This is a genomic window from Minwuia sp. IMCC3060 (assembly GCF_029909435.1).
In the GTDB taxonomy this organism is placed as follows: Bacteria; Pseudomonadota; Alphaproteobacteria; order Minwuiales; family Minwuiaceae; genus Minwuia.
This window is the reverse complement of record NZ_CP123782.1, coordinates 2,110,671-2,166,631: the sequence shown is the minus strand read 5'-3', so window position 1 is coordinate 2,166,631 and position 55,961 is coordinate 2,110,671. Positions and strand designations below refer to the sequence as shown.

Here is a 55,961-nt window from a genome sequence, read left to right as displayed (position 1 = left end):
GCAACGACCGAGAGCGTGATACCGGCAATGATGAGCAGCCGGGTCACTCCGAGGTTGCGAAAGATGTCCTGCACGTTGGCACTCCGTGGACAGCGTCTGGGCACAGCGAGGGTCTTCGCTGACAGGCTGACGGTAGTGCCAAGGTCGTAAAGGCAGGGTTAACGCTGGGCAGTAATTGCCGGGTAGGGGGAAATTTTTTCCCGGTTGGTCACCGGGCGAGGGAGCTGGAAGAAAGGGATCAACGAAATCTGGCGAAGGCTGTCTGTATCCGGAAGGGGGCGGCCTTCTGCGCGCCTGGGACCTGTCTTCAGTCGGTCATGTATCCTGGTGTGACTTGTCGTGTTTCCTTCAGGTGTTCACCGTTATGGGGCGGTAATCCTGCAGCCGGGTTGCGCGAAGACCAGCCATTCCGTGCCGTTCCACCGCGCGCTGCCACGAAAGGAATTCTTCCACGGACAGGGTGTAGCGGCGACAGGCGTCTTCCAGCGTCAGCAGACCACCACGAACGGCAATCACGACTTCTGCCTTGCGCCGCGCCACCCAGCGGGTGGTCGAGGGCGGTGGCAAGTCGTCCAGCGTCAGCGGCCGGCCGTCGGGGCCGATCACGCTGGGTCTTGTTTCGTATCGATCTGACATCGGTCCATCCATGTGAGTAGGCGTTTGCGAACGATTCCGAAGATACGGAGTGGCTTTTAATTTTCTTCTAAATCATTTGGTTAACGGAAATCGGGCGGCCAATGACCGCCCGATTTCAACTACTTACCGCTTCAGGTTGACCAACTCGTTCAGCATCTCGTCCGCTGTGGTGATGATGCGCCCGTTGGCCGAGAACGACCGCTGGGTTTCGATCATCAGGGTGAATTCGCGCGTCAGATCGACGGTTGAGCCTTCCACGGCGGAGGCCGCGACCACGCCGGCGCTGCCGGTTCCGGCCTCGTTGAGGCTGAAGTCGCCGGAGTCATTGGTGGCCAGGAAGGCGTTGCCGGTCTTGGCCTCAAGCCCGTTGGCGTTGGGGAAGGTCGCGATGGGAAGCTTGAAGATATCCTCCCGCGTGCCGTTGTCGAACAGGGCGGTGACGATACCGTCGTCACCGATCTGGACTCCGGCAAGGCCGCCGAAGACAGCACCATCGACATCGGAGGAGATGATTCGGGAGGTGCCGTTGAACTGGCTGAGACCATCCGCCTGACCATCGCTGCCGTAGTTCACGGTCAGCACCGAGTCGTCGATACCGAGGTTGCTGTTCCAGGTCACGGTCGGGCTGGTGAGCGCGGCAGTGGAGTTGGCGATGTCCATCGTGCCGTCACTGTTGAAGGCGGTGGTGCCGGACGCGACCAGACCGTTCGGATGGGTCGCGATGTCCACGTCCGCGACAGGCTCGACGTGGACTTCGGTAAACCACTCGTTCGGGGTCGATGACTTCAGATAGCTGAAGGTCATGTTGCGCACGCCGCCCTGGCTGTCAAACATCTGCACGCTGGTCTGGAAATCGGGCTCGAATGTCCCGGCGGCCATGTCACCGGCGACATAGGCACCGACATTCGCGTTGACGGTCTGCGTTGCCTGCAGGTTGGCGCGCAGGTTGATTTCCGACGTGGCCTCGGCTGAACCGGTCAGACCGCGGACATTGACGGTTTCCAGAACAGTCAGGTCGGTACGATTGCTCGGAATGTCGCCGCTTTCGTCAATAGGCCAGCCCTGCAGGAACAGGCCTGCGGTATTGGACAGGTCACCCTCCTCGTTCGGCACGAACTGTCCGGCGCGGGTGAACATGAACTGGCCGGTGGCGACGCCGGGTTCGGCTTCATTGTTCACGACGAAGAATCCATCGCCGCTGATCGCAATGTCGGTGGCGGAGGACGTCTGCTGCAACAGGCCCTGAACGTCGTTGAGCTGCAGGGATTCCGCCCGCACACCACCGGTCGAGAAACCCGTTGCGGCAACGGTCTGGGTGACCAGGGTGGAGAAGGCCGTGCGGCTGGCCTTGTAGCCGACGGTGCTGACGTTCGAGATGTTGTTGGCGATGACGCTCATCGACTGGCTCTGGGCGTTCAGACCTGAGACGCCGGACTGCAGTGCACCAATGATACTCATGTTTCAATTCTCCAGGGAGAGAGTAGGGGAGGCCTTTTGCCCTGAGATTCAGGCCGACCGGCGTTCTGGCGGTTCGGCATGTTCGGTTGCGGTGTCAGGAGGGGGCCGGCACCGAAGAGACGGAAGTCACCTGGTTCACGGGGACGATGTTGCCGCCGACGCGCAGCTGGGCAACGCCGTTGACGATCTCGACCCCCTCCACCAGGCCGCTGGAGCGAACGGTGGAGGCGACGGAAGTGCCATCCTCGTCCGTGGCACCGATGGAGATGCGGTAGTCACCGTCGGGCAGTTCGTTGTCCGCATTGTCGCGTCCGTCCCAGTTGAAGCTGTTCGCGCCCGCTTCGAGGTCATTCAGCTTGGTGCTGAAGACCGCCTTGCCGGTCGAGTTGGTGATCAGGATCGAGACGGTGTCGGCATCATCCTCCAGATCGAACTTCCAGCTCGCCAGACCGTCGGACAGTGTCGCCTGATTGCCGACACCTTCGATGTTCTTGCCGATGAAGCTGACCAGCGCACCCTGCTGCCCGGCCAGGCCGAGCGATGTCAGGGTTTCCAGGTTGTCGTTCGTGGCGATCTGCTGCTCGACACTGGAGAACTGGACGAGCTGTTCGGTGAACTGCTCCGACTTCATCGGTTCCAGCGGATCCTGATTCTGCAACTGGGCGGTCAGCAGCGTCAGAAAGGTGTCGAAATCATCTGCCAGCTTGGCCCCGGCGAAGTCGGCGCCGGAAGCCTGAGGCAGGGTTGAAAGCCCAAGGGCGGACAGATCCATCGTTCTCCTCCTCAGACCTTCACATCGACGCCCGGCCGGTCAATGGCCATGCGTCTGCGACTGTCATTTGCGGATTCTGCGGGCTGATCACTGGCGGCGTGTTCGCTGTCGCCCTGACCGTCGCCGCGACCACCGGTCCCCCGGCCCCCTTCGCCGCCGCGTTCAGCAAAGCTGAAGCTGTCCTTGTCGGTATTGAACCCGGCGTGGGTGAGGGCGCGTTCCAGTTGCTGCACGTCGCGGCGCAGCAGGTCGAGTGTGTCAGCCCGCTCCGCGCTCACGACCGCCTGGACGCGGCCGTCGTGTCCGACCTCCAGCTTCACATCCACCCGGCCCAGTTCGGCGGGCTTGAGCTGGATCTCGATCCGATCGGCACCTTCCTTGGCTGCACGCGTGACATGAACGGCGAGCTGCTGCACCGCGGCGTCAGGCACCTGGGCCTGCGGCACCGCCGTGGCGAGCTGCTGCACGGCAGCGGTACTCTGGACCGCCTGCGGTCCATTGACGGCGGCGACATTGGTCTGGGGCACCTGTTCACCGGCGCCCTGAGATGCCGTCGCAAGTGCGGCGGTCGCGGTGGCCGTTGCGTTGGCACGCGCCGGATCCGCCGCTGCGCCTTCGCGCCCCGCACCCTCGACCGCGCTGATCCGCGCTGCATCTTCCGTGGCAACACCGGAGGCTGCGGGCCGGTCCACGGCGCGGGCGCCGGTGCCAGCTTCGTCAGCCTCGCCAGCCTTCACGGCGCCGGCTTCACCGGATCCGGCCCTTGCCGCTGCCAGCGCTTCCTGTGCAGGGTCCTTCAATGGGGCAGGCGCGGCTGCCGCATCCGTGGCGGTTCCGGTGGCGGCGCCCGTCCGGGAGGCTTCAGCGCCTGGTGTCGCGGTGGTCGGGCCGGCTTCCGCCCCTGATGCGGTCTGCTGACCGGTCACATCGGCCGCAGCAGCCGCAGCGGACTTCTCACCCCCGGTGTTCCCGGTCGGCTTCAGCACTTCGTCGGATGTCACCGCGGCCTCTTCGGTCACATTCGTGCCAGCGGACGCTGACTTCTCGGATGCAGCGACCGTCGCGACGGGGGTTCCGCTGACGACAACGGTCTCGACCTGGTCGGCGACAACCGCGCCCTCGGCCACGGTGGCCTCGGCATTGCTGGTGGTCTCGGAGTCCGCAGCGGCTTCCGCTTCAGCGGCACCTGTCGCGGATCCGGTACCGGCAGACCCGGTGGCCCTTGCACCTTCCTCTTCGGTCCCGGCCTTCGCTTCCGCATTCACCTTTTCCGGCTTCGTCGCCTGGGGGCTGGCGGTCTTCTCGGGTGCATTGGTCTCTGCGGGCTTGTCTTTGGTGCTGACCATCTTTGCGAACTCGGACTTCGATGGCTTATCGGTGCCGTTCGCACGACGGCTGTCGTCATTCGCGGCCCCCATCTGCTGGCTGGCCTTCAGCGCGACCGCCGGGCTGCTGCTGGGGGCGGAGGAGAATACATTCGGCTGCATATTGTTCCCGATCCTGACTTTGGTTCGGGCCAGACTTCGCAAGGCCGGTGCCATGTTGGCCGAGAAAAATATTACTGATAAATCAGATAATTACTGGATCCTGTCGGTGGCGGAGGGAACCCCGGGCCGCCTCATCGGCACAATCTGCCGGGTCATTTGCGTCAGGTTCGTGGTTAAGAAATTCTTCTGCACGCCCCAGAACTTCTCGTTTGCGGGCTGGGGAGCGGCGTCGAAAACTGGCTCCGGGAAGCATGCCGCTTCCACATCATGAGGTGAGAGATGCTGACCCTGTTCGACAATGCTGACTCGGGCAATGCCTACAAGGTCAGGCTGCTGCTTGCCCTGCTCGACATCCCCTACAGGCGTATTGAGATCGACTCGGTGCATGGCGAGACCCGCACCCCCGGGTTCCTGCACCGCAACCCCAACGGCAAGGTCCCGGCGCTGGAACTGGAGGACGGCAGCTATCTCTGGGAATCCAACGCGCTGCTCTGGTATCTGGCGGCAGACAGCGCCTTCCTGCCCGAAGGCCGACGTGACACGGCGGAGGTGCTGCAGTGGATGTTCTTCGAACAGTACAGCCATGAACCCTATGTGGCCGTCCTGCGTGCCTGGGCCCGGCATGGTCCGATCAGCGAGGAACAGCGTCGGCAGATTCCCGCCCGCGAGAAGGAGGGTTACCGCGCGCTCGGCGTCATGGAGGCGCATCTGGATCAGCGGTCCTTCATGGTTGCCGGACAACCGACCATCGCCGACCTGTCCCTCTATGCCTATACCCATGTCGCGTACCAGGGGGGCTTCGACCTCTCCGACTATCCCGCGATCCGTGGCTGGCTGGACAGGATCGCGGCATTGCCCCGCTACGTCACAATGGAGGCGGTCTGACGGACTGCTGCCTGCGCGTATCTTCTTTGACGTCGGGGTGTGACAGGATTACCGTCATCCCATGTCCCGACAAACATCCTATGCGCAGGGCTATGCATCCTACCGGACACTTGATCCGGACTTGAATTTCGAGTTCGAGGCGCTGAGGGATCTGCTGGCACGATGGCATGGCTGGCGCGGCGACCGTGAGATGCCGGCGCGCAAGGATTTCGAGCCGTGGGATCTGAAGGGTCACCTGGGCTGGATCGCGCTGATCGATGTGGAACACGAACCGGAGAGGTTTCGGTTCAAGCTGGTTGGTGCGGACATTGCGACCGGCCTCTCCCGGGACTCCAGCGGAATGTATCTGGACGACGTCTATGGCCCCGAGTTCTACGATACCGCAATCGGCTCCTATCGCTGGAACCTGGAACACCGGAAACCGATCCGGGCGTTCGGCGAGATGGTACATGCGCACAAGGGACATATCCGCTTCGAGAGCCTGGACCTGCCATTCTCCAGTACCGGACGCGAGATCGATCTGATCATGAAACGTGTCCACTATTCGAGCGCGATCAGCCTTGCCGAGGAGGATTGACGATCCGGTTTTCGCTTGACCCCGGCCACGTGAAGTTGAAGCTCTGTCCCTGAGCAGTGACGTGCGCGCAGGCGCATGCACGCAACAGGAATCAGGGAGCATGAAATGCGCAAGATCATGATGGCCTCCGCCGCTATGGCGATGGCTCTGGCGGCAACCACCGCCTCCGCCGAGATCAAGCTCGGCGTTATCATGGGGTTCACCGGACCGATTGAAAGCCTTACGCCGGGGATGGCGGCGGGTGCCGAACAGGCCATGAAGGAAGTAACCGATTCCGGCCTGCTGCTGGATGGCGAAACCGTCACGCCGGTTCGTGGTGACTCCACATGTGTGGATGCGGCTGCCGCGACCGCGGCGGCCGAGCGTCTGATCACGTCCGACGGTGTGGCGGCCATCGTCGGCGCCGACTGTTCCGGCGTGACGACGGCGATTGCCAACAATGTTGCCGTCCCCAACGGGGTGGTGATGGTGTCGCCGTCCGCGACGTCTCCGGCGCTGACCACGATCGACGACAATGGCTATTTCTTCCGGGTTGCCCCGTCGGATGCCCGTCAGGGTCAGGTACTCGCCACCATCGTGAAGGAGCGGGGCGTGAAGAGCGTCGCGATTTCCTACACCAACAATGACTACGGCAAGGGCCTGGCCGACGCCTTCGGCAGCTCCTTCACCGGCATGGGTGGCAAGGTCGAGATCACTGCCGCGCACGAAGATGGCAAGGCGGACTACTCGGCTGAAGTCGCGGCGCTGGCCGCGGCAGGTGCCGACGCACTGGTGGTCTTCGGTTATGTCGATCAGGGCGGCAAGGGCATCATCCAGACCTCTCTCGATACCGGTGCCTATGACATGTTCTTCATGGCGGACGGCATGGTCGGCCAGTCACTGATCGACGCCATCGGCAGTGGCCTGAACGGTTCCGTCGCGACGCTGCCGGGCAGCGACTCTCCGGGTGCCGCGAAGTTCCTGGAAGTCTCCGCTGCCGCGGGCAACGATGGTGACGGCCCGTTCCGGGGTGAGTCCTATGACGCCGCCGCGCTGATCATGCTGGCGATCCAGGCCGCCGGTACGCCGGATCGTGCCGCCATCCAGGCCAAGCTGATGGATGTCGCGAACGCACCGGGTGAGCGCATCTATCCCGGTGAGCTGGGCAAGGCGCTGAAGATTCTCGCCAGCGGTGGCGAGGTCGACTACGTCGGCGCCAGCAATGTCGAGCTGACCGACGTTGGCGAGGCTTCCGGTTCCTACAAGGAGCTCGAAGTCGAGGGCGGCAAGTTCGAAACCAAGTCGATCCGCTGATCCTGGGCCATTCGTGATGCGGGAGGTCGCGCGGCTCCGTGCGGCCTCCCCATTCACGAGCGGGCATACTCATTTGTTTTTCAATATTCCGCATGGTTGGTGGCGCGCATGATCCGCGTCGAGGATGTACACAAGCATTTCGGCGGCGTTCACGCCGTCAATGGTGCCACGCTGGAGATCGCCGAAGGCTCGATCACCGGCCTGATCGGTCCCAACGGGGCAGGCAAGACCACCCTCTTCAATGTCATAGCCGGTGCATTTCCCCCGACATCCGGTCGTGTCTGGCTGGCGGATGAGGACATCACCGGTCTGAAGCCGCATGAGCTGTTTGCCAAGGGCGTGCTGCGCACGTTCCAGATCGCCCACGAGTTCTCGACCCTGACGGTGCTGGAGAACCTGATGATGGTGCCGGGCGGCCAGACGGGGGAGAACCTGATCGGTGCCTGGTTCCGCGGACGGCAGATCCGGGAGGAGGAGAAGCGTGTCCGCGAGAAGGCGGAGGACGTGATCGACTTCCTTAACATGGGGCACGTGGCGACGGAACTTGCGGGCAACCTGTCGGGCGGTCAGAAGAAGCTGCTGGAGCTTGGCCGGACGATGATGGTCGATGCCCGCATCGTGTTTCTGGACGAGGTCGGGGCAGGGGTGAACCGGACCCTGCTCAACACCATCGGCGATGCGATCCTGCGCCTGAACCAGGAACGCGGCTACACATTCTGCATGATCGAGCACGACATGGACTTCATCTCCCGACTCTGCAATCCGGTGATCGTGATGGCGGAGGGGACGGTGCTGACTGAAGGCACGGCGGAAGAGGTCAAGTCGAACGAGCAGGTCATCGAGGCCTATCTGGGCACGGGACTGAAGAACAAGCCGGTCAGGCAGGCCGACTCCGCGACCGGGGAGGCCACGGACGCATGAGCTTCCTGATTGGCGAGGCAATGACGGGGGGCTATGGCGGCGCGGACATCCTGCGTGGCTGCACGATCGAGGTCGACAGGGGCGAGATCGCGGTGATCGTCGGTCCCAATGGGGCAGGCAAGTCGACCGCCATGAAGGCCGTGTTCGGCATGCTGAACCTGCGCGAAGGTCAGGTCCGGCTGGGCGACACGGACATCACGGGCCTGTCGCCACAGGATCGCGTGAAGCAGGGCATGGCCTTCGTTCCCCAGACCAGCAATGTCTTCGCCGGCATGAGCGTGCAGGAAAACCTGGAGATGGGAGCGTTCCTGCGCCGCGACGACATCAGCGTGACGATGGAGCAGGTGTTTGAACTGTTCCCAATCCTGGCCGAGAAGCGGGCGCAGGCGGCAGGCGAGCTTTCCGGCGGCCAGCGCCAGCAGGTCGCGGTCGGGCGGGCGCTGATGACCCAGCCCAGCGTGCTTATGCTGGACGAACCGACCGCCGGTGTTTCGCCGATCGTCATGGATGAGCTGTTCGACCGCATTCTGGAGATCCGCAATACCGGCATCGCCATCCTGATGGTGGAACAGAACGCGCGTCAGGCACTGAACATCGCCGACCGGGGGTTCGTGCTGGTCACGGGCGAGAACCGCTTCACGGACACGGGGGAGGCCCTGCTGGCCAACCCGGAAGTCCGTCGCTCGTTCCTGGGAGGGTGATGATGATCGATATCCTCAATGCCCTCGCCCTGTTCAGCAACTTCGTCATCGTCCCGGCACTGGCCTATGGCTCGCAGCTTGCGCTGGGCGCGCTGGGGATCACGCTGGTCTTCGGCATCCTGCGTTTTGCCAACTTTGCCCATGGCGATCTGATGGCTTTCGGCACCATGGTCGTCATCCTGGTGACCTGGCTGTTCCAGAGCTGGGGCATCGGCATTGCCCCGCTGCCGACCGCGCTGCTGGCGCTGCCCTTCGGCATTCTGGGCGCTGTCATGATCGCGCTGGTGGCGGATCGGGCGGTCTTCCGATTCTACCGCAAGCAGAAGAGCAAGCCGATCATCTTCGTCATCGCCTCCGTCGGCGTCATGTTCATGCTGAACGGCATCGTCCGCTTCATCATCGGTCCGGACGATCAGGCCTTTGCGGATGGTGCGCGGTTCCTGATCACGTTCCGGGAGTTCAAGGAACTGACCGGACTGGGTGAAGGCATTGCCGTCCGCCAGACCCAGGCCCTGACGGTCGTGGTGGCCATCCTGGTGGTGAGCGCGCTGTTCTGGTTCCTGCAGCGGACCCGCACCGGCAAGTCCATGCGCGCCTATTCGGACAATGAGGATCTGGCGCTGCTGTCAGGCATTGATCCGGACCGGGTGGTGCTGGTGACATGGATCATCGCGGCAAGCCTGGCCGCCATCGCGGGCACGCTGTATGGCCTGGACAAGAGCTTCAAGCCGTTCACCTATTTCCAACTGCTGCTGCCCATGTTCGCGGCGGCGATCGTGGGGGGGATCGGGCAGCCGCTGGGGGCCATCGTCGGTGGCTTCGTGATCGCCTTTTCGGAGGTCACGATCACCTATGCCTACAAGAAGTTCCTGCGCTATCTGCTGCCTGACGACATGGCGCCCGATACCCTGGTCCAGCTTCTGTCCACCGACTACAAGTTCGCGGTCTCCTTCATCATTCTTGTGGTGGTGCTGCTGGTGCGACCCACCGGGATATTCAGGGGGAAGGTGATATGAGTGCCGGTGACGCTACCCGCAGCCGCGGCCTGATCACCTTCGCCATCATGGCGGCGGCACTGCTTGCCGTGGGATTCGGACAGTCCTGGTCGGTCAGTCTCTCCATACTGCAGCTTTGCCTGATCTCGGCCATCATGGCCCTGGGGGTGAATATCCAGTGGGGCTACGCCGGACTGTTCAATGTCGGGATCATGGGCTTCGCCGCACTCGGTGGCATTGCGGGTGTCCTTGTCTCCAAGTCGCCCGTCGGGGAAGCCTGGTCGGTCGGCGGCACAGGCGTCTTTCTCGCGCTCGCGGTGGTGATCGCGACGGTGATCGTTGCCATCTTCGCGCATCGCCGGTTGCCGCGTGGTCCGGCCCGCATCATCGGCATGACACTGATCATCGGGCTTGGCTATTTCGCGGCCCGCGCCTTCTTCGATCCGGCGGTGGACGCTATCGAAGGGGTCAATCCGGCCAAGACGGGCTATCTCGGTGGTCTGGGACTGCCCATCATCTTCTCCTGGGCGGTCGGTGGCGTCTTCGCGGCGGGGGCCGCCTTCATCGTCGGACGTATCGCGCTGGGCCTGCGCTCGGACTATCTGGCGATTGCGACCCTCGGCATTTCCGAGATCGTCATTGCCATGCTGAAGAACGAGGACTGGCTGACCCGTGGCGTGAAGAACGTCAGCGGCCTTGATCGCCCGGTCCCCTACGAGATCGACCTGCAGGAAGCCGGCTGGTTCCGGGACCTGATCGAGAGCCTGAACAGCAGCAGTCTGCAGGTGCTCGAACCCGCGGCCAGGTCCGATGCGCTGCAGCAGTTGGTGATCGACGGTTCCAGCGTCTTCGTGAAGCTCTGCTATGTGCTGCTCTTCGCGGCAGTGCTGCTTGCCGTGCTCTGGCTCTGCGAGCGGGCGCTGAAGTCGCCCTGGGGACGCATGATGCGCGCCATTCGCGACAATGAGGTCGCGGCCAGCGCCATGGGCAAGAACGTGACCCGCCGCCATCTGCAGGTCTTCGTGCTGGGGTCCGCTGTGGTCGGGGTTGCCGGGGCGATGCTGACGACACTGGACGGGCAGTTCACGCCTGGCACCTACAACCCGCTGCGCTTTACCTTCCTGATCTGGGTCATGGTGATCGTCGGCGGTTCCGGGAACAATTATGGTGCCGTTCTCGGCGGCTTCCTGATCTGGTTCCTGTGGATCGAGGCGGAGCCGGTCGGACTGTGGCTGATGTCGACGCTGACGTCGGGTCTGGCAGAAGACAATGCACTGCGTCTGCATCTGATCGAAGGCGCCGCACACATGCGCCTGTTCACCATGGGGCTGATCCTGTTGCTGGTGATGCGTTTCAGTCCGCGGGGACTTCTACCCGAAGTGGTGCGACGTTAACCATCATTTTACCCCGGTCCGTTTACGCTTGGACACTGTTCAATTGCGAAACAAGGGTCATGAACGTGGCCGAGCTTCACATCAACCTGGCGCAGGTCAACTTTCTCGTTGCGGATGAAAGGGAAGGCGGTCGCAGGGTCATGCAGTCGATCCTGCATGGCTTTGGTGCCGTGTTCATCCATGAGTCCGGCAGCTTGCAGGGGACCCGCGACCGGCTGGCGCTCGGTGGTATCGACGTTCTGATCTGCGACTATTCCCTCGGGAACGGTCAGGGCCCGGATTTCGTAAGGGAACTGCGTCGCAGCCTCAGCCATCCGGCGCGATATATCCCCGTGCTGATGACGTGCGGTCATCTGACCGCGCGCGATGTCGGACGCTGCCGCGACAGTGGTGCCAACCTCGTGCTGACCAAGCCGGTCTCCATTCAGGCGCTTTACGATCGTCTGGTGGCGATTGCCCATCGACCACGACCCTTCGTTGATCATGAAGTCTACGCCGGTCCCTGTCGTCGCTTCCGCGCGGCCGGCGCCCCCAACCAGATCGAGCGCAGAATGAAGAACTTGACCGATGCACGCACCGAGTTCCGGGCCGGAACCATGCAGGCCCCCAACGCAATGATCACATCAATCGGAACCCAATAGCATGCCGAACAAGATGACGAATGAGGCACGGATAGTGCCTACAAGGTTCACTCAGATCGCGCGACAGAAACCCGGGATGTCCCGGGAAGAGGCGATTCAGGCCGGCCAGTCCGCGGTGCTGGAAATGGAACCAGAGTACCTGGATTGGGTCGATGGATTGCTGCGTGAGCTCTGGTCGGCCGTGGAACTGGCCTGTCAGGAAGATGATTTCCCGAACCCCCACGGGGAGGACGCCTACGGTCTGTCGAACCAGATCCGCAATCTCGGCGCCACTTTCGACTACGAGGCCGTGACGCATGTGGCGGACAGTTTCTGCGAACTGATTCATCGTCTGACCGAGGCGAAGCGCAACGACCAGCACGCCATGCGGACGCATCTGAATGCGCTGCGGCTGGTGAGCACGCCCAATTTCAAACGTGATGGCGGCGGCGAGCTGGAGCCACTGATGAACGCGCTGGGGCAATTGGTAAGTCACTACCCTGAACCAACCGGCAGCGTGGGCTGACGAGTACCAGTCGCGAGATAACCGAAGGAAGCCATCCCGATGCAGGGTCCGGCCAAGGACATAAATCTCCAGAACATTTCCGTTCTTGTCGCGGATCCGGGTGAGCCGGCATTCCGGATCACGCGGTCGATTCTGAAATCATTTGGCGCCGATCCCGTCGTGCATGCGCGCAACGTTGCACAGGCGAGCAAGCTGATCGAGCGCGGTACAGTCGACCTGCTGATCGTCAACTACCACCTTGATGGCAAGGCCGGGGCGAGCCTGGTTCGCAGCATTCGCGAGAATCGCCGCAATCCGGCGCGGCACATCCCGATCCTGATGACCCTGGGACACACCACCATTGGTGCCGTCACCCTCTCCCGCGATGCCGGCGCCAACATGGTACTCACCCTGCCTCTCTCGCCGGGCGGTCTCTACGACCGGCTGTCGTGGATGGCCAATCATCCGCGGCCATTCGTCGATCAGGAAAAGTACGTTGGTCCCTGCCGCCGGTTCAAGAATACCGGTGCCCCTGGCGGCATGGAACGCCGCTCGATGGACTTCGATATCGACGACGATGCAGAGGGTGAAGCCGAGACTGCGACTGCCGCAGGGTGATGCCAAGGATCGCCGGAAGGCGCTAGACTGGGCCGTTCGCGCAATAGCGCGCGACTGGTCCATACGAGGCCCTTCATGAACTACAACGAAATACTCTGGGAAGTGGCGCAGACGATCGAGCCACAGCGGGGCGCTGGCAAGGTCGCCAACTACATTCCCGCACTTGCCGAGGTCGATCCGATGAACTTCGGAATGGCGGTTGTCACGCGGGCAGGGGAGCGATGCTCGGTCGGGCGTGCTGACCGTCAGTTCTCGCTGCAGAGCGTCACCAAGGTGATCAGCCTGACCATGGCGCTGGAAGCGATCGGCGAGTCCTTCTGGAAACGCTCCGGTCGCGAGCCGTCCGGCGATCCCTTCAATTCACTGGTCCAGCTTGAACATGAGAACGGGATTCCGCGCAATCCGCTGATCAACGCCGGTGCCCTGATCTCGACCGATGTGCTGGTCAGCCGCTATGGCCGCGATGGTGCGGTGGAGGCCATCCTGCAGTTCGCGACAGAGCTTGCGGATGGGGAGCCTGTGCGCATCGACCCCCGCGTTGCCGCATCTGAACGTGAGACCGGATTCCGCAATGCGGCGGTGGCGAACTTCATGCGCAGCTTCGGCAACCTGCACAATCCGCCCGATGACGTGCTGCACGTCTACTTCCATCAGTGCGCGCTGGAGATGTCGTGCCTGGGACTGGCGCGGTCGATGCTGTTCCTCGCCAATGGCGGCCTGGACCCCATCACGGGCCGGCGGGTGGTGTCGGAGCGGCGGGCGCGACGCATCAATGCGATCATGCTGACCTGCGGCCACTACGACGCATCCGGTGATTTCGCGTTTCACGTCGGTCTGCCGGGAAAGAGCGGTGTCGGCGGCGGTATCGTGGCCATCGCACCAGGGGAACTGTCGGTGGCGGTCTGGTCACCGGGCCTCAGTGCCCAGGGAAATTCCCTGGTCGGGACCATGGCGCTGGAGAAGTTCGCCGCCCTGACCGGCCTGTCCGTCTTCTGAACCCCGGACAATGACGGCGCCGGGGCATTGCCGCCGACGCCGTCAGACCGGTCGGGAGCAAGTCTTGTCAGGCGCGTGCCTTGCCGATCTCCCGCTGTGCGCCGTCGATGATGAAACGGAGCTCGTTGGACAGGGTGCAGAGCCGGAAGCCCTCCCCGAAGCACCGCCTGGCGTGATCGCCGCCGGCGGTGTGGATGCAGGGCTTCACGCCCGCCGCTTCCGACACCCTGCGGATATGGGCAATCGCCTCCAGAACCTCCGGCTCCGTCGGATCGCCGACCGGGTCATGCCCGAGGCCGATGGCAAGGTCGGAGGGGCCGATATAGACGGCGTCCAGACCCTCCACGGCCACGATCTCCTCGATATTGTCGAGCGCGTCCTTGGTTTCGATCATGGCAAGGGTGATCACCAGTTCGCGTGACCGGGCCTTGTAGTCGGTCCCGGCATAGAGCGGCCCGCGCACATTGGCGAAGGACCGGAAGCCCAGCGGCGGATAGTGGCTCGCCTGCACGAAGTGGGCGGCTTCCTCCGCCGTGTTCACCATCGGACAGACCAGACCCATGGCACCGGCATCCAGCACCTTCATGATCCAGGTCGGATCGTTCCAGGGGATACGGGCCAGCGGCGTTGCCTCCTGCACCGAGATTCCCTGCAGCATGGCGATGGCATGGTCGAAATCGATCATGCCGTGCTGCAGGTCCACGCCAACCGAGTCGAACCCCTGTGCCGCCATGATTTCCGCCGTGTAGGAACTGGCGGAAGCGACCCAGCCATTCACCACATTGCCACCGGCATTCCAGATATCGCGAACCTTGTTCGTGCGCATGTCGCTTTCCATTTGATGTTCGTCAGTTCAGGGGATCGGGAACCTCGACGCCCAGCCGTTCCGCCCATTCCGCCAGTCGTTCCATGATCCCGGGATAGAGCGTCACGCCCTCCGCCAGTGCCGTGCGCCGGGCGTCGAGACCCCGCGCGCCGGGAATGCGGACCTGTGCCACGCCTTCGGGGACGTTTGCCGCGCGGCATGCGGCGGCCAGGAAACTGCTCTCTGCCCTGAAATCCTCCCGCCCGCCGAAGGCATCCGGATCAAACAGCAGCAAGGTGACCGACGCGCCATGCTGTGTCGGCCCGTCCTTGCGCCCGAAACCGCCGAGCGCAGAGGTCAGTGCCTCCACCATCAGGCCAAGTGCGAAACCCTTGTGGCCGCTCTCCGTGCCACCGAGCGGCAGCAGCGCCACACCGGCCTCCGGATCATCGGTGGGCGAGCCTGTCTCGTCCACCAGCCATGCGCCGGGCAGGCGCTTGCCCTCGGCCTTCCTGCGTCCGGCAAGACCCATCGTGGTGATGGAGCAGGAGATGTCGATCAGCACCGGATCGTCCTCGGTCGGGATGCCGACGGCAATCGGGTTGGGGGTATAGATCGCCTCCGTCGCGCCCGGTGGTGCGACACCCTTCGCGGCCGGGTCGGAACTGAGCAGCAGGACAAGGAAGCCCTGCTCCGTCGCCCTGGGCAGGAAGCTCTGCAGACAGGCGATGTGGCCGGACCGGCGGATGCCGATGGCCGCGAGGCCGAATTCCCGCGCACGCTGCAGCGCCAGATCCATTGCCGCATCCACCAGCCAGACACCGGAGAGATAGTTGCCGTCCCACAGCACCACCGGCCCGGTATCCGACAGTCGTTTCGGTTCGCCGGTTGCAGGCATCTCGCCTGCGGTCAGGGCTGCCAGATACTGCGGTGCGAGATTGAGGCCATGGGTGTCATGCCCCATCATGTCGGCGTCAGTCAGCAGGGCGGCGACACGCGCCGAACGGTCGGCGGGCATGCCCGCCTTCTCGAACAGCCGTGCCGCGAAGCGGTTGAGACGCCGGACGTCATGGCGCACCGGCATGGTCTCAGAGGACCTGATGGACGCTGTAGTACGGGCCGCGCGGTGTCCGGTCACCCAGGCCAACGGCAACGATCCGGTTCATCCAGGCGTAGCGTTCGTCGCCCGTCTCGAAGAACGGCACGGTGCGGAAGTAATATTCCGACGGGTCCACATCCTCCCCGCGGTCCAGCCGCGCCAGCACCTCCGGTGTGCCGTGACGGGTGCCGTGATAGGTCATGTAGATGCGTGCGCCATCATCGGTCTCGATGGTCAGACGCACATCCAGGTAGAAGGTGCCGTCGTCCGCGACCAGGACCCAGTCACCTGCCGTGCCGGGCATGATGCTGCCCTTGATGCGCGGACCATTGACGGTTCCGCCCGATACCTCCGCGACGACCCGGCGCCCGAAGGGACCGCGTCCGATCACGTGCCGGGCACCAATCGCGATGTCGATGTCGAAGATATGCTCGAAGCTCAGTTGCTGCATCGCTCTGCCCTCACAGGATCTGGTAGATGGTGTAGACGGGCCCCGTCGGCAGCCGGTGCCCGGTCCCGATGCAGACGATGCGGTTCAGCCATTCGTACTTCTCCGCACCGGTCTCGAAGCGGGGTGCGATGCGGAAATACAGCTCGGAGGGGTCCACTTCCTCCCCGGCGGCGAGGCGGGCCATGACTTCCGGTGAGCCGTGCCGGACACCCGAGTAGGTCATGTAGATCAGGGCATCATCATCGGTCTTCAGCGTGACCCGGACATCCAGCCGCGTTGCACCATCAGGCGTGAAGTTCAGCCAGTCGCCGCCCGGGCCGGGAACGGCGGTGCCTTTCAGTTTCGGCCCCTCGAAGTGTCCTCCGGTCACCCGCGCGATGCGCCGGTTGCCCGTCGGTGTCGGCCCCAGGTCACTGATTTCCGTGACCTCGAACTGCACCTTCAGCAGGAATTCTGTCTTGACCTGTTGCATGCCACCACCCCCTTCACCCCACAATCTGTGCCACTATAGGGCCGTCACAGCGTCGGATACAGGGAGGATGCCCGGCAATGTTCAAGATCACCTTTTGCCTGCGACGCAGGCCCGAACTCACCCTGGCGGAATTCCATGATTACTGGCTCAACCGCCATGCCCCGCTGGTGCGGCAGCATCAGCCGGCACTGCGCATGGTGCGCTACGTTCAGGTGCATGCACTGCAGACCGTGCTGAGCGCACCGATGCAGAAGGTCCGCAAGGCGCCGGAACCCTATGACGGCGTGGCGGAACTCTGGTGGAAGTCCATGGAGGATCTGGAGGCATCAGCCCAGGATCCGGCTGCCCGGGAGGCAGGCAGGATCCTGCTGGAGGATGAGGCGAAGTTCATCGACCTGCCGAACTCGCCGCTCTGGTTCGGGCAGGAGCATGTGATCGTCGGCTCGGAGCATCTGGATTGAGCATGGAAGCCACCGTTTCCGTTCGCCCGCCTGCCGTTGCCGGGCGGTTCTATCCGGGGGAGGGGGTGGAACTCGCCCGGACGGTCGATGGCCTGCTGAAGGATGCGGCGGCTCGCCATGCCGGGCCATTGCCCGCGCCGAAGGCCCTGATCGCGCCCCATGCAGGCTATGTCTATTCCGGTGCGGTTGCCGCGAGCGCCTATCAGCGTGTCCTGCCTGCCAGGGCGACCATTCGCCGGGTCATCCTGCTCGGGCCCGCGCACAGGGTGGCCTTCAGGGGCTTCGCCTTGCCTTCGGTGGATGCGTTTCAGACTCCCCTTGGTGCGGTAAGGCTGGACCGGCAGGTGATGGACGCGCTTCGGGATTTTCCGGGTGTGGTCACGCATGATGAAGCCCATGCCCAGGAACACAGCCTGGAGGTCCATCTGCCGTTCCTGCAGCGTGCGCTTGGCGCCGACTTCGCGCTGGTGCCGATCGTGGTTGGCGACGCGACCCCCGATCAGGTCGCGACCCTGCTGGCGCGCCTGTGGGGTGGCCCGGAGACGCTGGTCGTCATCTCCACCGACCTGTCGCACTATCATGATCACGCAACCGCCTGTCAGATCGACGGTGAAACGGTAGCCCGGATCGAGCGGCAGGCTGTCGGCAGTTTCGGTCCCAGGGAGGCCTGTGGCAGCCGTCCGGTGAACGGCCTGCTGCAACATGTTTCACGCCTCGGCTATCGCGTCACCCGGCTGGATGTCCGCAACTCCGGCGACACGGCTGGCCCGAAGGACCGGGTTGTCGGATATGGCGCCTGGGCGCTGGAGCCGTCGGAGACAGCGCGCCTCGCGGATGCGCATCGTCGTCTGTTGCTGACCACAGCCGCGCGCGCTATCGCCATCCGTATGGCCCGCAACAAGCGCCCGGACATATCGCTCGAGACCTTCCCGAGCGAACTGCGCAGCATCGCCGCCAGCTTTGTCACGATCGAACGAAGGGGACGGTTGCGCGGGTGCATCGGTTCGCTGCAGGCCCACAGGCCTCTGGCGGCCGACGTGGCCTGGAACGCCGTATCCGCCGGTTTCGAGGATCCCCGCTTTCGGGCGCTGACCGTGCCGGAATTCAGGGAATCGGAGCTGGAGATCTCGGTGCTCTCCACCCCCGCGCCGTTTGCCTTCGCCGATGAGGACGATCTGAAGGCCCGGCTGCGGCCCGGTCGCGACGGCCTGATCCTGCAGTCGGCGGGAAAGCGCGGAACGTTCCTGCCCAAGGTCTGGGACGGACTGCCGACACCGGAGGCCTTCCTGTACGGTCTGAAGGTCAAGGCCGGACTGCCGCGCGATCACTGGTCCGACGATGTGAAGATCTGGCGCTACACGGCGGAAAGTTTCCGTGCACCGGTACCGGAGGAGTTGTTCCGCACCGGTCCGGGGAGCGCGAAGCAGGCCGGTTGACCGCCCCTACCAGGTTTCCGCGAAGGGGCGGATATCAATCTCGTGGGTCCAGCCGTCGCGGGTCTGGTGGTGCAGGTTCCAGTAGGTCTCGGCGATACTGTCCGGGTTCATCAGTGTATCCGCAGGCAGGCTGTCAGGGTCGATGCCCGCCTGGCGTTTCCTGTCGCGCACGAATTCCGTATCGACACCTGCGTCTATGATCAGATGCGCCACATGGATGTTCTTCGGACCCAGTTCGCGCGCCATGGACTGGGCCAGCCCGCGCAGGGCGAACTTGCCTGACGCAAAGGCCGCGAAGCCGCTGCTGCCCTTCACCGAGGCCGTCGCACCAGTGAAGAAGATCGAGCCCTTCGCGCGCGGCACCATGTATTTCGCTGCTTCCCGCCCTGTCAGGAACGCGCCGTAGGCACACATTTCCCAGACCTTGCGGAAGACCCGTTCCGTGGTCTCCAGAATGGGAAAGTGCACGTTGCCGCCGACATTGAAGATGCAGATCGCGACGGGGCCGATTTCCTTCTCCACCATGGCGAACATCCCGACGGCGGTCTCTTCCTTGCGCGCGTCCCAGGTGAAACCCTGGGCGGAGCCGCCCGCGGCCTCGATCTCGGCGACAAGCGGCGCGAATTCCTCGCCGCGCCTGCGGCCCATGACGACATGGAACCCACCCCTGGCGAAGCGCTTCGCGATGGCCGCGCCGATATAGTCCCCGGCCCCGATGACGAGGCAGACCGGTTTCTCCTGCATCTAGATTCCCCTGAAGGTTGGCGGACGCTTCTCGATGAAGGCCTGCACGGCCTCCCGATGGTCGGCGGTCTGGGCGACACGGACCAGGCGATCCGCCTCCCAGTCCAGGCAGGTGCGGAAGTCGGCCTGTGTCGCCCGGTTGATGTTCTGCTTCATGTATCGAATCGCCAGTGGCGGGCCGCTGGCGATCTGTCCGGCAAGTTCCGCCGTTCGTGCGGCCAGCCGGTCCTCCGCGACGACTTCGTTCAGGAGTCCCAGCGCCAGCGCCTCCTGTGCCGCCACGCGTCTGCCAGAGAAGTAGATCTCCTTGGCTTTCGCAGGGCCGACAAGCTGTGTCAGTTGCCATGACCCGCCATAGTCGCCCGACAGGCCGATGGCCGCGAAGCCGGGTACGAGGAATGCGTTCGTCGATCCGATCCTGATATCGCAGGCCAAGGCAATCGACATGCCTGCACCTGCCGCCGCGCCGGGCAGGGCGGCGATCGTTGGCTTCGGCAGTTCATGCAGGCGCAGTGTCAGCCCGTGCTGGCGGTGCTGCAACTCGCGGATCTTCTCATCCACCGTGCGGCTGTCCTTACCCCGCGCCGCACCCATGCCCTTCACGTCGCCACCGGCACAGAAGGCCTTGCCAACACCGGTAAGCACGACGGCACGCACATCCGGATCGGCCTCCAGCACCAGCAGGATCTCGCGTAACGCAGGGGTCACGATGTCGCCCAGCGCGTTCCGCCTTTCCGGGCGGTTGAACGCGACCGTGGCCACATGGTCCCTGACGGTGCAGAGCAGCTGGTCGGTGCCGGTCTCGACCCTGCGTTCCATCAGAGCGACGCTGCCTTCACGTAGGCCGGGCGGGCCTCCAGCCGGTCGGCATAGGCCGAAAGGTTGGGCAAGGCACTGAAATCAATCCCGATCGACCGTGCCATGACCACCGCGTGCCCCGTGATGGTATCGGCGACCGTGAAGTCGCCCGCCAGATACTCCCGCCCCTCCATATGCTTCTCGACGGCCAGCAGGGTGCGGCTGATCAGCTTGACCGAGCGGGCCGCGATCTCGGGATTGCGACGGTCGGGCGGCAGCAGGATGGTCTCCACCACATAGTTGTTGAACGGGGGCATGATCATGCCCTCGGCATAGTGCAGCCACTGCAGGTACAACGCGAAATTCGGCGCGTCGGCGCCCGGGGTCAGATGGGGTGCATACTTCGCCCCGAGATACTGTGCGATTGCAGTGCTCTCGGTGATCGTGACATCGCCGTCGATCAGGGTTGGCACGCGTCCGTTCGGATTGATCCGCGCATATTCCGGGCCGCGCATTTCCTTCTGGCCCAGCGTGAACCGCTCCAGCTCGTAGGGCTTGCCGATCTCCTCCAGCAGCCAGACCGTGCGAACGGCACGGGATCGCGGTGCGAAATATACTTTCATGGCGGCCTCCTCCCCAGGAAATGCTTCTGCAAGCGACTGATCCGATGTAGCTTCAATTTCTGAAGCAAGTCAATTCAATATTGGAAGTGTGTCTTCATGAGTCGCGCCGACCTTTCATCAGATGCCTGTACGGTGGCCCGCGCGGTTGCCGTTGTGGGCGACCAATGGACCCTGCTGATCCTGCGGGAGATGTTCCTGGGAACCCGCCGGTTCGACGATTTCCTGCGCCATACGGGCATGTCGTCCCATCTGCTGTCGCAGCGCCTGAAGAAGCTGGTTGCGCTGGGGGTCGTCCGGCGCAGTGCCTATTCGGAGCGTCCGGTGCGGCATGAGTACAGCCTGACCAGGATGGGCCAGGATCTGTGGCCGATCATCGTTGCCTTGAAGCAATGGGGTGATCGCTGGCTGCACGAAGGTGTCGCGCCGGTGCGGATCGTCCACAAGGGCTGTGAATGCTTCACGCATCCAAGGATGACCTGCAGCGAATGCGGGGAACCCATGGGGGCGAGGGACGCACGCGCACACCTGAGCCGCGGATTCAGGGCCGTTCGCCGGAGCCGGGCCGGTCAGCGCTGACCTACTTGTTCAGAAAATTCAGCTTCAGACCCGGCACAGGCCAGTCCATCGCGACCAGCCTGCCTGTCGAGCTCAGCGTGATCCAGGCCGTCTTCATGTCCGGGCCACCAAAGCAGATGTTGGTGGTGATCGGGTCCGGCATGGGGACGTGCCGGTAGTGGCTGCCGTCCGGCGGGATCACCGTGATGCCGCCATTGTGGATGGTGGCGACACAGACATTGCCATTGCCATCGACGGCAAGGGAATCCAGCAACTGATGCCCCGGCAGCCCCGCGATCAGTCTGCCCTGATGGCCGCGGATCGGCTGCTTCGGCGCCGCCAGCCGCCCCGGTCCGTTCAGGGCATAGGCCCAGACCCGTCCGGTATGGGTCTCGGCGACATAGAGTTCGTCCTCGGAGGGGGAGAGGCCGATGCCGTTCGGACTCTCTGACGGAAAGATCATCTCCTCGATCCGGCTGCCATCCGCTGCCGCATAGTAGATGCCGGTGACATCCCGGTCGCGTTCGCGGACCTTGCCATGATCGGTGAACCAGAAGCCGCCTGCTGCGTCGAAGACGATATCGTTCGGCCCCTTCAGCGCATGGCCGTTGCAGTGCGTGTAAAGGGTCTCGACGGCACCGGTCTCGATATCGATCCGTTCGATGCGGCCGCCCGAATAGTCGTCAGGCTGATCCAGCGGAAACAGCCGTCCCTTGCTTTCCAGGATACGGAAGCCGCCATTGTTGCAGACATAGCATTTGCCGTCCGGTCCCATGGCCGCGCCATTGGGGCCGCCGCCGGGCGTTGCGACCACGGTCTTCGTACCGTCCGGGTGCACCCTGGTCAGCCGCCCCGCGGCAATCTCGACCACCAGTACATCGCCGTCGGGCAGGGCTATCGGCCCCTCCGGAAAGCGCAGGCCCTCGGCCACCAGTCTGAAATCCGTCATTGCATCTGCCTCCCCAGCTCACGCACTCATGACCGTTTAATGGTCGAATAGAAGCGTGCTCAAGACAACCCATTGAATTAACTGTTTTTTGATGGGCTGGCGGCATTCTGTTCCGAGCAATGCCGAAACGATCCAATCTACAGGGTGAGAGATCATGATGATGCAAGCGTCAACGCCTGACGAGTCGAGCCTGACTCTGCGCCTGGATGCCCATGGTGAGATCGGCGAATTGAACGGCGATACGGACAGGCTGCTCGGCCGGTCCAGTGTCGAACTCTGGCGCAGGCCGGTGTCGGATGTGTTCAGTGCCGAGGCCAGCGCGACCCTGAGCCGGGCGCTGGGTGCCCTCTCCAAGGGGGAAGCGGGCGGCGCACATGTCATTACGTACGACCGGCCCGACGGCCTGCAGGCTCACTTCGGTCTGCGTGTGCGCCCGGCGGGCAAGGGACCGGCTGATGGATTCCTTGTCCATCTGGCGCCGACCAGAGCGCCTGACGCCTGGGAGGCTGCACCCATCGACAGTGCCGTCGTGGGCGGGGACGATGATGCCGGTGCCGGGCTGGATCGCATGGCCGGCCTGCTGGCCGATGGCAATCAGGACAAGGGCATCACGCTGATGTCGGTGGAAGGAGGGCTCGGCGCCTTCGGTTCGACAGACAAGGCGAGGGACTTCCGGCGTATCGTTGACGAACGTGCCCGAAACCTGGGCGCGAGCGGCACCACGGATCTGTCCGACGGGGCCTATGGCGTCGTGCATGGCAAGGACTATGACAGTGCCCGCCTGCTGAGTGACGTGGGGCAGGAAGCAGTATCCAGGGGCGTTCTGAAGGACGCCGGAGGTCTGGCGGCCCAGCAGGTCGTGTCCGATACGGGCGCCGTATCTGCCGCTGCCGCGCGCGGTACCCTTGGTCACATGCTTTCCGGCCTGCGCCGCGGGCTGAAGCGTGGTTTCAGCCGGTCGGGACTGGCGGAGGCGCATTCAGAGGCCATGACAGCTGCGGAGCAGATGCTGGTGGATGTCCGTCAGGCCATCTCCAGCGGCAGTTTCCAGCGCCGGATCCGCCCTGTCCTGAGCCTGAAGCGCAACAAGATCGCGATGCAGCTCGTGGGGGCGGACCTGAAGGTCGGGGACCAGATCGTGACGCCGGAACAGGTCTTTGGACTGGTCGAGGCGGATGACGTCCAGTGTGATTTCGAGGTCGCAGTCGTGGAACAGGCCATTCGCCAGCATCTGGAGGCCAGGACCTGGCAGTCGATTGCTTTCCGTGTGCTCGCCTCCATCCGCCAGGAATATCTGAAGCAGACGACCGTGCGGACACGCCTGGAGACCCTGGCGCGCAAGAGCGGCATCAGGAGCGAGTATCTGGTCCTGCGCCCCTACGAGGCCCTGAGCGGGAAGCTGAACGGCAAGGGCAGCGAGATGGTCGAACAGGACATGTCGGCATCCGCGTTGTGCCTGTCGGTGCCGGATTTCTATGCCTTCATTGCGGGCGACGCCGATCATCGCGCCGGTTCCCTGGTCAGCGGTGAAGGCGCGCGTGGCTATATCGAGGTATCGACGGATCGCCTGACCGGGCTGCTGGCGCAGAAGGACGGGCGCTTCCTCGTGCGGGGACTGATCGAGAACTGGCGCAACCGCCAGATCGAGCTGATTGCCACCAGTGTGAACCGTCCGGAGGACAAGCAGACCGTTTCGGACCTCGGCATTCGCTACGCGCGCGGTCAGCTGATCGGCGGATGGGAAAACCGCTACTGAGGCTTTGCAGCCTGACCCGCCGCATGCGAATGTGCGCCCATCACGGGTGACAGCGCGGGGAGGCGGGTTCCTTGTCGACAGGTGAGGAACGATTCCAGGACGCGACCTCCGCGCCGCCGGATTTCCTGCCACATGCAGCACTGTTCTGCTCGGTCGTCCTGCTGGGCAGTTCCTTCGTGGCCGCACGCGCGATCATGGAGCATTCGGACGCACCGGCGACCCTTGCGTTCCTGCGCTATTTCCTGGCTGCCGCCTGTCTGGTGCCGCTGGCCCTGCGCCGGTCACAATGGCAGATTGCCCGCGCCGATGTTCTGCTGGCACTGGGGCTCGGCGTCATGCAGTTCGGGCTGTTCCATCTGTTCGTGAACACGGCCCTGCAGGAGATACCCGCTGCACGTGGTGCGGTCATCTTCGCGCTGATTCCCATCCTGACAATGCTGATCGCGGCTGCGGGCGGGCGGGACCATGTCTCATGGTTCATGACCATCGCCGCCATCCTGTCGTTTGCGGGTGTCTCTCTCGCTGTTGGGGAGAAGGCATTCAGCGCGGATGTCGGCGGCGACAGCCTGTGGGGGGAGGGGCTGTTCTTCCTCGCCGTCTGTTGCGGTGCCACCTACAACGCCTTCTCTGCCCGGCTGTATCAGCGCTACTCGGTCGCGCCGATCTCCCTGCTGGCGATGCTGGGGGGCGTGATCATGATGTTGCCGTTCGCCGCCGCTGAAGGGATGTTCACCACGGGGCCGGGCTATTCGGAGAGTGACTGGTGGCTGGCGATCTATCTGGCCGTGGCGGGCGGCACGGCCAGCATGCTGCTGTTCAACTGGGGCCTGCGCCGACTGTCGCCTACACGGGCGGCGATCTGGGTACCGCTGAGCCCCATCGCCGCGACAGCGTTCGGAGCGCTGTTGCTGGATGAGGTGATCACGCCACTGTTCCTGGTCGGTCTGGCCTGCGCGGTGGCAGGCCCGCTTCTGGTAAGCTGGGGCCGGAGCAGGAGGAAGCAGAATGGCTGATCTGAAGGAAAAGGTCGCGGTCGTCACTGGCGCGGCACGCTATCGTGGCATTGGCCGGGCAATCGCACTGCGCCTTGCACGCGACGGGGCTGATGTCGTGGTCTCGGCACGCGGCGGCGGAAATGTGCCGGATCACGAGCTGGAGATGGGCTGGCAGGGCACCGCCTCACTCGTGGGCGAGATCGAGGGCATGGGCCGGCGTGCGCTGGCCATCGAATGCGACGTGACGGACCGGGCGCAGGTCGCCGACCTGATCGACGGCACGCTGAAGGCTTTCGGCAGACTGGATATCGTTGTCAACAACGCGGGCGTTCCCAGCGGCGCTGGTGCCACCCCGGTGGTGTCGATGGACGACGAGGAGTGGCTGCACACGGTCGATGTGAACCTGAACGGCGTCTACCACGTGTCGAAAGCGGGTGCCCGGGCCATGATCGACGCCGGAAACGGCGGCGCCATCGTGAATCTCTCTTCGACCGCCGGTCGGGTCGGCATGGCGAACTACGGGGCCTATTCCGCCACCAAGTTCGCGGTCATCGGCCTGACGCAGCAGATGGCGGTCGAGCTTGCCCCGTCCGGTATCCGGGTCAACTGCATCTGCCCCGGGTCAACCGACACCGACATGATGGATGGCACGTTCCGCCGGGTCGCCGGCCTCGTCGGGACGGAGTTCGAGCGCATCAAGAAGGGCGTGCGCAGGCAGGTGCCGCTGGGTCGCCAGGGTGATGTGTCGGAGCAGGCGGCGGCAGTGGCGTTTCTTGCCAGCGATGATGCCAGCTACATCACCGGCCAGACCCTGAACGTGGATGGCGGCCTGCGCATGGACTGAGGCCGCGTGTTCGACCCGCCGGACCGGCGTCAGGAAAGTACCCTCAGCAGTTCCTCATGCATGTTGGGGCCGGAGGCTATGACATTGCGGTGCCGGGGACGTTCCCGGTTGTAGATGAAGCCTTCGTTGGTATTGGTGGTGCAGCAGGCTCCGGCCTCCGTCAGGATGAGATCGGCCGCGGCGATGTCCCAGTCGTGCTTTCCGGCCATGGAGATCGCGGCGTCAAACCGGCCCGCCGCCACCAGCACCATCCGGTAGGCGATGGAGTTCATCCAGGTACACAGCATGTCGTCGCCCGGCTTCGGCCAGGTGAAATAGGTCATGTTGCGCTTGGCGGTCAGGTAGTGGGCGTCCCCCGTATTGTCGATCAGGCTGGGGGATATGCGTCGGCCGTTCAGCCTTGCCCCGGATCCCAGCGCGGCCTCGAAGAACTCATCCTTGGCCGGGTTGTAGACTGCGCCCAGGATCGGCTTGCCATCCTCCACCAGGGCGACGCAGACCGTGAACTCCGGTACGCCACGCATGAAGGCGCGGGTGCCGTCGATCGGGTCGGCGATCCAGACCCGCTTCCGGTCCAGCCGTGACGGGTCGTCCGCCGTCTCCTCCGACAGCCAGCCATAGTCGGGCCGGGCCTCGGTCAGACGCTGTTTCAGCAGGGTGTCGACGGCAATGTCGGCCTCCGTCACCGGATGGTCGTTGCCCTTGTCCCAGGTCTTCAGATCCGTGTCGAAATAGTCCATTGCGACCGCACCCGCGCGACGCACCGCATCCAGCAGCAGGCTGTGATCGGCGCTCAGGTGGTCGGGAACGCGCGGCACCCTCAGTTGCCCGCCACGGTCATGCCCTCGACCACCAGGGTCGGCGCATTGGTGCCATAGCGGAACGTCAGATCATTGGCAGGCGTCAGTTGCATGAACATGTCCTTCAGGTTTCCGGCGATGGTCATCTCCGACACCGGAAAGGCGATCTCGCCGTTCTCGATCCAGAAGCCGGCGGCGCCCCGGCTGTAGTCGCCCGTGACGCCATTCACGCCAAATCCAATCAATTCAGTAACATAGAATCCTGTGCCAACATTACGGATCAGGTCAGCAGCCGAGGCTTCGCCTGCCGCGAGATACAGGTTGGAGGTTCCGGGCGAGGGCGGTCCACCTGTACCGCGGGACGCGTGTCCCGTCGTCTGCAGCCCCAGTTGCCGGGCGGAAGCACAGTCGAGAATCCACGTCTGCAGATGCCCGTCGTCGATCAGGGCCAGCTCACGTCCGGCGATACCTTCTCCGTCCACCGCGCGGGACCGCAGGCCGCGTTGGCGCAGCGGATCGTCGATGATGCGGATACCGCTGGCAAAGATCTGCTGCCCCATCCGGTCCTTCAGGAAGGAACTGCCGCGCGCGACCGATGCGCCGTTGATGGCCCCGGCCAGGTGCCCGACCAGGCTGGAGGCCACGCGGGGGTCGAAGACGACGGGCACCTTGCCCGACGGCATCTTGCGCGCGCCGACACGTTTCACGGTCTTCTCGGCGGCGGTCCGGCCGACTGTCGCCGCGTCTTCGAGCGCAGACATGTGGCGGACCGAACTGAACTCGTAGTCACGCTCCATGTGGCCTTCCGCGTCCTCCGCGATGACGGAGCAGGAAAGGCTGAAACTGGAGATCGAATAGGCTGCGCCAAAGCGGACGCCGTCACCCCGGATGGCCAGCGCCACGCTGCCCGCGCCATATCCGGCGGAAGCCCCTTCGGACTGTTTCACACCATTGACGGCCAGCGCGGCCTCCTCGGCGATGCGGGCGCTTTCGATCAGGCTCTCGACTTCCGGCACGGTCGGGTCATGCAGGTCCAGGTCGGGCAGGTCCGTCGCAATCTGGTCCGCGTCGGCGATCCCGCACCAGGGGTCCTCCGGGCTTGCCTTGGCCATGGCGATGCCGCGCGCGGCAAGCTCGTCCATCATGTCCGATTTCATGTCGGTGGAGGACACGACCGCCTGCCGCTTGCCGACCATGCAGCGCAGCCCGACATCGAAGCTCTCCGAGCGTTCGATGTCCTCCGGCTTGCCCTGCCGGTAGGACGCGCCGAGGGACCGGCTTTCCACCATCACGGCATCGGCTGCGTCGGCGCCGCCCTTCAGGGCCCGGTTCAACAGATCGTCCAGCATCTCCAGGGCTCTGGCTTCGGCGGCGGCGCGATTGGTCATATGTGCAGGTTCCCGATCAGTTGCAGTCCGTCATATAGGCGTGTCGCCTGCCATGCCACAAGGGGTGGTGCGCCCATGGCGGGTGCGCCGACGCTACGGTCATGCGCACCCGGTATGGGCGCTGAACATGGTATTCCGGGGCCAATCTGGTTTATGACAGGGGAAGAGAAAGCCTGTCAGGGCGCTTGGCCCGCAACGGGGTTGCGCCGCGAGTGGCGCGGAGACCGGATCTGACGTGATCGAGAAGTTCAAGAATCTGCCAGGCAATGTGCGTGGCGCATTGTGGTTGCTGGCGGCGGGCATATTCCTGTCCGCGATGGGCGTCTTCATCAAGATGGCGGCTGCGGAACTGCATCCGTTCCAGATCGCGTTCTTCCGTGCCTTCTTCGGCCTCTGCATCGTTGCGCCCTTCGCCCTCCGGCACGGGCTGGGGACGGTGCGCACCTCGCGCCCGATGCTGCATCTGATCCGGGGTCTGATCGGCGGCGTGGTCATGCTGTGCATGTTCTATTCGGTGGCGCATCTGCCGCTGGCCCAGGTCACGGCGCTCAGTTTCACCAAGCCGCTGTTCCTGATCCCGCTGGCCGTGATCTTTCTGAGCGAGAAGGTGCGGATGCGGCGAACCATCGCCACGGCCGTGGGTTTCATCGGTGTCATCATCATGCTGCGCCCGGGCGGGGAGACGGATCCGGTCGCCTTCGTGGCGCTGTTTGCCGCGGCCCTGATCGCCGGGATCACGATCATGATGAAGATCCTGTCGCGGCTGGATGCGCCGACGACGCTCGTGTTCTGGTCCAGCATCATTCTCAGTCTCTGCACGCTGGGCCCCGCGCTCTGGTTCTGGAAGATGCCGAGCATGGAGGTCCTGCTGGTGCTGCTGGCCCTGGCCGTATGCGGCACCATCGGGCAGACCATGCTGATACGGGGCTATTCGGCGGGGGAGGCGATGGCGGTGACCCCGTTCGACTATGCCCGGCTGCTCTATTCGGGCCTGTTCGGCTACCTGCTGTTCTTCGAGGTGCCGGATGTCTGGACGGTCGTCGGCGCGCTCGTCATCGTTGCCTCGACGCTCTATATCGCGCGGCGCGAGGCGAAGGTGAAACCACATGATTCACGGCCTGCCACCGCGACGTTCGATGGTCCGGCGGGCACGGGCACGACTTCCATGCAGTCATCGTCGGTCAAACCGGCTGAACAGGGTGCTGACAAGCCACTCCACGTCGGCTAGAGGTCTGCCGAGCACGACTTTTCAAGAGGGAGGATGAACTGATGAATCTCAAGGATATGGCCGCCGTGATCACCGGCGGCGCGTCCGGTCTGGGTGAGGCAACGGCGCGTGAACTCGCGTCCGCCGGCGCGAAGGTCGCGATCCTGGACCTGAACGAGGACCAGGGTCAGAAGATGGCGAAGGAACTTGGCGGGGTCTTCGCCAAGTGCAACGTGGCTGATGAAGCCTCTGTCCTGGCAGCATTCGAGACCGCCAAGGCCGCCCATGGTCCGGCCCGGATCCTGGTGAACTGCGCAGGCATCGGCATTGCCGCCAAGACCACGTCGAAGGGCGAACCGCATGCCCTGGACATGTTCCAGCGTGTCATCAGCGTCAACCTGATCGGTACCTTCAACTGCATCCGCATTGCCGCAACGGAGATGGCGGCTCAGGACCCGACGGAGAACGGTGACCGCGGTGTCATCGTCAATACGGCATCGGTCGCCGCGTTCGATGGTCAGATCGGTCAGGCGGCCTATTCCGCGTCCAAGGGTGGCGTGGTCGGCATGACCCTGCCCATCGCGCGTGACCTGATGAATGACGGGATCCGCGTCTGCACCATCGCGCCGGGCCTGTTCGGCACCCCGATGCTGCAGAGCCTGCCCGACAACGTGAAGGAAGCGCTGGCAGCCACCGTGCCGTTCCCGAAGCGTCTCGGCGATCCTTCGGAATACGGCCAGCTCGCCCGCCACATCTGCGAGAACCAGATGCTGAATGGCGAGACCATCCGCCTCGACGGCGCCATCCGCATGGCCCCGCGCTGATCCAGCGCCTTTCAGCCCCGGCCATCAGGTCGGGGCTGAATTCCGCCGTTTGGTCCGCGATTGACGCTCAGGTCGCGCGGATCAGATCTGCGGCCCGTTCCGCGATCATGACGGTCGGGGCATTGGTGTTGCCGCCGATCAGGCTGGGCATGACCGACGCATCCACGACCCGCAGACCCTCCACGCCCCGCACCCGCAATTCCGGATCCACAACGGCGGCATCATCCTTCCCCATGCGGCAACTGCCGACCGGGTGATAGATCGTTTCCGCCTTGCGCCGCACGAAGGCTTCCAGCGCCTCCGGTCCCTGCACATCCGCGCCGGGATGAAGCTCGTGCGCCATGTGCTGTGCGATTGGCGGTGCGGCCAGGACCTGCCGCCCGATCTCCACGCCGCGGATCATCTTCTGCAGGTCATCCGGGTGATCCAGGTAATTCGGATCGATCAGCGGATCGGCCATGGGATCAGGTGACGCCAGTCCGATGTGGCCACGGCTCTTCGGGCGCAGGTCACAGCAGTGCAGCGTGAGACCATGGGCATAGATCCGCGTCTTGCCGTGGTCGTCGCTCATCACCGGCAGGAAGTGATACTGCAGGTCGGGCAGGGGCTCGTCCGCCCGGCTGCGCGTGAAGATTCCGGCCTCCGCGAAGTTGCTGGTCAGCAGGCCGGTGCGCTGCTTCCTATATTCGCGGATCGCGCCCGGCAGGCGGCTCAGGCCGCGCCAGGTGAACGCGAATCCGATGTTTGTCGAGGTGTGCTGCACCAGTGAGATGTCGAGATGGTCCTGCAGGTTGCGACCGACTTCCGGCGCCTCGTGAACCTGTGCGATGCCATGTTCGGCCAGGACCTTGCCCGGCCCGACACCCGACAGCAGCAGCAGGTGCGGCGAATGCACCGCCCCGCCGGACAGCAATACTTCCCGCGTGGCACCGATGCTCTCGTCGGCCGTCTGTCCCTGCCGACGGAAATCGATACCCACGGCGCGACCGCTCTCGATCCGGACGCGCGTGGCCCGCGCGCCGGTGATGACACGCAGGTTGGGTCGCTGCACGCCCTGCAGATAGGCGTGCCAGACGCTGTGGCGCTGGCCGTCCTTCTGGGTCAGCTGATAGAGACCGGCCCCTTCCTGTCGCGGGCCGTTGAAGTCATCCGTCTCGCCGATCTGGGCGCTGGTCGCCGCCTCGACGAACATGTGCGACAGCGGGCTGGGGCTGCGCGGGTCCATGACGTTCAGCGGGCCGCCCTGACCGTGCAGGTCATCCTCGATGCGTTCATTGTTCTCCGCCCTGCGGAACAGCGGCAGCACGCTTTCCCAGTCCCAGCCCGGGCAGCCTTCCTCGCTGGCCCAGCGGTCATAGTCGGCACGGTGACCGCGAATGTAGACCATGCCGTTGATCGCGCTGGAGCCGCCGAGCGCCTTGCCGCGGGGCCAGAACATGCGGCGACCGCCCAGGTTCGGCTGTGGCTCGGTCTTCAGCAGCCAGTTGGTCTGCTTGTCCTGCATGGTCTTGACCAGTCCGGCAGGCACGTTGATCGACCAGTGGTCACCGGTTGTCCCTGCCTCGATCATGCAGACGGAGGTATCGGGATCCTCGCTGAGACGACTGGCAAGCACGCAGCCTGCGGAGCCGCCACCGACAATGATGAAATCGAACTGGTCCATGGCTGACATCTCCCCAAAAGCCGCGCGTTCTGGCTTACAACTGACTGCGGTTCATTACAAACAGGAAGCGACAGACGGGCGGTCTGGCGCATTTCGTGCCCGTCCACTTGACCACCACACGGCCTGCCCCAATTCTGTCGCATGACATTGGGGAGGACGTGAGATGGCAATTTCAGCGGAAGAGCATCCGAAGAAGTCGGTCGAGGTACTTGGTCGCAAGATGAGTTACGTCGAGATGGGGGAGGGTGATCCCATCGTCTTCCTGCACGGCAATCCGACCTCCTCCTACCTCTGGCGCAACGTGATGCCGCATGCGAAGGGCCTGGGGCGCTGCATCGCGCCGGACCTGATCGGCATGGGGGATTCCGAGAAGCTGCCGGACTCCGGTCCGGACCGGTACCGCTTCGTCGAGCACCGCCAGTATCTCGACGGCTTGCTTGAGGCGCTGGGAGTCACGCGGAACGCGATCTTCGTCATCCATGACTGGGGATCGGCGCTGGGGTTCGACTGGGCCAACCGGCATCGGGAGGCGATGCAGGGCATCGCCTACATGGAAGGCATCGTGCGACCGGTGCTTTGGGACGAATGGAACGAAGCCTCACGCCCCGTGTTCGAAGGCTTCCGCTCCCCCGCCGGGGAGAAGATGGTGCTGGAGAAGAACATCTTCGTGGAGAGGGTGTTGCCCGGCTCCGTGCTGCGCGGCCTGACCGATGCGGAGATGGCCGTCTATCGCCGTCCCTTTGCCGAGGCCGGGGAGGACCGCCGCCCCACACTGACCTGGCCGCGCCAGATCCCGATTTCGGGCGAACCGGCTGATGTTGTCGCCATCGTGCAGGACTATTCGGACTGGATGGCCGAGAACGAGATGCCGAAGCTGTTCGTGAACGCGACGCCGGGGGCGATCCTGACCGGCGCGGTCCGTGACTACTGCCGGGGCTGGAAGAACCAGACGGAGGTCACTGTGAAGGGCAGCCACTTCATCCAGGAAGATTCACCTGACGAGATCGGTGGCGCGATCGCTGACTGGGTTTCCGGAATTCGCGGCTGACGATCCGGAACCCGGGGCGCGGATCAGGCGCTGAGTCGCACCTGCGGGTGGATCACCCGGCTGAGGGGGAAGCGCACTGTGATGATCGTGCCCACGCCTTCATCTGATTTGATCACCAGGCTGGCGTCATGCAGCTTGGTCAGCGCCGCCGTCAGGGGCAGGCCCAGTCCGGTGCCTTCGGCGGAGTAGATCAGGCTGTCGCTGGCGATCTGGGTGAAGGGTTCGAAGGCGCGATTGATGTTGGCCTTCGAGATGCCGATGCCGGTATCCCGAACGGTTGCCGCGATGCGTCCGTCCGCTTCCACCTCGATGGTCAGAGAGACTGTCCCGTTCTCGGGCGTGAACTTGATGCCGTTGGTCAGCAGGTTCAGCATGATCTGGCTGACCGCCCGTTCGTCGGCACGCAGGATCGGCAGGTCGGGCTGCACGCGTATCAACAGGTCGACCTTGCTGTCGCGGGCGTTCGAACTGAGCATGCGCTGACAGGATTGGGCGATCTCTGTCAGATCAACCTCCGTATCGATCAGGTCGAACTTGTTTGCTTCGATCTTTGACAGGTCAAGGATGTCATTGATCAGCGACAGCAGGTGCTGGCTGGCGCTGTTGATGTCATCGGCGTAGTCGCGGTAGCGGTCATTCTGCATCGGGCCGAACATCTCGGTGCGAATGATGTCGGAGAAGCCGATGATGGCGTTCAGGGGCGTCCGCAGTTCGTGACTCATGTTGGCAAGGAACTGCGATTTCGAGGAGTTGGCCAGTTCCGCCTGGGTGAGTGCCTCGCGAAGCCGGGAGCTGGTCCTTTCGTGGCCCGCGACTTCGTTGGAGAACTTGCCCAGGACGAGGTTGTATTGGGAGGCGATCTCGCCTGCTTCCGTGAAGGGCTCGACATGGACCGGGCGGCTGAAATCCCCGGTCTTGCGATGAACCTCCATTGCGGACACCAGATCGACCAGCGATGTGCTGGCGCCATGCTCCGACGTGTTCAGCCCCACGTCCTCGTGCGCGCGGGAGACGCGAAGGGGCAGGAAGCGGTTGACCAGCAGCAGCAGAGGCCAGGCAATCCCGAAACTGACAAGTCCGGCGCAAACGACACCCAGTGCCTGCACGCCAAGCTGATCCAGGCGATCGAGGCCGGTGCCCAATCGTTCGAGATCTCCCAGCAGGGCGACGGCGAGTGTTCCCCAGATGCCCGCGAACAGATGCGAGGGAACGGCATTCACCACATCATCGATCTTCAGACGCGCCAGCAGCCATGCGCCACCGATCCCGACCAGACCACCGATGGCGCCGATCAGGATTGCTGACGGCCCGGTCGTGGCATGGGCGCTGGCGGTGATTGCCACAAGCCCGGATATGGCACCGGTCGCGGCCGGTACCGCTGCGGGGCGACCTTCGCGCAACCAGGTGTATCCCAGAACCGCAAGGCTGCCCGAAACGCCGGCAAGCATCGTGTTCAGCAGGATGACCGGAACATTGCCGTTCAGCGCAAGCTCACTGCCGCCATTGAAACCGAACCAGCCGATCCAGAGCAGGAAGATGCCAAGGATCGCGGTGGAGGGATTGTGGGGTTCGATGGGACGCCCGTTCTCGCCGAAGCGACCATGGCGCGGCCCGATGACAATGATTGCTGCAAGCGCCACCCAGCCCCCGATGCTGTGGACCACGGTTGACCCGGCAAAATCCACGAAACCCAGGGCTTCCAGCCAACCGGCCTGCGCCAGGTTCAGGCCACCCCAGGCCCAGTGGCCGAACAGGGGATAGATCAGAACGCTGACAAGCCCGGCGATCATGAAATAGCCACGGAAGCTCATCCGTTCCGCCACCGCGCCGGAGACGATGGTTGTCGCGGCACCACAGAATGCGACCTGAAAGAAGAAGAAGGCGATCTCCTGGGCGACAGGCTTGCTGCCTGCCCCCGGATCGAACAGGAAGGCGCTGGTGCCGAACAGACCGATCTCGCTGGCACCGAACATGAGGCCATAACCGGCCAGCCAGAACAGCATCACCGCCAGACAGAAGTCGGCGATGTTCTTCATGGCCACGTTGATCGTGTTCTTGGCCCGTACCAGCCCGATCTCCAGACAGGCGAAGCCGGGTTGCATGAGCAGCACCAGCACGGTGCAGATCAGTATCCACAGTAGATCTATGTGGGCGCCCAATTCCTGCACTGTACATCACCTGAACTGTCGACTACGCACGTCCCTGACTGCCCGAAATATAAACTCAGGGTTTCAACAACTGGTTAATGAACCAGTTCGTCGTGCACAATACCCAAGTGTATCAAGCGTCTAAAGGCCCAGAACCAGTTTGGCGATGATATTGCGCTGGATCTCGTTGGAACCGGCATAGATGGTCGCGGCCCTGTGGTTCAGATGACGGGGCAGGGCGGTGAGCGCATGTTCCGGCCCCACGGCGCTGATATTTGTCCCCACGGTGCGGGCAGCCTTCTGGTCCGGCCAGGCGTGATAGGCGACGGCTTCTGTCGTCAGTTCCGCCGCGCGCTGCAGGATTTCGGAGCCCCGGACCTTCATCATGGAGGATGCGGCACCGGGTGTCCGTCCCTCCGCCAGCGCACAGAGCGCCTGCTTTTCCACATGCTCCAGCGCCAGCGTATCGCATTCGGCCTCGGCGATCCGCGTGCGGAAGGTCATGTCGTCGATCAGCCGTGATCCATCGCCGTCACGCTCCGCCTGGGCGACGGCCTTCAGGTGGGCCAGCGAGGCGTGCAGACCGGGACTGTAGCTGTTGCCGCCACGCTCGAACTCCAGCAGGTACTTCGCGACCGTCCAGCCATCATTCTCCCGCCCGACAAGATTGCTGGCCGGAACCCGCACATCCTCGAAGAAGACCTGATTGACCTCGTGGTCACCGGCCATGGTGATGATCGGATCGACCGTGATTCCCGGCGCCTTGAAGTCGTCGATCAGGATGAAGGAAATACCCTCCTGCGCCTTGCCTTCGGTGCTGGTCCGTACGAGACAGAACATGCGATTGGCATGCTGGGCGAAGGTGGTCCAGATCTTCGAACCATTGATGATGTAGTCATCACCGTCGCGCACTGCACGGGTCTTGAGCGATGCCAGATCCGACCCGGAACCGGGTTCCGAGTAACCCTGGCACCAGACGTCCTCTCCCGACAGGATGCGGGGCAGGTAATATTCCTGCTGCTTCGGCGTGCCGAAGTGCATCAGCACCGGCCCGACCATCTGGACACCCATGACCAGCGGGACCGGCGTTCCGGCGGCGGCGCACTCGGCATTGAAGATGTAGAGCTGCAGCGGCGACCAGCCCGGACCGCCGAACTCCGGCGGCCAGGTCGCTGCTGACCAGCCCCGGGAGGCAAGGGTCCGGAACCACTTCATGCCGATCTCGAAATCGCTGAAGGGCCCCGTTGTCAGACGTGCGCCGTCGCGCATCTCGTCAGTCAGGTTCTCCGCGATCCAGCCGCGCACCTCGTCGCGAAAGGCCACATCTTCTTCGGTCAGGCTGAGATCCATTTGGCTGTCCTCCCCAGAGCAGTCCGGGAATGGTAGGCGCTGCGCGGGATTCAATCCAGTGGCAGTACGTCTCCAAAGCGCTCCGGCATCTGCAATGGACCCATGTGTCCTGCGCAGGCGATCGTTACGCGCCGGGCCTGCGGCAGTGCATCCACCAGCCGATCCAGAATACGTGCGGCGGGCGGCGGACCCTTCTCGCTGCCGACAAGGGTCACAGGTACCCTGATTGCCGCGTAGTGAGACGCGAAGTGCGCATCGAAGCTGACATTCGCCGTATCCGCGTTGATCTGCGGTGCCATGGCGACAATGCTCTGTCGTGCCTTCTCCGGCAGGTCATCCCATCTGTCGCCGTTCCACAGGGATATGAAGTCGCGTACCGCCTCCTCAGCACGCCCTTCGGCCATCAGGGGGGCGATGCGGGAAACCGCGCGGGTATCCTGGGACAGTACCTCTGCGTCTTCCGCATGCTCGCGCAGGACACCGATTGCCACCGGTTCGAAGACCGTGATCCGCCGCATGGGCACGCCTTCGGCAGCCAGCCGCAAGGTCACGAACCCGCCCATGGAGTGTCCGAAGACGGGCAGGGGCGACACCGCCTGTTCCAGGAAGTGGTTTGCCACGACCATGTGGCGCGCCATGGCATCCGGCCCGGTCACAGAAGTGGCACCATAGCCGTCCAGGTTGGGCAGGACGGCGCACCAGCCCCGTGCGGCCGCAATCTCCGCCAGCCGGATCAGGCTCGCCGCGCCGGTGCCGGAGGCGTGCAGCATCAGCAGTTGCGGCGCGTCCTCCGGTCCGACCTCGAAGCCATCAATGATGCCGATGCGGGTTTCCCGCCGAAACGGCCTGATCATCCGAAGCTTATCAGCCTTCCATGCGGGCGACCGTCTGGCCTTCCGCCACGGCCTCGTCCTTCTCCACCAGTATCTCCGTAATCTTGCCGGAGACAGGTGCCACTACCGGAATCTCCATCTTCATGGATTCCAGGATGATCACGGCATCCTCTTCCTCGACCGCCTGACCGACCTCGGCCTCGATCAGCCAGACCTTGCCTGCGATCTCCGACTTGATCTCGATTTCCGCCATGTGCCCTGTCTCCCCAAATTGCACGTGTCCGAATGGATGGCGCGGAGCCTAATGCGGCTTCGTCAATAAGTGAACGGCCAGCTCTGCATATGATGTGCGCCTAATCCGCCGGTGCGTCGGGGCTGATGTGCCTCCAGCATCCGGGCGAGCCATTGTCGGGTGTCGCGCGGGTCTATGACGTCATGGGCCAGATACTGCCCCGCCAGGTCGTAGGGGGAGCAGCCAAGCGAATATTCGTCCACGGCGGCGGCGAAGCGTTCCGGCTCCGCCTTCGGGTCGAGGCCGGTCACGATGGAGGCTGCGACAGCCGGGTCGACAAAGCTGATGTCCGCGGTGAACCAGCACGCCATCTCGCTCGACCGCCCGCCGCCCATGTTGATGTAGGCCTGCCCGTAGGACTTGCGCATGACCACCGACAGGACCGGGACCGTGGCAAGTTCCAGGGCCTGCATGAAGTTCATGATCTTTCCGGGCACCTTCTTGTGCTCGCCTTCGACACCGATCAGGAATCCCGGGACATCGGCCAGGAAGATGATGGGCACGTTGAAGCTGTCACAGCTCGCGATGAAGCTGGTGGCCTTGTCGCAGGAATCGACGTCCAGCGCCCCGCCCTTGAACATCGGATTGTTGGCGATGATGCCGACCGTGCGGCCCTGGATGCGCGCGAAGCAGGTGACCAGCGAACGTCCGAAGCGTTCCTTGATCGGGAACATGCTGTCGCGATCGACGATCAGGTTGATGACCTTGCGGACATCGTAGGTGCGTCGGCGCTCCTCCGGAACCAGGTCCAGGATACGGTTGGCGTCATCGCCGGAGCCGGCGGGAACATCTGCCAGTGGCGGCAGCTCCTCGCAGTTGGAGGGGAGGTACGAAAGATAGTCACGGATCGCCTGCAGGGCCTCTTCGTCACTGTCGACGGCCAGGTCGGCCTTGCCCGTGATCTCGGTCTGCACACGCCAGCCGCCCATTTCCTCCGGGTCGATCTGTTCGGAAATGGCAACGGTGTTCACCCGCGGACTGGTCACTGCCATGACCGCGCCCTTGCGCATCACCACGAAGTCGGAAACGGAAGCCACCCAGGTTCCGCCGCCGAACGACATGCCCAGTACCGCGTCGGCCCAGGGAACCAGCCTGCGACGGCTGAAGATGAAGCCTTCGCCGACACTGCCCATGCCGACCGCCCCCATGATGTCGGGAATGCGGGCACCGGAGCATTCCGAGAGATAGACAAACGGAACACCGTTCTTCTCGGCGGTCCGCCACATCTTCATCGACTTGTTGCTGTTGTTGATCGCACTCGATGAGCCCAGCGTCGTGAAATCCTGGGCGCAGACGACGACCTCCCGCCCGTCAATCCGACCGTATCCGTCCACGACGCCATCCGCCGGGCTCTTGTCTTCCATGCCGGGCCGGCGGGAAACCGCGAACAGGCCGGTCTCGTGGAAACTGTCGGGATCCAGCAGCGCCTCGATCCGCTGGCGCGCATTCAGAATTCCCGCCTCGGCACGTTCGGCTAGTCGCTTTGGCGACCCCATTGCCCTGGCCTTGGCGATGCGCCGCTCATGCTCTTGAATGTGATCTTTCCAGCCCAATTGCTCTCCCCCCTCATGGAATCCGGGCAGAGTCTGCTGTCCGGACAGATCGTGTGCAAGCCGCAGGGGCGAATTGGTGGAACGAATAATTGCCGGTTGCATCGGTCCGGCACTTGATCCACTCTTCGGCGGTTGCTAGGCCAATATTTGCCATGATAATTGCCTGTTGGATGACCTGATCGTCGATAATCCCGACGCCGCAGGCGTGCCGCAATGGCACCTCGAATTTCAAGTGGATGGACCCGCGTAGCGCTTTTCCTGAAGGAACCTGGGAAGCGGATGGGGTCCAGCCTAGAGAGCCCGGAAGAACGGGCCAGGTGTTGCGAGCGAAGTCTGAGAATTGCGGGGCGCTTGAGCTCCATGTCATTTCACGGAACCGATGTCAGGGCACTGGAATGGAGCAGCGGGAGTTCAGTGGCAAGGATCCCATCGAGATCCTCTATATCGATGACGACTATGAGGATTTCCTGCTGACCGAGGCGATGCTCTCGTCCAGGGCGCGCAAGGATTATCGCCTGGAGTGGGCCGAGAGCGCCGAAAGCGGGTTTGCCGCTCTCCAGAAGTCCAATCCCGATGTCTGCCTGGTCGATTACAGGCTGGGTCGCGACAATGGTGTTGATTTCGTGCGCCGGATTGTCGAGAGCGGCTACGGTGGTCCCGTCATCCTGCTGACCGGAATGAGCGACGAGGAACTGGATCAGGCAGCCCGTGGTGCGGGTGCCGTCGACTATCTGGTCAAGCGTGATGTCAATGCCACGCTGCTGACCCGTGCCATCCAGTACGGCCTGCGCCAGAAGCGCAAGGAGCAGGCACTTTCCAGACAGACGACCACTGACGCGCTTACTGGCTTGCGCAATCGCGTCGCGTTTGATCGGGAGCTTGAACGGGTCGTGGCGACCAACCGGCGATCAGGCAACGCCTTTGCGGTCATCCTGCTCGACATGGATCATTTCAGGTCGATCAACGACGGTCTCGGCAAGGATGCCGGGGACCGCGTGCTGGTCGAGGTCAGCAACCGGCTGAGAAGCTGTTGTCGGGAAGCCGATGTCGTCGCCAGATGGGGCGGCGACCAATTCGCGATCATCTGCGAGGGGCTGGCGAGCGCCACCGACGCCTCGATTCTGGCGGAACGCATTCGGGCGAGCATTGCCGAACCCTTCACGATCGACGACTGGACGACAAATACGACGGGCAGCCTCGGCGTCTATTACAGCAGTGCCGGCAGCCGCGATTTCGACAATATCGTCCGTCGGGCCGATCATGCCCTGCTCAATGCCAAGAAGGCGGGGCGCAACCGGGTCGCATTCTTCGATGACCCGACAAACGCGATCCTGGCCCGGCGCGCCGGTATCCGGTCCCTGACCGAGGCCGCCGTCATCGATGGCAGGATTGGTTTTGCCTCCCAGCCGATTGTCAGCATGGACCGCGGGAAGGTCGAAGGCCTGGAAATTCTGATTCGGCTCCGGGATCGTCATGGCAAAGACATCTCCGCCGAGGAAGTCGTCTCCGTTGCGATGGGAAGCGATCTGATCTGGGATGTCACGCGCCTGGCGATGCTGCGTGCTGCCGAGGCACAATCGGCATTCGCCGAACGGGACGACCGTGATCCCATGCCATTTGTCGGGATCAATCTTGCAGATCGCCAGATGGCTCGCCCCGGTGCGCTGGAGCGGCTGGAACGGTTGATTGCCGGGAGTGGCATTGCCCCGGGAACCCTGGAATTCGACATATCCGAGAAGGCCGTGGCCGCCGACCCTGATCGGACCCTGTGGATCATCGACGGCATCCATCGGCTGGGCGCGCGTGTGGCACTCGACGACTTCGGAACCGGAGACATGTCGGTCCTGCAGCTGGCCCGTCTGCCGATTGATCGGTTGAAGATCGACAGAAGCCTTGTGCGCGACGCGGCGCATTCCCCGTCCAGCAGGGCTGTCTGCGAGGGAATCCCGCGACTGGCCCGCAGTCTGTTTGTCTCGACCGTTGCCGAAGGCGTCGAAACGGAGGCAGAAGCGCGACTGTTCCGGCTCAATGGCTGTGACCTGATGCAGGGCAGGCTCAGCGGCATGCCCGAAGCAGTCCGTCGCGGGCGCTAGAGCGTTAATTTGATCGAAAGATCAGGTGATTATCGTGCATTCTTGAGAAAGAAGATGTGCGATGGAGAGCGGTCGGTCCTCAGCGTCCGACGCGGCTCCTGTTCAGCAGCACTTCATCGCGATCAAGATCGAAAGCCACCACGATACGATGCTGATCGGCCTCGCCTGCGCCCTTGTAGCTGATCACGACCTCGACCTGCTCCTCGGCATTGCCGGTACCACCGGTGGTGAAGGGAACATCCATCGTCAGCTTGTGGCGTCCGGTCAGCAGGCCATCGGGCGAAACCGTGGCAACGATTATGGGCACTTCGATGCTGCTCATGCTGGCGGTTTCGGCCCGCGCCGCACCGGCACGAACATTCAGCACCGTCCGCATCGTGCTGAAGCCCGTCTGCGCCGTATTGGACTTGTTGTAGGTGCAGGGCGTCGCGCGATCGACGCTCAGGCGCGCCAGGGCGCGGATACTGCCGGCAGAATCCTTCAGCGGATAGTTCGCCGCATCCTGCAGCACGCCGATACGCGGGCAGGTTCCATCAGCCGCCGTTCCGACACCGCCACAGGCGGCGAGAGCAAGAGCAAGCGAAGTCGCGAGGGGAGCAAGAAAACGCACGTAGGGTCGCCTCAAATCTTGTTGTGGGTGCCGTCGCAGAGCGCGCCGCGCTTTGACATCTTGCAGCCACAGAAGAACACCTTCCCGTCCTTCTCCGCCGTGAACTTCGTGGGCACGAATGAGCTGCCCTTGTGGGAACCGTCGCAGAACGGCTGCCTGGAGCTCTCACCGCACGAACACCAGAAATAGTTCTTCCCGGCTTCGGTTTCGACGGCGAAAGGGGACTTCTGAGCAATCGTCGGCTCGGTCATGGTGTGGATTGTCCTGGCGAGAGGATGAAGTTGAACGGCGATGCGCTTGTCGCCCGCCGGGCCGCAATGTAGATGAGGGGGGACAAGTCCACAAGCTGCGACACCTGCCTGTCCCGATGCCAGCGGAGCCAACTCATGAACGCGCCGAGTCCGAGACCGATCCGGATCTTTCTGGCCAATCCGCGGGGGTTCTGTGCGGGGGTCGAGCGCGCCATCCAGATCGTCGAGCGGACGCTGGAGAAGTTCGGTGCCCCGGTCTTCGTCCGCCACGAGATCGTGCATAACCGCTTTGTTGTCGAAGGCCTGCGCCAGCGCGGGGCCATCTTCGTGGATGAGCTCGACGATGTGCCGGAGGACGCGACGGTCATCTTTTCCGCGCACGGTGTTCCGAAATGGGTGCCCGAGGAGGCGCAGCGCCGCAACCTGGTCTACCTGGATGCCACCTGTCCGCTGGTATCGAAGGTGCACATGGAGGCGGAGAAGCATCACCGCGCCGGTCATCACATCATCATGATCGGTCATGCCGGACATCCGGAGGTCGTCGGCACCATGGGGCAGTTGCCCGCCGGTGCGATCACCCTGGTCGAGGACGAGGGCCAGGCCGAGAACGTGCAGGTGGCCGACCCGGAGAATCTGGGTGTGATCACCCAGACCACACTGTCGGTCGATGACACTGCGGCGATCATGTCGACCCTGACCCGGCGCTTTCCCACCATGCGAAAGCCGCGCAAGGAAGACATCTGCTATGCCACGACCAACCGGCAGCTCGCCGTGAAGGAAATGGCCAGCCAGTGCGAAGTGCTGCTTGTCGTGGGTGCGCCGACCTCATCGAACTCCAAGCGCCTGGTGGAAGTTGCGGAGCGGGCAGGCTGCCGCGTCTCCATGCTGGTGGAACGCGCTGCCGATCTGGACTGGAACGTGATCGGGGACGCGCGTACCGTCGGCATTACAGCCGGTGCGTCTGCGCCCGAAGTACTGGTGCAGGAACTGATCGAGGCGTTTCGTACCCGCCATGCTGTCGAGATCGTGAACGTCGAGGGCGCGGAAGAAGGCATCTCCTTCAAGCTGCCGCGTGTCCTGGTCGACTGATCATTCGAATTGGCCGTCTATACCGACATTGCCGATGACGAGCTGGATCGTCTGCTGGGGTTCTATGACATAGGTCAGGCGATTGCCTGTACGGGCATTGCGGAGGGGGTCGAGAACTCCAACTTCATGCTGCTGACGGACCGGGACCGCTACATCCTCACGCTCTATGAAAAGCGGGTCGATCCGGCTGACCTGCCGTTCTTCCTTGGATTGCTCGACCATCTGTCCGAACGCGGTTTCCCCTGTCCGAAACCTGTGCGCACGCGGGCCGGGGAGACACTGGTCACTGCGGCAGATCGCCCGGCGGCCATTGTCAGCTTCCTGCAGGGGCGCTGGCCACGCAAACCCCGGCCTGCCCATCTGGCTGCCATCGGGGATGCGCTGGCGCAACTGCATCTCGCCGCTGGCGATTTCCCCCTGCGCCGCCCGAATGCCCTGTCGCTGGATGGCTGGTCGACCCTGATCGGACAATCGGAATCCGGCGCGGACAGCGTCTTGCCCGGCCTGTCAGGGGAACTCTGGCGGGAAATGGCGGCGCTCAGGACCGACTGGCCGCGCGATCTGCCGACAGGCGTCATCCATGCCGACCTGTTTCCCGACAATGTCTTCTTCATGGGCGATGAACTCAGCGGGGTCATAGACTTCTATTTCGCCTGCAACGACATCCTGCTCTACGACCTTGCCATCTGCCTGAATGCCTGGTGTTTCGAACGCGACGGGGCATTCAACATCACCCATGCGCGGGCAATGCTGCAGGCCTATCGCAACCGCCGCCCGATTTCCCGGGCGGAGTTCGACGCCCTGCCGCTGCTGGCGCGCGGTGCGGCGTTGCGATTCCTCGCCACGCGCCTCTATGACTGGCTGCACACACCCGAAGGAGCATTCGTGACCCGCAAGGATCCCCTGGAATACTGGCACAGGCTGAAGTTTCACCGTGGTGTTGCGGACACGCGCGCCTATGGGCTGGATTTCTGAGGATGGAGGTCGAGATCTGGACTGATGGCGCCTGTTCCGGCAATCCGGGTCCCGGTGGCTGGGGCGCGGTTCTGCGGTTCGGGGATCGCGAGAAGGAACTGTCCGGGGGCGAGGCGCAGACCACGAACAACCGCATGGAACTGCGCGCGGCCATAGAGTCACTGAACGCGCTGAAACGCCCCTGCGATGTGCTTCTGCACACGGACAGCCGATACGTGATGGACGGCATCACCGACTGGATCCGGGGCTGGAAGGCGCGCGGCTGGAAGACCGCTGCGAAGAAGCCGGTGAAGAATGCCGACCTCTGGCAGGAACTGGATGCGGCCAACAGCCGCCACCGGGTCCGCTGGCACTGGGTCAAGGGCCACGCGGGGGACGCCGGGAACGAGAGGGCGGACCAGTTGGCGCGGGAGGCGATACCCGGTTGAGCACCCGTGCGCGCCCCGGCCAGGGCCGTTCCCGGTTAGGAAGATGTTAGGATGAGTGCCTTATCTGATCCCGTTTGACGCTGGTTCCGTTTGGCGGGACCATCCCCTTGCATTCAGTCGAGGTCTGGGTTCCTGGTGTCTGAAACTGACATGAGAGTCGCCGTTCCGCCGGTCTGGCGGGCGCTGTTGATATCGGCAGTTGCCATTTTTCTTGCGGCGCTGCTGGGTATCGAACTGACCCGCAGTGCGGGGAATGTGGCCTCTGTCTGGCTTGCCTCCGGCGTGACAATCGGATTGATGCTGCGCTGGCAGGATCAGTGGCGACAGGTGCTGGTGCTCATCGTTTCCGGTGTCGCTATACTTGTCGCGAACCTGATCCATGGCGACCCGTTTCCGGTGGCGCTGGGTCTGACGGTCGCCAACATGGCAGGCGTGCTGGCGGTCATCATCGGCCTGGGGCTGATCGGCTGGCAGGCCCGCGAGATCGAAGATGGCCTGGGCATCCTGAAGTTTGCTCTTGTCGTGATCCTTGTCGGCCCGACCGTCGGGGGCGTAATCGGTGCGCTTGTGATCCATCTTGCCTACGGCGCGCCATTCACGGACGTGCTGGAGCACTGGATTCTCTCCGATGCCGTCGGAAACTTCATTCTTGCCCCAGCCCTGATCTCACTGGATGCGGGGAAGCGCCTGGCGGCTCACCTTCGGTATTTCGGACTCTGTCTCGCTGGTCTGGTCGGCGTCGGCCTGGCTGCGATCCTTGCGGAATCGGAACTGCTGCTGTTCCTGATGCCACCTCTGATGATCCTGCTGGCGTCCCGGGTCGGTATCGCTGCGGTCGGTGCGGCGGGTACCGTGGTCGCGGTGGGTGCCGCCTGGACCACGGTGAATGCCATTGGTCCGATCTACCTGTCGGTTGACGGAGACATCGGAACCGCGATCAGGGAAATACAGGTCCTGCTGATCTTCACGATCGGTATCGGTCAACTGGTTGCCGTACTGATGGAGGAACGGCGACGCGCCGAATTCGATCTCCGACTCTACCGGACGATCATCGAGAATGCGCCTGACGGGGTTCTGCTGGCTGACTTGCAGGGCAACTTCATTCTGTGGAACGCGAGACTTCTCGAGATTCTGGGGATGACGGAAGAAGAGTTTGCCAGAAATCACCAGTTGGGCCGTGCGGAGTACAGGGAAGAGAACGCCGCAATCAACGCTCGCCTGGCCGCTGGGGAGCATATTCACGGCATGCCGTTCCGCCGCCACACGAACGATGGTCGGCCTATCATTGCCGAACTTGACGGGGTTCCGATCCTGAACGACGGATCGTTCGCGGGGGCGGCGGTCATGCTCCGTGATGTCAGCGAGCAACTGGAACTGCGTCGCCGTGCGGAGAACCGGACGAGAGAACTCGAGGCATTTCTGGATGCCGCGGCGGAGGGCGTGATCGGCACGGATGCGGACGGCCGGATCACGATCTGGAACCGGGCGGCGGAGGCGATCTACGGCATTGCCGCCGACGAGGCACGCCAGATGTACGTGCGGGAGCTGCCGAGTGGTGACCCGGTGGCTGTCAGGGATGAACGGCTCAGACGGCTCAGGCGCGGCGAGAAGTTCCGCAACCTGCGGAGCATGCGCACGTCCAGGGACGGTACCGAGCGCCAGGTGGAAGTATCGATCAACCCGATCTTCGATCAGGACGGCGTGTTCGCGGGAACCGCCGGCTCCTTGCGTGATCTCACGGAAATTCGCAGCGCGGAGGCCAGGAGCCTCGAGAGTCAGCGCCAGCTTGCCGACGCGATCAGGGCCATCACGGATGCGATCGCCATTTTCGACTCAGACGAGCGACTGGTTCACTTCAACGGGAAATACGCCCGGCTTGTGTCAGCAGTTCCGAACCTGCGCCCGGGCATGTCCTGGGAAATGATCATTCGGGCGAACCTGGACGCGGGTACCCTCAATTTGCCGGAAGGCGAAACGGACGTCGATGCCTGGATCGAGATGCGGCGTCAGCAGCGTCGGGGAGAAGATGTACCGTTTCTGCTCTCGCTCCCCGGCGGTGTCTGGCTCGTCGGTCGTGACTATCCCATGGACGATGGGGGCTTCATCAGCATCCGTCAGGACGTCAGCGAACTGAAACAGCGCGAAGCCGAACTGGCCAGGTCGAACAGGGACCTGGAACAGTTCGCCTTCATTGCGAGCCACGACCTGCGGGAGCCGCTGCGGAAGATCCAGTCCTTTGGCGAGATACTGACCGCAGACTATGCGGATTCCCTGCCGGACGAGGCGAGGACGTTCCTTGGGTACATGACCGATGGTGCCGATCGGATGGAAGGCCTGATCGATGACCTGCTCCAGTTCTCGAGGGCAGGTCGCTCCGACGAAGCCCTGATTGACATTGATCTGAACGAAGCCGTGTCCGAAGCAGTGGACAATCTGCTCGTCCCCATTACCGAGTCGGATGCCAGGCTGACTGTCGGAGATCTTCCGATGGTGCGGGGGCGGCATGGTGATCTGGTCAGGGTCTTTCAGAACCTGATTGGCAATTCCATCAAGTACCGCGATCCGGAACGGCCGCTGGAAATCCACGTGCAGGCAGGGGCGACGTCCCGGGATCACGTGTGTGTCAGTGTTGTGGACAATGGATCCGGCATTGATGCTGCCCACTCCGAGATCATCTTCGAACCCTTCAAGCGACTGGCGGGAAATGCCGGCATCAAGGGTACGGGTATGGGGCTGGCCATCGTCCGCAAGCTTGTGGCCGGCCTTGGTGGAACGGTCTGGCTGGACAGCGGAACTGCTGCCAGTGAGTCGGCCGGGGCGCATTTCGTGCTGAAGCTGTTAATCCCATCGGAATCGGATGATTCCGGGACCCGGATTCGGGGGCTCGATCCGGATGCATGACGTTTGCGCAGGGCCCACCGCCATGGCACCATAAGCTGCCAAGAAGGAACACCAGCCATGCCGAGAGTCATATGGGCCGAAGACGATCCGGTTGACCGGATTCTTCTGGAACGTGCCATCCTGAAATCCGGAGCTGACCTTGAGCCGACTTTTGTCGATGACGGGCAGGAGATGCTTGATCTGCTCAATGGACAGGGGCGGTTCCAGGGTCAGGGCATGGCCGCCAATGTCGACCTTCTCGTTCTTGACCTGAACATGCCGGGGATGGATGGGCGAAATCTTCTCGCCCGGTTGCAGAAGAACGAGGACTTCCGGCACATTCCGTCCATCGTGATGACGACATCGCAGGCGCGCAGCGACGTCTTGAGTTGCTATGATCTGGGTGCAAACTCATACATCACCAAGCCTCGATCCTTCGACGATCTGGTGCGGGTGATCCGGAACATGGACTGTTACTGGTCAACAACCTGTGTCTTGCCGGCAGCCTGACTGCTGCACCGACCTGCGGCCAGGAGCATCGACTGAGTGTGATCCGGTTTACATGCTGTTTACTTCTGATGTGAAATAACAGGCACTCGAAGACAAAGAATCGGAGTGGTTCACTTGCCGTCCTACACGAGCAATGTTGTCAGGCTGCCTCAGGACCGTGACGTGAAGAAGGAACGTCCTGTCAGGGTGCTGATGGTTGATGACGACTATGAGGACTACGTGCTTGTGGAGCGACTGCTGAAGGCATCGAGTCGCCGCTATAGGGTTTCCCACACGGATTCGGTCGAGGAGGCAGTGGAAGCGGTTCGCAAGGGCGATCACGACATTGCCCTGATCGACTACCATATCAATGACATTTCCGGCCTGGACCTGATCCGCAGCATCCGGGCCAGTGATGCGCAGGTGCCTCTGATCCTTCTGACAGGCAGCGTGGATCCGACGATCGATCTGACGGCGCTGGAAGCGGGTGCGGTCGATTACATCGACAAGAAGGATCTGTCGTCGCGCGTGCTGGAGCGTTCGATCCGATATGCCTATGCGCAGTTCATCACCGAACAGCGCCTGCGTCGCAGCGAAATGGCGATGCGCGCAGCGAAGGAGCAGGCGGAACACGCCAATGCCGCGAAGAGCCAGTTCCTGGCTCACATGAGTCATGAATTGCGGACGCCGCTGAATGCGATCATCGGCTTTTCGGAGCTGATGCGCGACGAGATCATGGGGCCGGTAGGCAACGACAGATATGTTCCCTATGTGTCCGACATCTACCACAGCGGTCAGCACCTCCTGACGCTGATCAATGACATTCTCGACCTGTCGAAGGTCGAAGCCGGTCAGATGGAATATCACCCCGAGCCGGTGAACATCCGCGAACTGGCCGACGAGTGCGTCCAGATCGTCCGCGAGCAGATCCGATCAGCCAGACTGAACGTCGCGGTGGAAATCAACGACACCAGCCTCATGATCGTGGACCGTCGCGCGTTCAAGCAGATCCTGCTGAACCTGCTGTCCAATTCCATCAAGTTCACGCCCGATGGCGGCCGCATCATCATCAATCTGAATCTGAATGCACCGATGCCGACACTCAGTGTGTCGGACAACGGTATCGGCATCCCGGAAGAAAAGCTGGCGACCGCACTGGAACCGTTCGGGCAGGCCGGTCAGGAACTCTACGTGGCTGAACCGGGAACCGGCCTGGGCCTGGCCATCGTCAAGGCCATGGTCGAGGCTCATGACGGGGAGCTTCGGCTGGAAAGCGCAGTGAATCGCGGAACAGCTGTCTCCATCCTGCTTCCGGCCAGGCGCGTGCGCACATAGACCGTTCCGTCGGATGACGGCGGCGCAGCGAACTGCGGCCGCTTCAGCCGCTCAGAACTTTTCCACCCAGGGCCTCAGTTCCACTTCCAGAGACCATGCATTGCGCGGCTGGTCCATCGTGGCGATGTAGGTGTCCGCGATCGCATCCGGGTCCAGCAGGGCGTCCGGATTCTCGGCCGTGTCCTGGCGGCCGGGGCGGGTGTCGGAGCGGACACCGCCGTCTATGACGAAATGCGCGACATGGATGCCGGCAGGGCCGAACTCCCGCGCCACTGACTGCGCCAGACCGCGCAGGCCGAACTTGCCCATGGCGAAGGGCGCGGAACGGGGATAGCCCTTCACACTTGCCGACGCGCCGGTGAAGAACAGTTTGCCGTGGCCTTGCTCCGCCATGCGCCGAACCGCCGCCTGCGCAACCAGAAAGCCGCCGAAACAGGTGATGCGCAGCGCCTGTTCCACCTGCGCCGGGTCCTGCTCCAGCAGGGGACCGCGCGACGCCATGCTGGCGTTGAACAGCACCAGGTCCACGCCACCCAGTTCACTGTCCACGGTCGCGAAGGCCGCCTCGACGGACCCGGCCTGACTTGCATCGCAGGGAATCGTGATCGCACCGGTTTCCGCAGCGATCTCCGACAGCTTGTCGACCGAACGGCTGGCCAGCGCGAGTTTCACGCCCCGTGCGGCCAGCTTCCTGGCGAAACTGGTGCTGATACCCGGTCCGGCACCGACGATGAGTGCGCGCCTGATCTTCATGCTGTTTCCTCCCTGGGGAATGTGTCTCATCCACTTGAGATGACGCCGGGATCCGTATTGGCAAGGCAGGAATCTGATCCTGTCGGTTGCATCGTGCCCGCCAGTCCGTACCGTGTGGATCATGAGCAAGCAGATACATGAGAAGAGCGCCCTGGAACTGGGCGCAGGCATACGGTCGGGGGAACTCGATCCTGTTGTCGTCACCGAACATTTCCTGACGCGCATCGATGCCGTCGACAGGGATCACAGGATCTATGTCCGCACGACGCGGGAGCGGGCATTGGCGGAGGCCATGGCGGCGCGACAGCGTCATCGCGACGGCACGCTGCGTTCGCCCCTGGACGGGGTCCCGATCTCCTGGAAGGACCTGGTGGATACCGGTGGTTTCCCGACGGAGGGGGCCTGTCGGCTCTATCAGGGGCGGCTGCCGGACCGGGACGCGCTGGCGCTGCAGCGGGCGACGGCTGCCGGCATGATCTGTCTGGGCAAGACCAACCTGCCGGACCTGGCCTATTCGGGTCTGGGAGTGAATCCCTGGACCGGCACCCCGGCCAATGCCCACAGCCCGGCCGGCGACCCGCGTGTGCCGGGGGGCAGTTCAGCCGGGGCAGGGGTGTCGGTGGCTCTCGGGCTGGCCCCTGCGGGCATCGGCTCCGACACCGGCGGCTCCGTGCGCATTCCGGCGGCGTTCAACGGCATTGTCGGCCTGAAGACGACCTGGGGCCTGATCCCGCTGGAAGGGGTGATGCTGCTGGCACCATCGCTGGATTCACTTGGTCCCCTGACGCAGGACGTGGCCGATGCCAACCACATCAGCGCGATCCTTTCGGCAACCCGCCCGGCCGACCTGAATGGCGTATCCCTGAAGGGCATGCGCCTGCTGCACGCCATCGGACATGATGACGATGTCGTGCAGCCCGGTGTGAAGGCCGCCGTGGAAGCGGCGGTCGAGCGCTGTCGTGAAGCCGGTGCCGAGGTCGTGACCCGTCGGCTGGATGCCTTCGATGCCGTTGACGAGATGGTCAGCCTGCATGGCAATCCGGTAACGCTGGAGGGCTGGGCACTGTGGCACGAGGCCATCGATGCCAATCCCGGCGCACTCTATCCGCCGATTCTGGAGCGCATCAGGGAAGGGCGCAAGGGCAGTGCCGTGGATGCGGAAACCATGCGTCGCCGCTTCATGGACCTGCAACGGGCCTATGTCACGGCGACCGCCGGGTTCGATGCCGTGCTGATGCATTCGGTGCCGGTCGTCGCGCCGCCGATTGCGCTGGTGGAGAATGACACGGTTGCCCACGGGCGTCAGGCACTGCTGAGTTCCATCGCGACCCGGCGGATCAACTATCTGGGCCTGTGCGGCCTCAGCCTGCCCTGTGGATTCAGCGATGGCATGCCGGTCGGGCTGGCCGTGATCGGCCATCCGTTCGGCGAGGGGCGGGTCCTGCGCACCGGGGCAGCTATCGAGGGGGTACTGGCATGACCGCACATCACATCATAGACATGACCGGCAAGACGGTCCTGATCACCGGCGGCAGCCGGGGACTGGGCCGTGCCATGGCGCTGGGCTTCGCCGCCGCAGGGGCCAATGTCGCCATTGCCGGGCGGAAGATTGAATCCTGCGAGAAGACGGCGGAGGAGGTGCGGGCGCTGGGTGTCGAATGTTCCGCGCATGCCTGCCACGTCGGACACTGGGAGCAGTGCGATGCCCTGGTGGAGGCAGCCTACGCCGCCCATGGCCGCATCGACGTGCTGATCAACAATGCCGGCATGTCACCGCTGTATGACCGACCGGTCGACATTTCGGAGGCGCTCTACGACAAGGTGCTGGACGTCAACCTGAAGGGGCCGTTCCGGCTCTCTGCGGCCATCGGGGAGCGGATGATCGCCGACGGTGGTGGTTCGATCATCAATGTCTCCAGCGGTGCCGCCGTCAGGCCCCGCGCCAACGTCATCACCTATTCCGCCGCCAAGGCCGGGCTGAACGCGATGACGGAGGCCTTTGCCGACGCGCTGGGGCCGACCGTGCGGGTCAACTGCATCATGCCGGGGCCGTTCCTGACCGACATTTCCAACGCCTGGGACATGAAGGCGTTCGAGGAACGGGCGCGGACGTCCATCGCGCTGGAACGCGGTGGCCAGCCGGAGGAAGTGGTCTCTGCGGCGCTCTATCTCGCCTCCGACCATGCGGGATACACCACTGCGGCCATCATCCGCATCGACGGCGGTTCGCGCTGACGGTCATTGTCAACGTTACAGTCACCGTTACTGGCACTGCCGCACCGAAATTCACCTGACCCATTGGGGGCACCATGCTGAAGAACGACCATCTCGACGCCTGGGACCGGGAGACATTCTTCCATCCGTCCACACATCTGGCCCAGTTCGCGCGCGGCGACATTCCGAACCGCATCGTGACGGGGGCGAAGGGCGTCAACATCACCGATCGCAACGGCAACACGTTGCTGGACGCATTCGCCGGGCTCTATTGCGTCAACATCGGCTATGGCCACACGGAGGTCGCGGACGCCATCGCCGCGCAGGCGAAGGAACTTGCGTACTACCACGCCTATGCCGGCCACGGCACGGAGGCCTCGATCACCCTGGCGCGGATGGTCATCGACCGCGCGCCCGCCAACATGAGCCGGGTGTTCTTCGGTCTGGGCGGTTCGGACGCCAACGAGACCAACATCAAGCTGGTCTGGTACTACAACAACGCACTCGGGCGACCGGAGAAGAAGAAGATCATCTCCCGCTGGCGCGGCTATCACGGTTCCGGCCTGATGACCGGCTCGCTGACCGGCCTGCACCTGTTCCACCGCCAGTTCGACCTGCCCTTCGACGCGGTGAAACATACCGAGGCTCCCTACTACTACCGCCGTGAGGATCGCGGCATGACGGAGCAGGAATTCAGCAATCACTGCGCCGCGAAGCTGGAGGAAATGATCCTGGCGGAGGGGCCTGAAACAGTGGCCGCCTTCATCGGCGAACCGGCGCTGGCGACCGGTGGCATGGTGCCGCCGCCGGAGGGGTACTGGGAGGCGATCCAGACGGTTCTGAAACGCTACGACATCCTGCTGATCGCGGACGAGGTCGTGACCGGGTTCGGGCGCTTGGGGACCATGTTCGGATCCGAGCATTTCGGCATGCAGCCCGACATCATCACCATCGCCAAGGGGCTGACGTCTGCCTACGCGCCCCTGTCCGGCTCCATCGTTTCGGAGCAGGTCTGGCAGGGACTTGCCGACGGTACCGACAGGTTCGGTGCCTTCGGCCACGGCTGGACCTATGCCGCGCACCCCATCGGTGCCGCCGCCGGAGTCGCCAACCTGAAGCTGCTGGACGAACTGGACCTGATCACCAATGCCGCGGAAATGGGTGCCTACCTGAAGCAGGGCCTGATCGATGCGCTCGGCGAGCATGGCCACGTCGGTGACATTCGCGGGGAGGGGCTGCTGCTGGGTGTCGAACTGGTCAAGGACCGCTATCACGGCCCGACCTTCTTCGATGCTGCGGATACCATCGGCGTGAAGGTGCACCAGGCCCTGATGCGCCGCGGCGTCATTTCCCGCGCCATGCCGGAGAGCGACATCATCGGCATCTCGCCGCCGTTCTGCATCACCGCCGCCGAATGCGATCAGGTGATCGGTGCCCTGAAGGAATCGGTCGTCGAGGTACTGGGGGAGGGCTGATCCGCCCCCAACCACACCGTGCCCGGACTTGATCCGGGCACCCAGGAGTGCCGCGCAGGCGTCGGAGACTGGGCTCGCGGATCAGGTCCGCGAGCATCGTGGGAGGTGGAGAGGGTAAACCGACAGCCCCACCCCCAACCACGCCGTGCCCGGACTTGATCCGGGCACCCAGGGTGCCGCTGAAACACGGATGGACGCCGCGCTGTCTCAGCCGAAGAAGCCGCGCAGCACCCGCTCGTAGATGTTGGTCAGATGGGCGATGTCGTCGATCCCGGCACGCTCGTCGACCTTGTGCATGGTCTGGCTGACCAGGCCGAATTCGACCACCGGGCAGGCATCCTTGATGAAGCGGGCGTCAGAGGTGCCGCCGGTGGTGGACAGGTCCGGCGTGACCCCCAGTTCGGCCTGGATGGCACCGGAGAGGATCTCGGTCAGCGGTCCAGGCGCGGTCAGGAACGGGTCGCCTGAATTGCGCACGGTCAGGCTGTACGGTCCGCCGACCGCGTCGCAGGCGTCGCGCACCATCCGTTCCAGCCCCGCCGCGTCCTGCAGCGTGTTGTAGCGGACGTTGAACCGCGCCTCCCCACGGGCGGGAATGACGTTGGAGGCTGTGTTGGCCACATCGACGGTGGTGATCTCCAGATTGGAGGGCTGGAAATGTTCGTTGCCCTCATCCAGTTCCAGCTTGGCGATGCGGTCCAGCATAGCCACCAGCCGGGGCACGGGATTGTCGGCCAGGTGCGGATAGGCGACGTGGCCCTGTGTGCCGGAGACCACCAGATGGCCGGAGAAGGATCCGCGCCGCCCGATCTTCGCCATCTCGCCCAGTGTGTTCGGGTTCGTCGGCTCCCCCACCAGGCAGGCGTCGATGGTTTCCCCCTGCTGTTTCATCCAGTCCAGCACCTTCACCGTGCCGTTGATTGCCGGGCCTTCCTCGTCACCGGTGATCAGGAAGGCAATGGAGCCGTCCAGCCCGTCACCGATCACCCGCGCGGAGGCCTCCACCATGCAGGCGATGGCGCTCTTCATGTCCGTGGCGCCGCGCCCGAAGAGCTGCCCGTCAACGATCTCCGCCCCGAACGGGTCGCGGGTCCAGGCCGCGTTGTCGCCCACCGGCACCACGTCCACATGTCCGGCGAAGCAGAAGGTCGGCTTGCCCGTGCCGATGCGGGCGTAGAGGTTCTCCACATCCGGCGTGTCCACGTCGGAGAAGGTCATGCGGTGGCAGGTGAACCCCAGTGCCGTCAGTGCCCGTTCCAGCACCGCCAGCACTCCGGCATCCTCCGGCGTCACGGAGGAACAGCGGATCAGGTCGCGGGCGAGATCGAGGGCAGTCGGGACGGGGGTGACCTGGTTCATGGCGGGGCCTCGGCAGAAGGGGCTGTACAGATATGCTCGGCCTCAGTCTTGGCACTCCCTGCGGACGGGGGCAAGCTGTCAGCAATTGGTTAGGAGTTTGCTGGAATAGTCTGATGATGGATTTCGAGAAACCGAGTCCCATGTCCCAGGCGCTTGATGCGGCGGGCGGGGCGCTGAACCGCAGTGAAGTGCCGGTGGGCTGTGTCGTGGTGCATGCACCGACGCAGCGCATCATCGCGCGCAGCGGCAACATGACCAACTCCCGCCACGACCCCTGTGGCCATGCGGAGATCCTGGCCCTGAGGCAGGCCGGCATGGCCATGGGCACACCGCGCCTGACCAACTGCGACCTCTACGTCACCCTGGAACCCTGCACCATGTGCGCCGCCGCCATCAGCCACGCCCGCATCCGCCGCCTCTATTACGGTGCCAGCGATCCGAAGGGCGGCGCGGTGGAAAGCGGCGTCCGCTTCTTCCAGCAGCCCACCTGCCACCATGCGCCGGAGATCTACCCCGGCATCGATGCCGACCGCTCGGCCGAACTGCTGCGCCGCTTCTTCCAGCAGAAGCGGGTGTAGGGCGTTCGCCTGTCTGATCGCGGCACCGGCCCGCTCCCCCACCCGGCCACCCACGGGAGTATCCTTATGGGTGGCCGGGTGGGGGAGCGGGCCGGTGCGGTCCATCACCTGATGAATCGTATCAGGGGCAGTTCAGTGCGCCCTCAGCTCCAGGGCGTGACGAGGTACTTCTCGCCCGTCTTCATCGTGCGATAGTCGGTCACCGCTTCCTTGGTCAGCATTTCCTCGAGATTGACCTTCCTCTTGTAGCTGCTGGCAAAGGTGGTGGTCAGGGTGTCGAGCACGCGCTGGCGCATCCGGCCCATGGTCTCCATTCCGGCCATCTGCAGGAACGGGAACAGCAGCCAGCCGGACAGGGTCCAGCCGAAGCCGTAGCTCGGTGACAGTGTCGTCTGACCGACATTCAAGCGGCCATAGATGAACATGCGCTTCTGCTGGTTGGAGCCGTAGCGCGAGTATTCCTTCATCTTGCCGACGGCGA

At 63.7% G+C, this 55,961-nt stretch carries 58 protein-coding genes (2 of these 58 cut by a window edge); 32 read left to right on the top strand and 26 right to left on the bottom strand.

Annotation, left to right across the window (positions count from 1 at the left end):
- From fliF to QGV54_RS10180, 5 genes are all read right to left on the bottom strand, one after another.
- Positions 1-74, bottom strand: partial view of a flagellar basal-body MS-ring/collar protein FliF gene (gene fliF, locus QGV54_RS10200; RefSeq protein ID WP_281016941.1) — the 5' portion only. The gene continues 1,618 nt to the left of window position 1, outside the view; only the first 74 of its 1,692 coding nucleotides appear in the window; its start codon is at positions 72-74; its stop codon lies beyond the left edge, outside the window.
- A gap of 274 nt (positions 75-348) precedes the next feature.
- A complete protein-coding gene (locus tag QGV54_RS10195) occupies positions 349-636 on the bottom strand; it encodes a DUF1153 domain-containing protein (RefSeq protein WP_281016942.1) in 288 nt (95 codons plus the stop codon).
- A gap of 123 nt (positions 637-759) precedes the next feature.
- Entirely contained in the window at positions 760-2,094 is a 1,335-nt protein-coding gene (locus tag QGV54_RS10190; RefSeq protein ID WP_281016943.1) for a flagellar hook protein FlgE, read from the bottom strand.
- Positions 2,095-2,188: 94 nt separating this feature from the next.
- Entirely contained in the window at positions 2,189-2,866 is a 678-nt protein-coding gene (locus QGV54_RS10185) for a flagellar hook assembly protein FlgD (RefSeq protein ID WP_281016944.1), read from the bottom strand.
- Between the two features lie 11 nt (positions 2,867-2,877).
- Positions 2,878-4,212: a flagellar hook-length control protein FliK gene (locus tag QGV54_RS10180; RefSeq protein ID WP_281016945.1), complete on the bottom strand. Its 1,335-nt coding sequence runs from the start codon at positions 4,210-4,212 to the stop codon at positions 2,878-2,880.
- Between QGV54_RS10180 and QGV54_RS10175 the strand changes: the two genes are divergently transcribed.
- The 12 genes from QGV54_RS10175 to QGV54_RS10120 all read left to right on the top strand — a co-directional run bounded on the left by QGV54_RS10175 (position 4,202) and on the right by QGV54_RS10120 (position 13,858).
- A complete protein-coding gene (locus QGV54_RS10175; RefSeq protein WP_281016946.1) occupies positions 4,202-4,624 on the top strand; it encodes a hypothetical protein in 423 nt (140 codons plus the stop codon). The two genes, QGV54_RS10180 and QGV54_RS10175, sit on opposite strands and share 11 nt — an antisense overlap.
- Before the next feature lie 8 nt (positions 4,625-4,632).
- Positions 4,633-5,238 carry a glutathione S-transferase family protein gene (locus QGV54_RS10170; RefSeq protein WP_281016947.1) on the top strand — a complete coding sequence of 202 codons (606 nt, stop codon included), beginning with the start codon at positions 4,633-4,635 and terminating at the stop codon, positions 5,236-5,238.
- 61 nt (positions 5,239-5,299) lie between these two features.
- Positions 5,300-5,815, top strand: a complete 516-nt coding sequence (locus QGV54_RS10165) for a PAS domain-containing protein (RefSeq protein ID WP_281016948.1) — start codon at positions 5,300-5,302, stop codon at positions 5,813-5,815.
- Between the two features lie 105 nt (positions 5,816-5,920).
- Positions 5,921-7,108 carry an ABC transporter substrate-binding protein gene (locus QGV54_RS10160; protein ID WP_281016949.1) on the top strand — a complete coding sequence of 396 codons (1,188 nt, stop codon included), beginning with the start codon at positions 5,921-5,923 and terminating at the stop codon, positions 7,106-7,108.
- 108 nt (positions 7,109-7,216) lie between these two features.
- Entirely contained in the window at positions 7,217-8,029 is an 813-nt protein-coding gene (locus QGV54_RS10155) for an ABC transporter ATP-binding protein (RefSeq protein WP_281016950.1), read from the top strand.
- Positions 8,026-8,730, top strand: coding sequence for an ABC transporter ATP-binding protein (locus QGV54_RS10150; protein ID WP_281019893.1), 705 nt, complete (start codon positions 8,026-8,028; stop codon positions 8,728-8,730). Before QGV54_RS10155 ends, QGV54_RS10150 begins: the two co-directional genes overlap by 4 nt.
- Before the next feature lie 5 nt (positions 8,731-8,735).
- Complete coding sequence (locus QGV54_RS10145; RefSeq protein WP_348637703.1) at positions 8,736-9,746, top strand: branched-chain amino acid ABC transporter permease; 1,011 nt, start codon at positions 8,736-8,738, stop codon at positions 9,744-9,746.
- Complete coding sequence (locus QGV54_RS10140; RefSeq protein ID WP_281016953.1) at positions 9,743-11,119, top strand: branched-chain amino acid ABC transporter permease; 1,377 nt, start codon at positions 9,743-9,745, stop codon at positions 11,117-11,119. The genes QGV54_RS10145 and QGV54_RS10140 overlap by 4 nt, the downstream gene beginning before the upstream one ends.
- 59 nt (positions 11,120-11,178) lie before the next feature.
- Complete coding sequence (locus tag QGV54_RS10135; protein ID WP_281016954.1) at positions 11,179-11,760, top strand: response regulator; 582 nt, start codon at positions 11,179-11,181, stop codon at positions 11,758-11,760.
- 1 nt (position 11,761) lies between these two features.
- The gene (locus QGV54_RS10130) at positions 11,762-12,265 is read left to right on the top strand and encodes a hypothetical protein (RefSeq protein ID WP_281016955.1); all 504 of its coding nucleotides are present in this window, start codon (positions 11,762-11,764) and stop codon (positions 12,263-12,265) included.
- A gap of 39 nt (positions 12,266-12,304) precedes the next feature.
- Entirely contained in the window at positions 12,305-12,862 is a 558-nt protein-coding gene (locus tag QGV54_RS10125; RefSeq protein WP_281016956.1) for a response regulator, read from the top strand.
- Between the two features lie 75 nt (positions 12,863-12,937).
- Entirely contained in the window at positions 12,938-13,858 is a 921-nt protein-coding gene (locus tag QGV54_RS10120) for a glutaminase (RefSeq protein WP_281016957.1), read from the top strand.
- Positions 13,859-13,925: 67 nt separating this feature from the next.
- Here the strand turns inward: QGV54_RS10120 and QGV54_RS10115 are convergent, their stop codons facing one another.
- The 4 genes from QGV54_RS10115 to QGV54_RS10100 are packed head-to-tail and all read right to left on the bottom strand — an operon-like array spanning position 13,926 to position 16,685.
- The gene (locus tag QGV54_RS10115) at positions 13,926-14,684 is read right to left on the bottom strand and encodes an aldolase/citrate lyase family protein (protein ID WP_281016958.1); all 759 of its coding nucleotides are present in this window, start codon (positions 14,682-14,684) and stop codon (positions 13,926-13,928) included.
- Between the two features lie 22 nt (positions 14,685-14,706).
- Positions 14,707-15,747, bottom strand: a complete 1,041-nt coding sequence (locus QGV54_RS10110; protein WP_348637618.1) for an Ldh family oxidoreductase — start codon at positions 15,745-15,747, stop codon at positions 14,707-14,709.
- A gap of 4 nt (positions 15,748-15,751) precedes the next feature.
- Positions 15,752-16,213, bottom strand: a complete 462-nt coding sequence (locus QGV54_RS10105; RefSeq protein WP_281016960.1) for a DUF3237 domain-containing protein — start codon at positions 16,211-16,213, stop codon at positions 15,752-15,754.
- Positions 16,214-16,223: 10 nt separating this feature from the next.
- Positions 16,224-16,685: a DUF3237 domain-containing protein gene (locus tag QGV54_RS10100; protein WP_281016961.1), complete on the bottom strand. Its 462-nt coding sequence runs from the start codon at positions 16,683-16,685 to the stop codon at positions 16,224-16,226.
- 77 nt (positions 16,686-16,762) lie between these two features.
- On the opposite strand from QGV54_RS10100, the gene QGV54_RS10095 reads away from it, so the two are divergent.
- Both QGV54_RS10095 and amrB read left to right on the top strand, forming a co-directional pair.
- Complete coding sequence (locus QGV54_RS10095; RefSeq protein ID WP_281016962.1) at positions 16,763-17,146, top strand: EthD domain-containing protein; 384 nt, start codon at positions 16,763-16,765, stop codon at positions 17,144-17,146.
- Positions 17,147-17,148: 2 nt separating this feature from the next.
- Positions 17,149-18,582 (top strand): AmmeMemoRadiSam system protein B, encoded by a 1,434-nt coding sequence (amrB, locus tag QGV54_RS10090; RefSeq protein ID WP_281019873.1) that lies wholly within the window; start codon positions 17,149-17,151, stop codon positions 18,580-18,582.
- A gap of 6 nt (positions 18,583-18,588) precedes the next feature.
- Here amrB and QGV54_RS10085 read toward each other — a convergent pair whose 3' ends face one another.
- The 3 genes from QGV54_RS10085 to QGV54_RS10075 are packed head-to-tail and all read right to left on the bottom strand — an operon-like array spanning position 18,589 to position 20,747.
- Entirely contained in the window at positions 18,589-19,326 is a 738-nt protein-coding gene (locus QGV54_RS10085; RefSeq protein ID WP_281016963.1) for an SDR family NAD(P)-dependent oxidoreductase, read from the bottom strand.
- Entirely contained in the window at positions 19,327-20,145 is an 819-nt protein-coding gene (locus QGV54_RS10080) for an enoyl-CoA hydratase (protein WP_281016964.1), read from the bottom strand.
- A complete protein-coding gene (locus QGV54_RS10075) occupies positions 20,145-20,747 on the bottom strand; it encodes a glutathione S-transferase family protein (RefSeq protein ID WP_281016965.1) in 603 nt (200 codons plus the stop codon). The genes QGV54_RS10080 and QGV54_RS10075 overlap by 1 nt, the downstream gene beginning before the upstream one ends.
- A 96-nt stretch (positions 20,748-20,843) precedes the next feature.
- Here QGV54_RS10075 and QGV54_RS10070 point away from each other — a divergent pair, with 96 nt between their 5' ends.
- A complete protein-coding gene (locus tag QGV54_RS10070) occupies positions 20,844-21,323 on the top strand; it encodes a helix-turn-helix domain-containing protein (RefSeq protein WP_281016966.1) in 480 nt (159 codons plus the stop codon).
- A gap of 1 nt (position 21,324) precedes the next feature.
- Here the strand turns inward: QGV54_RS10070 and QGV54_RS10065 are convergent, their stop codons facing one another.
- Positions 21,325-22,251 carry an SMP-30/gluconolactonase/LRE family protein gene (locus QGV54_RS10065; protein ID WP_281016967.1) on the bottom strand — a complete coding sequence of 309 codons (927 nt, stop codon included), beginning with the start codon at positions 22,249-22,251 and terminating at the stop codon, positions 21,325-21,327.
- A 157-nt stretch (positions 22,252-22,408) separates the two neighbouring features.
- Between QGV54_RS10065 and QGV54_RS10060 the strand changes: the two genes are divergently transcribed.
- The 3 genes from QGV54_RS10060 (at position 22,409) to QGV54_RS10050 (ending at position 25,846) form a co-directional block, all read left to right on the top strand.
- Positions 22,409-24,007 (top strand): hypothetical protein, encoded by a 1,599-nt coding sequence (locus tag QGV54_RS10060; protein ID WP_281016968.1) that lies wholly within the window; start codon positions 22,409-22,411, stop codon positions 24,005-24,007.
- A gap of 71 nt (positions 24,008-24,078) precedes the next feature.
- Positions 24,079-25,020 (top strand): DMT family transporter, encoded by a 942-nt coding sequence (locus QGV54_RS10055; protein WP_281016969.1) that lies wholly within the window; start codon positions 24,079-24,081, stop codon positions 25,018-25,020.
- Entirely contained in the window at positions 25,013-25,846 is an 834-nt protein-coding gene (locus QGV54_RS10050; protein WP_281016970.1) for an SDR family NAD(P)-dependent oxidoreductase, read from the top strand. Before QGV54_RS10055 ends, QGV54_RS10050 begins: the two co-directional genes overlap by 8 nt.
- Positions 25,847-25,875: 29 nt before the next feature.
- On the opposite strand, the gene QGV54_RS10045 is transcribed toward QGV54_RS10050, so the two are convergent.
- Both QGV54_RS10045 and QGV54_RS10040 read right to left on the bottom strand, forming a co-directional pair.
- Entirely contained in the window at positions 25,876-26,664 is a 789-nt protein-coding gene (locus tag QGV54_RS10045) for a 3'(2'),5'-bisphosphate nucleotidase CysQ (RefSeq protein ID WP_281016971.1), read from the bottom strand.
- Positions 26,665-26,666: 2 nt separating this feature from the next.
- On the bottom strand, positions 26,667-28,034 hold the full coding sequence (locus QGV54_RS10040; RefSeq protein WP_281016972.1) for a metallopeptidase TldD-related protein: 1,368 nt from the start codon (positions 28,032-28,034) through the stop codon (positions 26,667-26,669).
- A gap of 235 nt (positions 28,035-28,269) precedes the next feature.
- On the opposite strand from QGV54_RS10040, the gene QGV54_RS10035 reads away from it, so the two are divergent.
- Both QGV54_RS10035 and QGV54_RS10030 read left to right on the top strand, forming a co-directional pair.
- Positions 28,270-29,262 (top strand): DMT family transporter, encoded by a 993-nt coding sequence (locus tag QGV54_RS10035; RefSeq protein ID WP_281016973.1) that lies wholly within the window; start codon positions 28,270-28,272, stop codon positions 29,260-29,262.
- A gap of 41 nt (positions 29,263-29,303) precedes the next feature.
- A complete protein-coding gene (locus QGV54_RS10030; RefSeq protein ID WP_281016974.1) occupies positions 29,304-30,065 on the top strand; it encodes a 3-hydroxyacyl-CoA dehydrogenase in 762 nt (253 codons plus the stop codon).
- Between the two features lie 67 nt (positions 30,066-30,132).
- Here QGV54_RS10030 and QGV54_RS10025 read toward each other — a convergent pair whose 3' ends face one another.
- Positions 30,133-31,728: a choline dehydrogenase gene (locus QGV54_RS10025; RefSeq protein WP_281016975.1), complete on the bottom strand. Its 1,596-nt coding sequence runs from the start codon at positions 31,726-31,728 to the stop codon at positions 30,133-30,135.
- A gap of 163 nt (positions 31,729-31,891) precedes the next feature.
- On the opposite strand from QGV54_RS10025, the gene QGV54_RS10020 reads away from it, so the two are divergent.
- Positions 31,892-32,776: a haloalkane dehalogenase gene (locus tag QGV54_RS10020; protein WP_281016976.1), complete on the top strand. Its 885-nt coding sequence runs from the start codon at positions 31,892-31,894 to the stop codon at positions 32,774-32,776.
- A 23-nt stretch (positions 32,777-32,799) separates the two neighbouring features.
- Here the strand turns inward: QGV54_RS10020 and amt are convergent, their stop codons facing one another.
- The 5 genes from amt to QGV54_RS09995 form a co-directional block, all read right to left on the bottom strand.
- Entirely contained in the window at positions 32,800-34,893 is a 2,094-nt protein-coding gene (amt, locus tag QGV54_RS10015; protein ID WP_348638751.1) for an ammonium transporter, read from the bottom strand.
- A 171-nt stretch (positions 34,894-35,064) separates the two neighbouring features.
- Positions 35,065-36,273, bottom strand: coding sequence for an acyl-CoA dehydrogenase family protein (locus QGV54_RS10010; RefSeq protein ID WP_281016978.1), 1,209 nt, complete (start codon positions 36,271-36,273; stop codon positions 35,065-35,067).
- 50 nt (positions 36,274-36,323) lie between these two features.
- The gene (locus QGV54_RS10005; RefSeq protein WP_281016979.1) at positions 36,324-37,127 is read right to left on the bottom strand and encodes an alpha/beta hydrolase; all 804 of its coding nucleotides are present in this window, start codon (positions 37,125-37,127) and stop codon (positions 36,324-36,326) included.
- 10 nt (positions 37,128-37,137) lie between these two features.
- Entirely contained in the window at positions 37,138-37,359 is a 222-nt protein-coding gene (locus QGV54_RS10000; RefSeq protein WP_281016980.1) for an acetyl-CoA carboxylase biotin carboxyl carrier protein subunit, read from the bottom strand.
- Between the two features lie 62 nt (positions 37,360-37,421).
- Positions 37,422-38,951, bottom strand: coding sequence for a carboxyl transferase domain-containing protein (locus QGV54_RS09995; protein ID WP_281016981.1), 1,530 nt, complete (start codon positions 38,949-38,951; stop codon positions 37,422-37,424).
- Positions 38,952-39,346: 395 nt separating this feature from the next.
- Between QGV54_RS09995 and QGV54_RS09990 the strand changes: the two genes are divergently transcribed.
- A complete protein-coding gene (locus tag QGV54_RS09990) occupies positions 39,347-41,044 on the top strand; it encodes a GGDEF domain-containing response regulator (RefSeq protein ID WP_281019892.1) in 1,698 nt (565 codons plus the stop codon).
- Positions 41,045-41,123: 79 nt separating this feature from the next.
- On the opposite strand, the gene QGV54_RS09985 is transcribed toward QGV54_RS09990, so the two are convergent.
- On the bottom strand, positions 41,124-41,654 hold the full coding sequence (locus tag QGV54_RS09985; RefSeq protein ID WP_281016983.1) for a hypothetical protein: 531 nt from the start codon (positions 41,652-41,654) through the stop codon (positions 41,124-41,126).
- Between the two features lie 11 nt (positions 41,655-41,665).
- Positions 41,666-41,905: a CDGSH iron-sulfur domain-containing protein gene (locus QGV54_RS09980; protein WP_281016984.1), complete on the bottom strand. Its 240-nt coding sequence runs from the start codon at positions 41,903-41,905 to the stop codon at positions 41,666-41,668.
- Positions 41,906-42,040: 135 nt separating this feature from the next.
- On the opposite strand from QGV54_RS09980, the gene ispH reads away from it, so the two are divergent.
- The 6 genes from ispH (at position 42,041) to QGV54_RS09950 (ending at position 49,101) form a co-directional block, all read left to right on the top strand.
- Complete coding sequence (gene ispH / locus QGV54_RS09975) at positions 42,041-42,994, top strand: 4-hydroxy-3-methylbut-2-enyl diphosphate reductase (protein WP_281016985.1); 954 nt, start codon at positions 42,041-42,043, stop codon at positions 42,992-42,994.
- A gap of 9 nt (positions 42,995-43,003) precedes the next feature.
- The gene (locus tag QGV54_RS09970; RefSeq protein WP_281016986.1) at positions 43,004-43,969 is read left to right on the top strand and encodes a homoserine kinase; all 966 of its coding nucleotides are present in this window, start codon (positions 43,004-43,006) and stop codon (positions 43,967-43,969) included.
- On the top strand, positions 43,966-44,397 hold the full coding sequence (gene rnhA / locus QGV54_RS09965) for a ribonuclease HI (RefSeq protein ID WP_348637704.1): 432 nt from the start codon (positions 43,966-43,968) through the stop codon (positions 44,395-44,397). The genes QGV54_RS09970 and rnhA overlap by 4 nt, the downstream gene beginning before the upstream one ends.
- A 150-nt stretch (positions 44,398-44,547) precedes the next feature.
- Positions 44,548-47,298 (top strand): PAS domain S-box protein, encoded by a 2,751-nt coding sequence (locus QGV54_RS09960; RefSeq protein WP_281016988.1) that lies wholly within the window; start codon positions 44,548-44,550, stop codon positions 47,296-47,298.
- 3 nt (positions 47,299-47,301) lie between these two features.
- Positions 47,302-47,787, top strand: coding sequence for a response regulator (locus QGV54_RS09955; RefSeq protein WP_281019891.1), 486 nt, complete (start codon positions 47,302-47,304; stop codon positions 47,785-47,787).
- A gap of 162 nt (positions 47,788-47,949) precedes the next feature.
- Complete coding sequence (locus tag QGV54_RS09950) at positions 47,950-49,101, top strand: ATP-binding protein (RefSeq protein ID WP_281016989.1); 1,152 nt, start codon at positions 47,950-47,952, stop codon at positions 49,099-49,101.
- A gap of 51 nt (positions 49,102-49,152) precedes the next feature.
- Here QGV54_RS09950 and QGV54_RS09945 read toward each other — a convergent pair whose 3' ends face one another.
- Positions 49,153-49,854, bottom strand: a complete 702-nt coding sequence (locus QGV54_RS09945) for an SDR family NAD(P)-dependent oxidoreductase (RefSeq protein WP_281016990.1) — start codon at positions 49,852-49,854, stop codon at positions 49,153-49,155.
- Positions 49,855-49,975: 121 nt separating this feature from the next.
- Here QGV54_RS09945 and QGV54_RS09940 point away from each other — a divergent pair, with 121 nt between their 5' ends.
- The 3 genes from QGV54_RS09940 (at position 49,976) to QGV54_RS09930 (ending at position 53,543) form a co-directional block, all read left to right on the top strand.
- On the top strand, positions 49,976-51,334 hold the full coding sequence (locus QGV54_RS09940; protein ID WP_281016991.1) for an amidase family protein: 1,359 nt from the start codon (positions 49,976-49,978) through the stop codon (positions 51,332-51,334).
- On the top strand, positions 51,331-52,089 hold the full coding sequence (locus tag QGV54_RS09935; RefSeq protein ID WP_281016992.1) for a glucose 1-dehydrogenase: 759 nt from the start codon (positions 51,331-51,333) through the stop codon (positions 52,087-52,089). Before QGV54_RS09940 ends, QGV54_RS09935 begins: the two co-directional genes overlap by 4 nt.
- Before the next feature lie 74 nt (positions 52,090-52,163).
- On the top strand, positions 52,164-53,543 hold the full coding sequence (locus tag QGV54_RS09930) for an aminotransferase (RefSeq protein ID WP_281016993.1): 1,380 nt from the start codon (positions 52,164-52,166) through the stop codon (positions 53,541-53,543).
- A gap of 207 nt (positions 53,544-53,750) precedes the next feature.
- Here QGV54_RS09930 and dapE read toward each other — a convergent pair whose 3' ends face one another.
- On the bottom strand, positions 53,751-54,902 hold the full coding sequence (gene dapE, locus QGV54_RS09925; RefSeq protein WP_281016994.1) for a succinyl-diaminopimelate desuccinylase: 1,152 nt from the start codon (positions 54,900-54,902) through the stop codon (positions 53,751-53,753).
- Between the two features lie 140 nt (positions 54,903-55,042).
- Here dapE and QGV54_RS09920 point away from each other — a divergent pair, with 140 nt between their 5' ends.
- Complete coding sequence (locus QGV54_RS09920) at positions 55,043-55,480, top strand: nucleoside deaminase (protein ID WP_348637705.1); 438 nt, start codon at positions 55,043-55,045, stop codon at positions 55,478-55,480.
- 143 nt (positions 55,481-55,623) lie between these two features.
- On the opposite strand, the gene QGV54_RS09915 is transcribed toward QGV54_RS09920, so the two are convergent.
- Positions 55,624-55,961, bottom strand: partial view of a zinc-binding dehydrogenase gene (locus tag QGV54_RS09915; protein WP_281016996.1) — the final stretch only. Its footprint extends 775 nt past the window's final position; the window shows 338 of its 1,113 coding nt (coding positions 776-1,113); its start codon lies beyond the right edge, outside the window; the stop codon is at positions 55,624-55,626.

Excerpts from the sequence above, each read along its gene's own strand:
- QGV54_RS10195 (WP_281016942.1), bottom strand. The coding sequence starts at position 636 with ATGTCAGATCGATACGAAACAAGACCCAGCGTGATCGGCCCCGACGGC.
- QGV54_RS10190 (WP_281016943.1), bottom strand. The coding sequence starts at position 2,094 with ATGAGTATCATTGGTGCACTGCAGTCCGGCGTCTCAGGTCTGAACGCC.
- QGV54_RS10185 (WP_281016944.1), bottom strand. The coding sequence starts at position 2,866 with ATGGATCTGTCCGCCCTTGGGCTTTCAACCCTGCCTCAGGCTTCCGGC.
- QGV54_RS10180 (WP_281016945.1), bottom strand. The coding sequence starts at position 4,212 with ATGGTCAGCACCAAAGACAAGCCCGCAGAGACCAATGCACCCGAGAAG.
- QGV54_RS10170 (WP_281016947.1), top strand. The coding sequence starts at position 4,633 with ATGCTGACCCTGTTCGACAATGCTGACTCGGGCAATGCCTACAAGGTC.
- QGV54_RS10165 (WP_281016948.1), top strand. The coding sequence starts at position 5,300 with ATGTCCCGACAAACATCCTATGCGCAGGGCTATGCATCCTACCGGACA.
- QGV54_RS10160 (WP_281016949.1), top strand. The coding sequence starts at position 5,921 with ATGCGCAAGATCATGATGGCCTCCGCCGCTATGGCGATGGCTCTGGCG.
- QGV54_RS10155 (WP_281016950.1), top strand. The coding sequence starts at position 7,217 with ATGATCCGCGTCGAGGATGTACACAAGCATTTCGGCGGCGTTCACGCC.
- QGV54_RS10150 (WP_281019893.1), top strand. The coding sequence starts at position 8,026 with ATGAGCTTCCTGATTGGCGAGGCAATGACGGGGGGCTATGGCGGCGCG.
- QGV54_RS10140 (WP_281016953.1), top strand. The coding sequence starts at position 9,743 with ATGAGTGCCGGTGACGCTACCCGCAGCCGCGGCCTGATCACCTTCGCC.
- QGV54_RS10135 (WP_281016954.1), top strand. The coding sequence starts at position 11,179 with ATGAACGTGGCCGAGCTTCACATCAACCTGGCGCAGGTCAACTTTCTC.
- QGV54_RS10130 (WP_281016955.1), top strand. The coding sequence starts at position 11,762 with ATGCCGAACAAGATGACGAATGAGGCACGGATAGTGCCTACAAGGTTC.
- QGV54_RS10125 (WP_281016956.1), top strand. The coding sequence starts at position 12,305 with ATGCAGGGTCCGGCCAAGGACATAAATCTCCAGAACATTTCCGTTCTT.
- QGV54_RS10120 (WP_281016957.1), top strand. The coding sequence starts at position 12,938 with ATGAACTACAACGAAATACTCTGGGAAGTGGCGCAGACGATCGAGCCA.
- QGV54_RS10115 (WP_281016958.1), bottom strand. The coding sequence starts at position 14,684 with ATGCGCACGAACAAGGTTCGCGATATCTGGAATGCCGGTGGCAATGTG.
- QGV54_RS10110 (WP_348637618.1), bottom strand. The coding sequence starts at position 15,747 with ATGCCGGTGCGCCATGACGTCCGGCGTCTCAACCGCTTCGCGGCACGG.
- QGV54_RS10105 (WP_281016960.1), bottom strand. The coding sequence starts at position 16,213 with ATGCAGCAACTGAGCTTCGAGCATATCTTCGACATCGACATCGCGATT.
- QGV54_RS10100 (WP_281016961.1), bottom strand. The coding sequence starts at position 16,685 with ATGCAACAGGTCAAGACAGAATTCCTGCTGAAGGTGCAGTTCGAGGTC.
- QGV54_RS10095 (WP_281016962.1), top strand. The coding sequence starts at position 16,763 with ATGTTCAAGATCACCTTTTGCCTGCGACGCAGGCCCGAACTCACCCTG.
- amrB (WP_281019873.1), top strand. The coding sequence starts at position 17,149 with ATGGAAGCCACCGTTTCCGTTCGCCCGCCTGCCGTTGCCGGGCGGTTC.
- QGV54_RS10085 (WP_281016963.1), bottom strand. The coding sequence starts at position 19,326 with ATGCAGGAGAAACCGGTCTGCCTCGTCATCGGGGCCGGGGACTATATC.
- QGV54_RS10080 (WP_281016964.1), bottom strand. The coding sequence starts at position 20,145 with ATGGAACGCAGGGTCGAGACCGGCACCGACCAGCTGCTCTGCACCGTC.
- QGV54_RS10075 (WP_281016965.1), bottom strand. The coding sequence starts at position 20,747 with ATGAAAGTATATTTCGCACCGCGATCCCGTGCCGTTCGCACGGTCTGG.
- QGV54_RS10070 (WP_281016966.1), top strand. The coding sequence starts at position 20,844 with ATGAGTCGCGCCGACCTTTCATCAGATGCCTGTACGGTGGCCCGCGCG.
- QGV54_RS10065 (WP_281016967.1), bottom strand. The coding sequence starts at position 22,251 with ATGACGGATTTCAGACTGGTGGCCGAGGGCCTGCGCTTTCCGGAGGGG.
- QGV54_RS10060 (WP_281016968.1), top strand. The coding sequence starts at position 22,409 with ATGATGCAAGCGTCAACGCCTGACGAGTCGAGCCTGACTCTGCGCCTG.
- QGV54_RS10050 (WP_281016970.1), top strand. The coding sequence starts at position 25,013 with ATGGCTGATCTGAAGGAAAAGGTCGCGGTCGTCACTGGCGCGGCACGC.
- QGV54_RS10040 (WP_281016972.1), bottom strand. The coding sequence starts at position 28,034 with ATGACCAATCGCGCCGCCGCCGAAGCCAGAGCCCTGGAGATGCTGGAC.
- QGV54_RS10030 (WP_281016974.1), top strand. The coding sequence starts at position 29,304 with ATGAATCTCAAGGATATGGCCGCCGTGATCACCGGCGGCGCGTCCGGT.
- QGV54_RS10025 (WP_281016975.1), bottom strand. The coding sequence starts at position 31,728 with ATGGACCAGTTCGATTTCATCATTGTCGGTGGCGGCTCCGCAGGCTGC.
- QGV54_RS10020 (WP_281016976.1), top strand. The coding sequence starts at position 31,892 with ATGGCAATTTCAGCGGAAGAGCATCCGAAGAAGTCGGTCGAGGTACTT.
- QGV54_RS10010 (WP_281016978.1), bottom strand. The coding sequence starts at position 36,273 with ATGGATCTCAGCCTGACCGAAGAAGATGTGGCCTTTCGCGACGAGGTG.
- QGV54_RS10005 (WP_281016979.1), bottom strand. The coding sequence starts at position 37,127 with ATGATCAGGCCGTTTCGGCGGGAAACCCGCATCGGCATCATTGATGGC.
- QGV54_RS10000 (WP_281016980.1), bottom strand. The coding sequence starts at position 37,359 with ATGGCGGAAATCGAGATCAAGTCGGAGATCGCAGGCAAGGTCTGGCTG.
- QGV54_RS09990 (WP_281019892.1), top strand. The coding sequence starts at position 39,347 with ATGGAGCAGCGGGAGTTCAGTGGCAAGGATCCCATCGAGATCCTCTAT.
- QGV54_RS09980 (WP_281016984.1), bottom strand. The coding sequence starts at position 41,905 with ATGACCGAGCCGACGATTGCTCAGAAGTCCCCTTTCGCCGTCGAAACC.
- ispH (WP_281016985.1), top strand. The coding sequence starts at position 42,041 with ATGAACGCGCCGAGTCCGAGACCGATCCGGATCTTTCTGGCCAATCCG.
- QGV54_RS09960 (WP_281016988.1), top strand. The coding sequence starts at position 44,548 with ATGAGAGTCGCCGTTCCGCCGGTCTGGCGGGCGCTGTTGATATCGGCA.
- QGV54_RS09945 (WP_281016990.1), bottom strand. The coding sequence starts at position 49,854 with ATGAAGATCAGGCGCGCACTCATCGTCGGTGCCGGACCGGGTATCAGC.
- QGV54_RS09940 (WP_281016991.1), top strand. The coding sequence starts at position 49,976 with ATGAGCAAGCAGATACATGAGAAGAGCGCCCTGGAACTGGGCGCAGGC.
- QGV54_RS09935 (WP_281016992.1), top strand. The coding sequence starts at position 51,331 with ATGACCGCACATCACATCATAGACATGACCGGCAAGACGGTCCTGATC.
- QGV54_RS09930 (WP_281016993.1), top strand. The coding sequence starts at position 52,164 with ATGCTGAAGAACGACCATCTCGACGCCTGGGACCGGGAGACATTCTTC.
- dapE (WP_281016994.1), bottom strand. The coding sequence starts at position 54,902 with ATGAACCAGGTCACCCCCGTCCCGACTGCCCTCGATCTCGCCCGCGAC.
- QGV54_RS09920 (WP_348637705.1), top strand. The coding sequence starts at position 55,043 with ATGTCCCAGGCGCTTGATGCGGCGGGCGGGGCGCTGAACCGCAGTGAA.